The following is a 57,671-nucleotide window of genomic DNA, read 5'->3' as shown; positions in this document are numbered from 1 at the left end:
GCGGGCGGTGGGGACGCGGTGGCGGCGGGCGAGCCCCCGCAGTGGGCGGCGGAGTGGCTGGCCGCCCGGCGGCAGCGGGCCGACCGGGAGGCGGGCGGCGGCGCGCCATCGCGGGCGCCCGCCGACCCGGAGGCCGCCGCCCGCCGCGCCGAGCGGCGGACGCAGCGGATCCGCGCCGGAGCCACGGAACTGGAACAGCGCCTGGAGGATCTGCTGCACTCCGGGCTCGCCTCCGCGGACGGCGCCGGGCAGGACTCCTGGGAGGAGACCGCCGCCCGCATGGTGGACGCCCAGGCACCCGGACTGGCCGCCCGGGTACGCGAGTTGAGCTCCATCGCCGCGTCCGGACCCGACTGGCCCGCCAGGCTCCTGGAGGAGTGCGCCCTGCTACACCTCCTCGACCAGGGCTTCCTCGGCATCGATCACCTTCCGGCGCCGCTCGCCGCCACGGTGCGTACCCGCGTCGGCCTGACGACCGAGGCCGCCGACGTCCTGACCGGGCTGGACGCCACGCCGGTACGGGACCGCTGGCTGGTGCTGGCCCAACACGACAGCGACGACGGCAGGTTGACCACCCGCCGGATCTACCTGCGGGGCGACAGGACCGGCAGGATGGCCCTGTACCTCTCCCACGGCGGCGCCCATCGCCCCCTGGAGCCGGCCCTGCCGCCCGGCCTGGTGCTCGACGCGGAGCTGGCCTACTACCCGGGCGCACGCCCCCTGCGCGCCGCCCTGGGCAAGCGGCACGCCCCGGCGGCCCCCGGCCCGGTACCGCCCGGCTGCGGCATCGACGCCGCCCTGGCCGCCTACGGGGACGCGCTGCGCCACGACCCCTGGCTCGACTCCTGGCCCGTGGTCCTGGCGGACGTCACCCCGATCCCCGGCCTGGACGGCGCGGGCTGGCAACTGGCCGACGCGGACGGCGAGTCGGCGCTGCCTCTCGACCCACGGTGCCTCGACCGTCCGGGCCGGTGGCAGCTGGCCGCGATATCGGGCGGCGCCCCCGTGACGGTCTTCGGCGAATGCGGCCACCGCGGCTTCCTCCCGCTGACCGTCTGGGATCCGGCCCCGGTGTCGCTGTAGCACCACGGCCCGCCGCCCCGGTACGCCACACCACCCTGGAGGACCACCATGACCCCCACCACCCCCAACACCACCGGCGCGGCCCCGCCTTGGATCGTGCCTCCCTGGCCCGAGCTGGTGAGCGCCGCCCTACTGGGGGCCGAGCGCCGTACGCCGCCCGAGGCGGGGCGTGGCGGGCCGGCCGGGCTGCTGGACGCGGCGGCGCTGAGCACCGTCCGCCGCCGTGCCGCCCTGCGCCCCGCACCGGCAGGCGAGCGCCCCCGGCGGGCCCCCGACGACCCCAGGCCCCCGCTGCCGCAGGCCGCCCGCCGCCGTCTGGCGCTGCTGCTGGCCGACCGCGGCGGCAGCGGAAGCAGCCGCCGCGGCACCGCCCCCGACCTCACGGAACTGCTCCCCCAATGGCTCACGGCGGCCGGAGACCACGGCTACCGTGCCCCCGAGGCGCTGCTGCCCGCGCTGCTCGACACGGCCCGGGGCCGTACCGACCTGCGGCCCGCCGCGCTCGCGCTGGCGGGCCCGCGCGCCCGGTGGCTGGCGCGCCTCAACGACGACTGGAAGTTCGCACTGCGGGGCATCGGGGGCGGCCCCGGGACGGTCGGCACCGACCGTTCCGACGACCCGGAGGCCCTGCAACGCCTCTGGGACGAGGGCCTGTTCGGGGAACGGATCGCCGTCCTGGCGGCGCTGCGCCGACGCACTCCGGACGCGGGCCGGGAGCTGCTGTCCCGCAGCTGGCCGAGCGAGCGTGCCGAGGACCGGCTGATGTTCCTCGACTCGCTGCGCGAGGGCCTGTCCACGGCCGACGAGCCGTTCCTGGAGCAGGCGCTGTCCGACCGCAGCCGCAACGTCCGCGCCACGGCCGCCGAACTGCTGTCCGCGCTGCCCGGTTCGGCGCTCGCCACAAGGATGGCCGCCCGCGCCCGCAGCTGCGTCGCCCTGGACCGCACGGCCACCCCGCCGGCCCCCGGCACCACGGCCGCGCCATCCGATCCGGTGATCGTCGTCGAGGCGCCGTACGAGTGCGACGCGGGGATGCAGCGCGACGGCGTCGTGGCCAAGGCGCCGTCCGGGCGCGGCGAACGGTCGTGGTGGTTCGGGCAGTTGGTGGAGGCGGCGCCGCTGAGCGGGTGGGCCGAGCGGTTCGGGGGCCGGGAGCCGACGGCGATCACCGCCCTGCCGGTGGCCGACGGCTGGCGCACCGAGCTGCACGACGCCTGGTGCCGCGCGGCGGTGCGCCAGCGGGACGCCGCGTGGGCACGGGCGCTCCTGGGCACGCCCGCCGCCCCGCTCCAGGGCGCCGAATCCGCGGCGGGCGGCTCGTCGCGGGATCCGGCGAAGCTGCTGGCCGTGCTCCCGGAGGGCGAACGGGCGCAGTGGGTGGCGGAGTTCATCGCGGCGCACGGCCTGGCCGACGCGTTCCGGATGCTCGGCGTCTGCGCCGTGCCCTGGGCCGAACCGCTGGGCGGAGCGGTCGTCGACGCGCTGGACATCGCCCGGGACGCGGGCAGCTATCCGTGGAGCTTCAGCGGGGTGATGGGGCTGGCCGAGCGCTGCCTCGATCCGGCGGCAGCGGACCGGCTGGACATGCTCACGGCGGTCACGGACGAGCCGGAAGGCGCCTCACCCGGCTCCGTCGGCTACTGGTCCGAGGCGTTCCAGCGTCTGGTCGGCACCCTGCGTCTGCGCGCCACCATGCATGCCGAACTGGCCGCCCCCGCCCGGCTCGCAGCGTCGGGCGGAGCCGCCGGACCCTCCGGCTCCGACCACCCGCCGGGCACGGCCACCGGCACCGACGCGGCACACGACGCGACCGGTTAGCGGACCGATGAGGAGGCCGAAGGTGACCGTCCGGTGGCGGGCAGGGGCAGAGCCCGGCCGACGGGCGCCCGTTGGGCACCGGCGGCCGGTGCGGCGTGCCGGCCCGGTCTCACACCGCGAGCGAGCGGACGTTCGCGGTCACCCACTCGACGATCGATGTGGTCGTGGCGCCGGGGGTGAAGATCTCCGCGACCCCCTGCTCCTTCAGCGGGGCGATGTCCGCCTCGGGGATGATGCCGCCGCCGAAGACCTTGATGTCGTCCGCGTCGCGCGCCTTGAGCAGCTCGATGACCTTGGCGAAGAGCGTGTTGTGGGCGCCGGAGAGGATCGACAGGCCGATGGCGTCGGCGTCCTCCTGGATCGCCGTGTCGACGATCTGCTCCGGAGTCTGGTGCAGGCCGGTGTAGATGACCTCCATGCCGGCGTCCCGCAGCGCCCGCGCGATGACCTTGGCGCCCCGGTCGTGGCCGTCGAGCCCCGGCTTGGCCACCACGACACGGATCGGCCCCGTCGTGCCGGCCGTACCCTGCCCGCCCGCTTGAGTTCCGTCATGCCGCGCCACACCCATAACTGCCTCCAAGCCATGCACGGCACCCGTTGGGCGGTGCCGCCGAGCCGACAATCGATCGCGTGGCCGCCCGGTCCGGCGGCCACGAGTGAACGAACGTTATCGCCAGCATCCCGTACCCAGCCGTTTCGTGACATGCAGGGAGGGGGAAATCACACACGGGACACGTTCGCTACGCGCCGTGTTCCGCGGGACTTCACGCCAGGGCCGGGCGGCGGAGCCCCCGCGGGGCGGCGCAAGGGAAGCCGCAGCCGAGCCTCCACACCGTTCCGCCTCCGCGCCGCCGAGCCGCGCGGACGCACCACCGGGCACGCGCACCCGCCAGGGCACACGCACCACAGGCTCACCCTTCGCACACGGCTTCCCCCAAGGGCATCCAGGGGGCACGCAGCCTCCCCTGCCGTACGGGAGGTCGGCCATGGCCGCCACACCTTTCCCCTCCACACCGGACCTCCGCCACCTGATCCGTCCGCACGCCCTGTCACTGCGCAGCGCGCTGACCGAACTGCTGGTACTCGCCGGCCACCTGGCCCTCTACCCCACCGGCATCACCCAGGAGCACCCCACGCCCGCCACACCGGCACCCCACACCCCCGCTCCCCCGCCCGTTCTCCTCCTCCACGGCTTCATCGACAACCGCTCCGTCTTCGTCCTCCTGCGCCGCTCGCTGCGCCGCCAGGGCCCGCGGCACGTCGAGGCGCTCAACTACTCGCCGCTGACCTGCGATCTGCGCAAGGCGGCCGAGCTGCTGGGCCGGCACGTGGCGGAGCTCTGCGCACGGACCGGGCAGCCGCGGGTGGACATCGTGGGGCACAGCCTCGGCGGACTCATCGCCCGCTATTACGTGCAGCGGCTGGGCGGCGCCGCCCGTGTGCGCACCGTCGTCACCCTCGGCACCCCGCACTCCGGCACCCGCGTCGCGCCGCTGCTGTCGGCGCACCCCCTCGTACGCCAGTTGCGCCCGGATTCCACGGTGATCTCGGAGTTGGCGCTTCCGGCGCCGAATTGCCCGACCCATTTCGTTGCGTTTTGGAGTGATCAGGACCAGATCATGGTGCCGCCCGCCACCGCACGAATCGATCACCCGGATTTGATCGCGCACAACGTACAGATCTCCGGTGTCGGACATCTCGCGCTACCGGTCAATGCCTCGGTCGCTGCCGGAATACATGAGGTTTTGACCGTAAGGGAAGAGCCTGATCACGCCATGGACACCATTTCGGTGGCTTGAATCGGATGCCCGCCGGCGCGCAAAGGCATCTCGCCGACGACCCGTTGGCGGCTTATCGGCTGCCTTTCGGCGGCGTGATCCCGCGCTGACGTCGAACGAGCCTCGAACGCGACGCCAAGAGGAGGTGTGGCACCGCCGAAAGGCGGCCAAATGCCCGGCCCGGTCGAGCCGGAAACCCCTGCAAGATTGTCGCCGTCGTGTACCGCCGGGTACAGTCGCCGCTAATTCTCCTGCTGCCGAGGCGAAAGAGAAGCTGGTGGTGAACGACCGTCACCCGTCGGAGACTCCCCTTCCGACCGGTCCCGCTCCGGACGCCTCGTATGCGCACTATCCGGCCTACGACTCCTACGGGCAGCACACCGTTGCCGCGAACGGCTGCGCCGAATACGGCGGCGGCGACCCGCTTTTCGGCTCCCTCCCCGGTTCGTACGACACCGGTCAGTACGGCGCCGACCCCTACGCCACCGGCTCGTTCGGCACCACTCAGCACGGCACGGCCCAGGGAGCGGAGCCCTACGGGTCCGACGGCACCGGCGGTTACCCGGCGGGCGGCTACCCGCCGGGCGGGTACGACACCGGCTCCTTCGACACCGGCTCCTTCCGGACCGCGTCCTACGACACCGGGACGTACGGCACGGGCACCTTCGCCACGGGCACGTACGGAGCCGACGCCTACGGCCACGACTCGGCAGGCGCGCAGCCGGACGCTTCCGGCTACGACCCGTACGCCCACACCGCCTATGAGGCACCGGGCTACGACACCCACGGCTACGCGGCGCCGGGCTACCACCCCAACGGCCAGGACACCGGCGGCTATCAGACCGCCGCCCCCGCGGCATACGGCACCGGGACGTACGACACGGGCGCCTACGACACCACCGCCTTCGACGACGGCCTCGGCACCGGCGGGTACGGCACGCCCGGCGAGGACGAGCCCCGGTACGACCACGGCACCGCCCACGGAACCGGCGCGTACGGGACCGGCGGGTACGAAGCCACCGCCGTCCAGGAGGCCATCGGCCACGACGCCACCGCGGTGTGGCCGACGGTGGACCAGGCGCCGACCGCGACCATCCCTGCCCAGGCGGGCCCGCCGCGCGACGACTCCGGACCGCCCGCGCCCGCCGGGCGCCCGCGCGGTGGATCGGCCGCGATGGCCGAGGCGTTGACCCAGGCCACCCCGGTCGTCACGGCAGTCACGGCCGACGCCCCGGAGGGCCCCAAGGCCGTCCGCGGCCGGGGCCGCCGCCGCACGGCCAAGCGGTCGGCGCTGCTGACCGTCGCCGTACCGTCGGTCGCCGCGATGGGTGTCTGCGCCGTCGCCGCTGCGGCCGTCGGCGGGTTCGGCGGGGAGGAGAAGGACGAGGCGGCCAGCCAGGGCGCGCCGGACACGGGCGGCGTCAAACCGTCCGCGGCGAACAACAAGCTCGACACCCAGCTCGCCGGACTCAGCGCGGGCGCCGACGACTTCGCCGACCGGGCGAGCCGCACCCAGGAGCGGATCGACCTCAAGGAGCGGCAGGCCGCCGAGAAGGAACGCAAGGAGAAGGAAGCGGCCCGCAAGGAGGCCGAACGCCCGAAGTTCCTGCTCCCGGTCAAGCAGCACGGGCTGAGCGCCCTCTACGGCCAGGCCGGCGTCAACTGGATGTCCGTGCACACCGGCATCGACTTCCCGGTCGGCTACGGCACTCCCGTGATGGCCGCGACCGACGGCACCGTGCGCACCCAGTGGAACTCCGCGTACGGCAACATGGCGATCGTGACGGCGCCCGACGGCACCGAGACGTGGTACTGCCACCTCAGCAGCACCAAGGTCCGCTCCGGGTCGGTCAAGGCCGGCGATCAGATCGCGTACTCCGGCAGCTCCGGCAACTCCACCGGGCCGCACATGCACTTCGAGGTGCGGCCCGGGGGCGGCTCACCGATCGACCCGCTGCCCTGGCTGCACAGCCACGGCCTCAACCCGAACTGACCGGCCGCCCCGAACCGACCGGCCCCGCCCGGCCCGGCGCCCTGCAACAGCGGCGGGCCGGCACAAGCCTCAGAGCTTCTGCACCGGCGCGTACCGCAGCAGCAGCCGCTTCGGCTTCTCGCCGCCGAAGTCGATCGTCGCCTCGGCGTTGTCGCCACTGCCCTTGACTCCCACGACCGTGCCGAGGCCGAAGCTGTCGTGGGTGACGCGGTCGCCGACGGCCAGCGCGACGACCTGCCGGTCGGACGAGCGCCGGGTCGCGAAACCGCTCGGCCCCTTGGCGCGCGACGACGAGAAGCCGGAGCCCGTTCCGCCGCCGGAACCGAAGCCGCCCGATGACAGCCCGCCCATCGAGGCGGACGGCGTCGCGGGCCCGGTGCGCTTCCAGTCGACGTACGCCTCCGGGATCTCCTCCAGGAACCGCGAGGGCGGGTTGTACGAGGGCTGGCCCCAGGCGCTGCGCATCGTCGAGCGGGTGAGGTAGAGCCGTTCGCGGGCGCGGGTGATGCCGACGTACGCCAGCCGGCGCTCCTCCTCCAGCTCCTTGGTCTGGCCCAGCGAGCGCATGTGCGGGAAGACGCCGTCCTCCATGCCGGTCAGGAAGACGACGGGGAACTCCAGGCCCTTGGCGGTGTGCAGGGTCATCAGGGTGATGACGCCGCTGCCGTCCTCCTCCTCGTCGGGGATCTGGTCGGAGTCGGCGACCAGCGCGACCTGCTCCAGGAAGTCGGCGAGGGCGCCCGGATTCTCCTCGCCGCGGTCCTGCTCGAACTCCAGGGCCACCGCGGCGAGTTCCTGGAGGTTCTCGATCCGGGTCTCGTCCTGCGGATCGGTGGAGGTCTGGAGTTCGGCGAGGTAGCCGGTGCGTTCCAGGACCGCCTCCAGGACGGTGGCCGGTCCTGCGCCGGATTCGACGATCGTGCGCAGCTCTTCCATCAGCGTGTTGAAGCGCCGGACGGCGTTGGCCGAGCGGGCGGCCATGCCGTACGCCTCGTCGACCCGGCGCAGGGCCTGCGGGAAGCTGATCTTCTCGCGGAGCGACAGGGCGTCGATCATCGCCTCGGCGCGGTCGCCGATGCCGCGCTTGGGGACGTTGAGGATCCGGCGCAGCGGGACGGTGTCCTCGGGGTTGGAGAGGACGCGCAGGTACGCGAGGACGTCGCGGACCTCCTTGCGCTCGTAGAAGCGGACGCCGCCGACGACCTTGTAGGGCAGCCCGACCCGGATGAGGATCTCTTCGAAGACACGGGACTGGGCGTTGGTGCGGTAGAAGACGGCGACGTCGCCCGCCCTGGCGTCGCCCGCGTCCGTCAGCCGGTCGATCTCGTCGGCGACGAACTGCGCCTCGTCGTGCTCGGTGTCGGCGACGTAACCGGTGATCCGGGGGCCCTCGCCCGCCTGTGTCCAGAGGTTCTTGGGGCGGCGGTTCTCGTTGCGTTCGATGACGGCGTTGGCGGCGCTGAGGATCGTCTGCGTGGAGCGGTAGTTCTGCTCCAGGAGGATCGTCGTGGCGTTGGGGTAGTCCTCCTCGAACTGGAGGATGTTGCGGATCGTGGCGCCGCGGAAGGCGTAGATCGACTGGTCGGCGTCGCCGACGACGCACAGCTCGGCGGCGGACTCGGGCGGGCCGACCAGCTCGCGCACGAGGGTGTACTGCGCGTGGTTGGTGTCCTGGTACTCGTCGACCATGACGTGCCGGAAGCGGCGGCGGTAGTGGGCGGCGACGTCGGGGAACGCCTGGAGGAGGTTGACGGTCGTCATGATGATGTCGTCGAAGTCCAGGGCGTTGGCCTCGCGCAGCCGCGCCTGGTACATCGCGTACGCCTCGGCCAGGGTCTTCTCGAATCCGTCGGCAGCCGTCCCCGCGAAGGTCTCCTCATCGATGAGCTCGTTCTTGAGGTTGGAGACCTTGGCGCTGAAGGACTTGGGCGGGAAGCGCTTGGGGTCGAGGTCCAGATCGCGGCAGACCAGGGCCATCAGGCGCTTCGAGTCGGCGGCGTCGTAGATCGAGAACGACGAGGTGAAGCCGAGCTGCTTGGACTCCCGGCGCAGGATGCGGACGCAGGCGCTGTGGAAGGTGGAGACCCACATGGCGTTCGCCCGCGGGCCGACCAGCTCTTCGACGCGCTCCTTCATCTCGCCCGCGGCCTTGTTGGTGAAGGTGATCGCGAGGATCTCGCCGGGGTGCACGCCGCGCGCGCCGAGCAGATGCGCGATGCGGTGGGTGAGCACCCGGGTCTTGCCGGATCCGGCGCCCGCGACGATCAGCAGCGGGCTGCCGGTGTGCACCACGGCCGCCTTCTGGGCGTCGTTGAGCCCCTCCAGGAGGGCGGCCGGATCGACCGCGGGGCGGGCGGCGCCGTCGCGGTAGTACGCCTCCCGGGGCACGGGGGCGTCGAACTTCCCGTCGAAGAGGTCGTGCGGAACCTCCTCCGGGGCCGGGCCGTGCTCGTCCTCGGGAGGGGGCGGGGGGTGCTCGCCCTTCGGGCCGAGATCCGCCAGGAAGCTGTCGTCAAAGAGGCTGCTCATCGCCCACCGAGTCTAGGCGGCCCCACTGACATCCGGTCCCGAAGTCCGGGAACGGCCGCACGGGAAGCGTCCCGGCCGTGCAGAATCCGTTTCGGAGACGTGGAGCCGTCTTCACAGGAGCCGCCCCGAGGCTTCCCCGCACTGCCCGAAACCGACATCCAACGCAATCACCGTCACCTCACCTTCAGGTCACGAAAAGGTTTCGGGCAATTCGAACATCAGCCTTCACAGGAGCCACACGAGTTGGCTACCGTGCTCGCTCGGGCAGCCCGCATCCCCGCGTACGACAGCGTGCGCACGGGTCGCCTCCGCCGAGTCCGGCCCTGCCCCTGGGCACCCGGAGCCGGGGACCCACCAGCACCACCGGGGTGAATCGATCGGTACGGCCGCCGCGCGCGGGCGTACGGACCGTAGGGCAAGCCTTCCGTCTGCGACACCGCCCGAACCCGACAGCTAACCCGGTAGGCGGTCCACGGAAGGAGTCGCCGGCCTTGGCGTCGCATCGCAAGCCGCGCACCCGCGTCCTCGCCTCACCCGGAAGCCGCCGCACGGCGGTCGGGATCACCACCGCAGCACTCGCCTCGGTCACACTGCTGTCGCAGTCCGCCGAAGCGGCCCCCAGAAGCCCCCGGCCGACCGTCGAAGACGTCAAGAAGAACGTCGACGACCTCTACCGCCAGGCCGAGGTGGCGACCCAGAAGTACAACGCCGCCAAGGAGCGCGCCGAGCAGCGGCGCGAGAAGGTGGCCGAACTCCAGGACTCCGCGGCGAAGCGCACCGACAAGCTCAACGCGTCCCGGCGGGAGCTGGGCACCTACGCCTCCGCGCAGTACCGCACCGGAGGCATGAGCCCGACCGCGCAGCTGATACTCGCCAAGGACCCGCAGCAGTTCGCCGACCGCAGCCACCTCATGGAGCGGCTGACCGGGCGTCAGCAGCAGGCGGTCGCCGACTACCAGGAGCAGCAGGCGGCGGCAGCGCACGAACGCGCCGAGGCCGTCCACAGCCTGGAACGGCTCCAGGAGTCCCAGACCTCCCTCCAGGAGTCCAAGCGGACGGTGCAGGGCAAGCTGACCGAGGCCCGGCAGCTGCTGTCCCGGCTGACCGCCCAGGAGAAGGCGCGGCTGGCCGAGCTGGAGCGCAAGAAGGAGGAAGCCGCCAAGCGCAAGGCCGACGACATGGCGCGCCGGCAGGCCGAGAAGGAACGCCAGGAGCACGGGGGCGACCGCGGGGGCGACGGCGGGTCCGGTGGCGGCTCGACGGACGGTTCGGGCGGCTCGGACGGTTCGGGCGGCGGGTCCGACGACGGCACGTCCCTCACAAAGGCCAAGAAGGCGCTCGCCTTCGCCCGCGCCCAGATGGGCAAGCCGTACGTCTGGGGCGCGACGGGCCCCAACTCCTACGACTGCTCCGGCCTGACGCAGGCGGCCTGGAAGGCGGCCGGGGTGAACCTGCCGCGTACGACGTGGGATCAGGTGAAGACCGGCGAGCGGGTGGCCACCAAGGACCTGCAACCGGGCGACCTGGTGTTCTTCTTCAAGGACATCAGCCACGTCGGGATGTACATAGGCGACGGCAAGATGATCCACGCCCCGAAGCCGGGCGCCAGCGTGCGGGTGGAGTCGATCTACTACATGCCGATCTACGGGAGCATCCGCCCGGCGTAGGTCGCGTCGGGCCCGCTCCCCCGCGACACCTCAGGAACCACCCGCAGCACCCCACGCACCACCCCCCACAGCACGGAACCGCGCGGCCCTCGGGCGGTCGGACGGCCGGAACGGCTGACGACGCGAGGGCCGCGCGGTTCACCGTGCGGCATACGGGGCGCAGCGGCCCCGGCGGGCTCAGGTCCAGAGCACCGCGATGAAGATGTTGACCATCGTGAGCAGGCCGACGGCGCCGAAGAGCGGCTTGGCGACCTTCTCCTCGTCACGCTTGACGTAGACCAGGCCCAGGATCACCACCAGGACGGCCAGCTTGATGCCGATCTTGATGTTGTCGACCGGGCTGCCCTGGGCCTGGTTCAGGCCGACCAGCACGATGCCGGTGACGAGCATCGTCAGCGCGCCGTGCAGCATGGCGGGCACGAAGCGGGCCGTGCCCGCGCTCATCGCCTTCATCTGGGTCAGAAAGCCGCCCAGGAGGGAGGCGATACCGATGATGTGCAGGCCGACGAAGATGTTGATGACTACGTCCATGGTGCTGGATCGTAGCCCTCCCAAACCACGACCCTTCGGGCAGGGCGCCCCGCCGTCACATGCCGCCGTGTGCTCCCCCGACCGCAGAACGCGGCCCGGCGACGGCAGCCTTCAAGGCTCTACCTGGCGCCCGTGCCCACCCGGAAAATACAGCTGAAGTCGATCATGGATGCGGCCTACGCTCGGCCCATGGCCCCCGCCACGGACTCCTCCCCGGCCCCCTCGCCCGCCTCGCCGTCCGAACTCGCGCGGATCGTCGGCGTCTGGGCCGACGGCTGGGCACGGGCCCGGCGGACCGCCGCGCCGTCGGCGGTGCCCGGCGGCTTCCGGATCGAGGTCGGACGGCCGCACCACATCGCCCGCTACGTCCTGCCGACGGCCGACCCCGACGTGCTGGGCGAGTTGGTCCGCCGCATCGACGTGCCCGGCCTGTGGCTCAAGATCTGCGCACCGCGCGAGCGGGTCGAGCCGCTGCTGCCTGACGGCTGGCAGCTCAGCGAGCCCCAGTACCTGATGACGACCAGGCTGGGACCGCCCGGTAACCCCGCGCCGCCGCCCGGCTACCGCCTCGCCGTCCACCACGACGCGGACCGTGGCCTGATCGAGGCCCGGGTCCTGGACGGTACGTCCGCAGCGGCTCCCGCGGCTCCCGCGGCCCGTACGGGAAGCCCGGATCCGGACCCGGAGACGGCCCCGGAGGCAGACCCGGATCCGGACCCGGAAATCTTCCCGGCAGGCGGTCTTGCCGCGCTCACCGACGGGGCGCCCGGTGCCCTGCCCGGACCGCGGTCGGTCGTCTTCGACATGATCGGCACGGCGGCCGGGCACCGCCGCAGAGGGCTGGGCCGACTGGTGATGGCGGCGCTCGCCGGCCGCGCGGCCACGGCGGGCGCCACGCAGGGTGTGCTGGTCGCCAGCCCCGAAGGCCGTGCCCTCTATGAGGCCCTGGGCTGGCAGGTGCGCGCGCCGGTCACGGCGGCGGTCCGCCCGCGGTGAAACGAGGGCCGGGCCGTCGCCCCCGCCTCACGCAGTGACGTGTTGCGACAGCCAGCGGAAGATCTCGGGCACCTGCTCCCGCCAGACCACGCTCGTGTGGCCACCGGCGTCCGAGGGGATCTGCCGCACGGTCACCGATGTCGGCGGCTGCGCCAGCTGCCGCAGTCCGAGGCCCGCCTGGTACCCGTCGCCCGAGGCGCCGGAGACGTACAGCGCGGTGCGCGGCGGCTTTCCGGCCGCGTTGGCCGACTTCAGGATGTGCAGCGGGTTCGACTCGATGCGCAGCTTCGGGTCCTTGCCCGCGAGTGAACTGTGCTCGCTCGCCGGGTCGTTGTAGCCGGACATGGCGATCCCCGCGTGGTAGCGGTCCGGGTGCGACAGGGCGAGCTTGGCTGCGCAGTGGGCGCCCGCCGAGTAGCCGGCCAGGGCCCAGGATCGGGCGTGGTCGGATGCCCGGAAGGTGTCGATGACCATCTGGCGCACGTCGACGGTCAGCCAGCTGTCGGCGTTGACCTTCCCCGGGATGTTGACGCACCCGGTGTCGGAGCCGGTGACGAGGTTGGTGCGCGGGGCGACCAGGATGAACGGCTTGACCTCGCCGTTCAGCATCATCGGGCGGAGCTGCTCGTCGGCGTTCAGGGAGCCGAACCAGGCTTTCGCCGATCCGGGGTAGCCGGGCAGCACCTCGACGACCGGGAACTTCGTGTTCCGGTAGGCGGGGTCGTGGTACTGCGGCGGCAGCCAGACGTACACCTCGCCGCTGACCCCGGAGATCCGGCCCTTGAGGTCGGTCATCTGGACCTCGGGGCCCAGCTTCGGGTCGTCGGCCGGACGGAACGGCTGGACCTGGCGGGGCTCGTTCTTGATCTGCCGGCCGCCCAGCCCGTCGGGGCCGAGGTCCTGGGCTGCCTGCACGTGGCTGCCGGTGCCCAGCAGGTCGTCCCAGGTGTCGTAGAGGTTGTTCGCGTTGTTGACCAGGACGAAGACCAGGGTGATGGCCGTGACCTGGGCGAACAGCAGCATGACCAGGCGGAGGGCGCCGCGCGCCAGGCGCGGCCCCGGTATCCGTCCCCACAGTGCCAGCGGCAGCGCGACGGCGATCAGCAGCAGCACGATCGAGGTGAGAAAGAAGGGCGTGCCCGTCAGGCTCATCGGGATCTCGCTTCCAGGACATGTACGCGGCGACGGGGGCGTGGTTCCGGCCCCGGTGTCGGCAGCGGGCCTCTCCGCGCCATTAGATGGCGATCCGCGACGTCCTGGTTGCCCCTCTTCGAGCCCTTCTTTCCCGTGGGATGAGTGATCTCCGCCGCACTCAGCGGTCCGGGCCCGCGGGCCGGGACGTCATCCCGGACGCGGCCCGGCCGGTGAGGAGCCTCAGACCAGGCGGCGGGCGGTGGCCCACCGGGTGAGTTCGTGCCGGTTGGAGAGCTGGAGCTTGCGCAGCACCGCGGAGACGTGGGACTCGACGGTCTTCACGGAGATGAAGAGCTGCTTGGCGATCTCCTTGTAGGCGTAGCCACGGGCGATCAGGCGCAGCACCTCGCGCTCGCGCTGGGTGAGGCGGTCCATGTCCTCGTCGACGGGCGGGGCGTCCGTGGAGGCGAAGGCGTCGAGGACGAAGCCGGCCAGCCGCGGGGAGAAGACCGCGTCGCCGTCGGAGACCCGGAAGACCGCGTCGACCAGGTCCTTGCCGGTGATGGTCTTGGTGACGTAGCCGCGGGCCCCGCCGCGGATGACGCCGATGACGTCCTCGGCCGCGTCGGAGACCGAGAGGGCAAGGAAGCGGACCGGGCGGTCGGCGTCGGCCATCATGGCAGCACTGCGGCGCAGCACCTCGACGCCGCCGCCACCGGGGAGGTGCACGTCCAGGAGGACCACCTCGGGGCGGGTGGCGGTGATGACCGTGACGGCCTGGTCGACGTCGGCGGCCTCGCCGACGACCTCGACGCCGGTGCGGTCGGTCTCGCCGATCTCGGCCTGCACGCCCGTACGGAACATCCGGTGGTCGTCGACCAGGACGACCCGCACGGTCCGGCCGTCGGCCACCCCGCCACCGGCCGGCTCGCCGAGGGCCGCGGGCCCTGCCGCCTCGCCCTGGGGAGCGCCGTCGCTGTTCGCGGCCTGCTGTGCGCCGTCGCTGTTCATCTCGTCCGTCCGTCCATCGGGGTCTGCCTCGTCATCATCGCGCGGCGCGGGCCGCCGTGTCGTGCTCGGTGCGTGCCGCCGCACGATTCCTGCCGTACGGCGGTTCGGCGGGGCGGCGGGCCGCCGGGCCGGGAGCGGGCGGGGCCGCCGGGGCGGGGGCCGCGTGGTGTGGGGGTCATTCGGCGCGCTCCATTTCCAGTTCGACCTCGGTGCCGCCCCCGGGGACCGACCGCAGCCGGGCGGTGCCGCCGTTGCGTTCCATCCGTCCGATGATGGATTCGCGGACGCCCATCCGGTCCTCGGGGACCGCGTCCAGGTCGAAGCCGGGCCCGCGGTCACGCACCGAGACGAAAACCGTGCGGCCCTCCACTTCGGCGAACACCTGCACCGCGCCGCCCTCGCCGCCGTATTTGGCGGCGTTGACCATCGCCTCGCGCGCCGCCTGCATCTGGGCGCCCAGCGCCTCGTCCAGCGGGCAGTCGCCGACGACCACGACGTCGATCGGGACGCCGTGGTGGTCCTCGACCTCGGCCGCGGCGGTACGCACCGCCTCGGCCAGGGTGGCCGGTTCCTCGTCCTCCTCCTTGCCGCGGCCCTCGGGCTTGTACAGCCAGGCCCGCAGTTCGCGTTCCTGGGCGCGAGCCAGCCTGGCGACCTCGCGGGGCTCGTCGGCGTTGCGCTGGATCAGGGTGAGGGTGTGCAGCACGGAGTCGTGGACGTGCGCGGCGACCTCGGCGCGCTCCTGGGCGCGGATGCGCATCAGCCGCTCCTCGGAGAGGTCCTGCATCATCCGCACGAGATAGGGGCCGACCAGCAGGGCGATGCCGACGACCACGGCGAGCGCGGCCTGCAGGACCGAGCCGAGGTACGCCACCGAACCCTGGAGCACGACGATGCCGGTCACGCCGACGCAGACCAGCACCACTCCGGCCGCTCCGCGCAGCACCGGAAGCACACCCTTGCGGCGGCCCATCTCCAGCCACTGCGCGCGGCGCGCGTTGTCGGCCTGGCGCCAGACGAGGGCGACACCGGCGGCGATCAGCAGGACCGGCCAGAGATAGCCGTTGCCCCGGCCGAGCTGGAATCTGGAGGCGACGACCAGGGCGCCCACCAGGAGTGCGATCAGCGCGAAGATCTGGCCCTTGTCGGGCTTGCGGGACAGCAGCCTGCGCGGCTCCCCGCCCGCCGGCCTGCGCTCCTCCACACCGCCGACGCCGAGCGGAACGAAGAACCAGAAGGCGGCGTAGAGCAGCGCGCCGATGCCTTCGGTCAGGAAGAGGGCGACGAAGACGACCCGGACCCAGGAGACCGGCAGCCCGAGGTGCCCGGCGAGGCCGCGGGCGACACCGCCGAGCATCCGCCCGTCGGCGCTGCGGTAGAGCTTGCGCACGGGCGGCTCGGGATCGGGCGCCGGAGCGTAGCTCGTCCCGGCGCGCGGCGGGGCTGTGGTCATGCCACCGATCGTCACACGCGGCGAGGGCCCGCGGCATCAGGGTCGACCCTGAAGCGACCCCTGAGGTTTTCTGCGGGCCTTGACCTCTCTCCGGCACCGGCCGACGGGCCGGGCCGCCGGGTGAGCCCACCAAGCCACCCGCCGGGTCGGTCCGCCGGCTCAGCTCGTCGGATCGCCCTTACGGAAGCCGTCCTTCACCTGGGAGAACAGCTCCCGGTACTTCGCCCAGTTGGCGCTCGGCGCGGAGACGTAGATCGCGTACTCCTTGTTGCCCTCGCGGCCGAACCCGAGGTCGATGCCGCGGTATTCGCGGGCCCGGCCCTGGAAGGTGAACTCCCAGATCGCGGCGGGGTCACTCTGGAAAACGGTGTCCTGAAGCCGCTTGCGCTCGTAGCTCGGGTACGCCTTCTTGAGGTCCACCTCGACGTCCTTGAAGTGCTGCACCTGGTCGCCCGATGAGAAGTCCAGGACGCTGATCGTCAGCTGCGCGAGTTCGGCCTGCGAGATGTAGACGATCTGCCGGCCGCCGTCCTTGACCTGACGCTTCCAGCCGTCGGGCACCGGGAACGAGACGCCGAGCGCCTTCTCCTTGACGCGGTGCATCCCCTCCGGGAGGGGCGGCGGCGGCCCGATGGTACTGCCCGGCGCGCCGGACTGTGCCGGGGCGGCGTTCCCCTCGGCCTGCGAGGAGCCGCCGTTGTGGTGCAGCACGTACCAGGCGCCGCCCGCGCCGCCACCGACCACCAGCACGCCGACGGCGCTCCAGGCCACGACGCGACCGCGGCGCTTACGGGGCGGCCGGGTCGTCGTGATGACGCCCGTGCGGTCGTCACCGGACGGCGCGACCGCGTCACCTCCCGCACCGACCGGAAAACCGGCAGGCGCCGGGCCAAAACCTGTGGCCTCGCCGGTACCTGGCGCTCCGGTGCCCATGGGGGCACCCGTTCCCGTGACGGCCTCTCTTCCCGTTCCGGTTTGCGGGGCCGCACCGAGGGGCGTGCCGGTACCGGTGCCCGTCCCCCCGGCCACGGGCCCGGTGCCGGTGTCCGTCGAAGTGACGGGGTGGGTGAGGGACTCGGACCCGGTGTCCGGTTGGGCCGCGCCGCGACCGACCGTGCCCATGGCCAGCGTCGGCCGGCTGATCGGCGCCGTCTCCGCTTCCGCCTCGGCCGCCCGCAGGGCCTGCTCGGCGACCTCGGACGTCGGCCGGTCACCGGGCTCCTTCGCGAGCAGCGCCTCGATCAGCGGCGCCAGCGGCCCGGCGTTGCGCGGCGGCTCCAACGGGTCGACGGCGATGGCGTAGGCGGTCTCGACGGCGGTGCTCTTCCGGAACGGCGGTCGTCCCTCGACCGCCTGATAGAGCGTCGCGCCCAGCGCCCACAGGTCCGATGCGGGCCCCGGGGTGCCGCCCTTGACCCGTTCGGGCGCCAAGTAGTCGATGGATCCCACCAGCTCGCCGGTCTTGGTGAGGGTGGAGGTGCCGCTGGCGACGGCGATCCCGAAGTCGGTGAGCACGACCCGGCCGTCCTCGCCGAGCAGGACGTTGCCCGGTTTGACGTCCCGGTGCAGCACTCCTGCCGAGTGGGCGGCCCGCAGCGCGGCGATCATGCCGCGGCCGATGCGGGCGGCTTCCCTGGGCGAGACCGAACGGTCTTCCCGCGCCGCCTCCTTGATGGCGTCGCCGAGCGTCGACGACGGCACGTACTCCATCACGATGCACGGCAGCCCCGCGTCATGGACGACGTCGTGGACGCCCACCACATTGGGGTGGTTGATGCGCGCCGCGGCCTGCGCCTCACGGGTGGTGCGCTCGTGGCGCATGGCCAGTTCGTCCGCGTCCAACTGGGGCGAGACGTGCAAGCGCTTGACGGCGACCTGGCGCCCCAGGACTTCGTCCCGGGAGCGCCAGACGGTGCCCATGCCGCCCTGGCCTATCCGCTCGACCAGGCGGTACCGCCCGGCGACCAGTCGCCCCTCGTCCACCGACGCCGCCTCCGTCACCGCACGCCCCTTCGGAAACCCGTACGTATCCAGGGCGCAACGATAGTCGCCGGACTCGGCCAACTGATCTCCGCCCGCCTCCCCAAGACGCAGATCGGCACGGCTACCGTTCCCGCTCGGGGGATATGCGAACGCACGGGGGATATCGGGGATCCTCAGGGCCGATCTCAGGGATCTGCCAGGGTTCCCACGGATGCCGGAGTTCCACGGCTCTTGTCACCATGGGTCCATGAACGATGCAGCCCACGCCGAGGATCCGGCGCCGCCCGGCGCCGACGGCACCACCCCGCCGCCGGCGCCACTGCGCCGAAGTCGGCGGCAGAAGGTGGTCGCCGGGGTCTGCGGCGGCCTCGGCCGGCAGTGGGATCTCGACCCGGTGATCTTCCGGATCGTGCTGGCCGTGCTCTCCGTCGCGGGCGGCCTCGGGCTGATCGTTTACGGCTTCGCCTGGCTGCTCATCCCCCTCGACGGCGAGGACGAGAACGAGGGCCGCAGGCTGCTCTCCGGCCGCGTCGAGGGCTCGGCGCTGACCGCGCTGCTGTGCGCGCTGCTCGGCTGCGGCCTGTTCCTGACGACGGTCGGCAAGGGCAGCGTCATGTCCTTCGCCATCATGCTGACCCTGGCGGTGGCCGGTTCCGCCTACTGGTCGCGCAAGCGCCACGCGGAGGGCGGCGGCCCGCAGTCGATGGACGCGGCGAGCGCCCAGACCGTCGCCGACGCACCGCCCGAGACCAAGGCCCCGCCCACGCCGAACGCCCCGTCCTGGTGGCGGGACGCCCGCCTCAAGGAAACACCGGCCGGGGTGGACTATCTCTGGGGGCCCGAGCAGCCAGGTCTGGACATCACCTACGAGTTCGAGCACGGCTCCGGCACGGAAGCCGCCGCAGGTCAGCGCGGTCCCGGAGCTGGTGGCCGCGGCGCGTCCGGCGCCGGGACCGCGCCGCGGCGCAGGGCGCGGGCCGGTCGCCGGATCGGGGGCCGGGCTTTCCTGGCGGCCGTGCTCGCCGGTACGGGCACCGGCCTCGCGGTCGCGCAGCACGACCACTTCGCCCAGGCGTTGCAGGCCGGACTGGCGTGCTCGCTCGCCGTGTTCGGGCTGTCCCTGGTGCTGAGCGCCTGGCTGGGGCGCGCCGGAGGCGGCACGGTGTTCATGGTCGTGCTGACGTCCGCGCTCCTGGCGGTGTCGACGGCGCTGCCCGACACCATCAGCCCCGACTGGCAGAACCGTCATTGGACCCCCACCAGCATCTCCGCCATCCAGCGGCATTACGAACTCGGCTCCGGAGAAGGCAGGTTGGACCTCAGCGACCTGCCCGTCAAGGACGGCCGCACGGTCCGCACCGGCGCGGAGGTGGGTGCGGGCCGTCTGGAGGTCACGCTCCCCCCGCAGGTGACGGCGACCGTGCGCATCTCGCTGGGGGTCGGCGATGTCCGGCTGCCGGGCGAGGCGACCGACGACATCCACATCTCGGCCGGGGCGCGGGACCGGACGGTCACCCTGCCCGCCAGCGGCCTCAAGAAGGGCGAAAAGCCGCACGGTTCCCTCGTCCTGGACCTCCGGGTCGGCGTCGGCCAGGTGGATGTCCGCCATGCACCCCCGGTGCCCGCCGCGCCACCAGCACCCGCCGCCCCCTCGGCGCCCGCCGCACCTCCGGCGCCCACACCAGGCACCGCCACCCCGTCGGCGTCCGCCGCCCGCATACCGTCCGCCACCGTTCCGCCGGCCGGGACGCACCCCGCCGCGACCGACCCGGCCCAGCAAGGAGGCCACTCGTGATGCGTCATCCGTTCGAGCCGGCCAACCTGATCGCCGGCCTGACCGCCACAGCCGTCGGCACCGCATACGTCCTCGACGCCGTCGGCCTCTGGCATGCCCCCGGCCCCTGGCTCTTCCTCGCCATCCCCGCCGGGCTCCTGGCCTCCGGCATCACCGCCGCCGCCTGGGCCATCGTCCGCCGAAGACACACGGACAGCCGGCCGTAGGGCCTGACGCCGCGGGTCTCCGCCACCTGCGGCGGGGCCGTCACGCCATCCGGCCGCAGAACTCCGACCACCGAGGCCACACAGCCGGAAGGCCAACGGTCGCCACCGCACCACGACCAGCCGACCAGCCGACCGGCCCCGGCCGCCCAGCCCCGGCCCCAACCGCCCCATCGGAACGCCTCCCGCACCGCCCCAAGCCCGGCCGCCGCACCCACCGCCAGGCATCACTCCCGCCGCGAATCCCCCACCCGCCACAAGACCTCACACCCACCTCAAGACCTCACACCCACCGCAAAGCGTCACTCCTGCACTTCGATGACGTACGCGTCCGTCTCCACACCGGCCGCCGTGACGACCCGGATCTCCGCCCGTCCCGGTTCGACATCGGCCGGCACCGGGACGGTCAGCGTCCCGTCCGCCGGATTGGCGAAGCCGCCGGGCACCGGCACCAGGGGGACCGGTACGTGCACCGGCCCGATCCGTACGACCACTTGGGCCAGCCGGTCCGGGGTCCGGGCGCCCGGCGGGAGGAAGGCGGTGCCGCGGATCTCGATGTCGTCGCCGGTGCGGATCGGCGCGGCGAGATCGCCCAACTCCCGTGCACGGACGACGGACAGGATCACCGGTCGGCCGCCCTCGGCACACTTGCCCGCCAGATAGCCGGCGGCGGACACGGCCACCAGGAGGACCGGGCCCCACGACAGCGGCGGCAGCACGGCCGCGGGGCCGACGGCCAAGGAGACCAGCGCATACGCCGCGACCGCCGCGTTCACCAACAGGTACTGGGCATCGGCCAAGCTGCCCCGCCCCGCGTCGTCGGCCAGCAGGTCCACGGCACGCGGGCAGGAGGCGGCGGGCTTCTGGAGCCGTCCGGTGCGAATCCGCGCGCCGACCACGACGCGCGCCGTCACCGCGACCCCGAACACGACGGCCAGAACGAGCAACACCGGTACGGCGAGCGGCAGTTCAAACCCGGATGACGCGACGCGACCCATCGACCACCCACCGGCCCCATCCCCGGCCCCGACCTCGCCCCCTCCCCCGAACCCGGACCCGAACCCAAACCCAAACCCGGCACCGGCACCGGCACCGGCACCGGCACCGGCACCGGCACCAGAAACAGCCCCCGCCCCCTCCAACAACACCCGCACCCCCGCCACCAGCACCGCGTAGACCGCGATCCCCAGCCACCCCGCCGCGACCGCCCGCGACGTCGACAGCCGCCGGTCCTCCCCCACGAGCGGCGCCAGCACCCCGCCGTGCGCACGGTGCCGCCAGGCCGCCGCCGTCAGGCCGAGCGCCGACACGACGGCGGCGATCAGCCCCGCCGTGCGGTGCACGGTCCAGCCCGTCCCGATGGCGGTCAGCGCCTGCCCCAGCAGCAGCGCGGTGACGCCGCCCCACACCACGGCCAAGGTGCCGCGGCGTACGGACACCAGCCAGCCGGACTCCGCCCCCGCGCTCCTTTCCGCCAACGCGCGGGCGGACAGGGACAGTTCATCGGACACCCACTGCCGGGCGGCTCCCGCCGAGCGGGCCAGCCCGGCCGGCACCCCGCGGCCCGCGGCGAACTCCTCACGCAGCGCCACGAACGCGGCGACCGCATGCCGGTGCCCGGCGCGGGCCCCCTGCGGACACCGCCCGCACCGGCACCCGGCCCCCGCACCCTCCAGTCCGCCACCCGGCCCACCGGGCGGTTCACCGCCGAGCGCACCCGCCACCCCGCCCGCCGCATCAACCGCCACTGCACTACCGCCCGCCACACTCGCCACGACACTCACGCCGACGCCCTCACCGGCCCCACCGGCCCCACCGGGGCCCAGCCTCCGCATCCACGGCGGCGCTCCCCGGCACCGGGCATCGGCAGCGGCACCGTCGTCACGTCAACTTCTCTTATCCGAAGGGGAATTGTGCCGCAGAAACCGGAGCACACCATCGAACGTCCAGCTGATGGGCGGTGGCGATGCGCCCCGGTGCGTTGACACCTCGACTCCGCCCCAGGTCAGAGCCCCGCCCCTGGATGCCGGGCAGGTCGCCGCGCCGCCCGCCGCACTCCAACTCCCCACCCCCGCCGGAAGCTCCACGCCCCAAGGGCTTCAACACTCGCCCGCCACACCCGATACTGCGTCCCCCGGCCGCCAACCGGCGATCGCCGGCGCCGACCCTGATCGCATCCCTAGGTCGACACGGCCTAGCCCCGACCCTGACCCTGACCCCGCACGGTGGAGGTGGCCGAGTTGACGAAAGATCCGCTGATGTACCTCGCGCGCCGCGACGCGTACGCAGCCTTCCTCACCGCGAGCGACGCCGAGGGCGCGGTGATCTGGCGCCGCCTGGAAGGCCGGTACGACGACAAGGAGACGGCACTGGCCGCCACGCGGGACTCATACGCCGCGACCCAGGCCGCGTTCAACGTGCTGGACGTCGAGGGTGTGGGCCCCGTCGAACAGGCCAAAGCGCTGATGGAACACCTCCGCGCGTTCCACCGCCTGAACGAGGTGCCGGACACCGCCTGGAACGCCTACACCGCCGCGCGGGCCGACTTCGTGACGGCCGCCCGCGCGTTCCTCACCCGCAACTAGACAAATAAGTCCGCAGGGCCACCGCGGCTCCACGACGTCACGGCACCACGGCACCACGGCATCCCAACGCCCCGCCCGCCCCACCCCGGAGCCCCCGAAGCAGATCACCCGCCTCTGAGCAACTCCACGCCACGCAGCAGCGCCGAGTGGTCCAGGGCGCCGTCGCCACGGGCCACCGCAGAGGCGATCAGCTGGGCCGCGACCGAGCCGACCGGCAGCGGGACGCCGGCCGCGCGGGCGGCGTCGGTGACGATGCCCATGTCCTTGTGGTGCAGTTCCAGCTTGAAGCCGGGGGTGAACTCCCGGTGGCGGAAGTTGTCCTTCTTGCGGGCCAGCACCGTGGAACCGGCCAGTCCGCCGCCCAGAACCTCCAGGGCGGCCTCCAGGTCGACGCCTGACTTCTCCAGGAAGACCACGGCTTCGGCGACGGCCTGGAGGTTGACCGCGACGATCAGCTGGTTGGCGGCCTTGACGGTCTGGCCCGCGCCGTGCGGGCCGCAGTGCACCACCGTCGTGCCGACCGCGTCGAAGAGCGGCCGTGCGGCATCGAAGTCGGCCCGCTCGCCGCCGACCATGATCGACAGCGCCCCTTCCACGGCGCCCGCCTCACCGCCCGACACCGGCGCGTCCAGCACCCGTACGCCCTTGCCCGCCGCGGCCTCCGCCAGCTCGACGGAGGTCTGTGGGGTGATCGAGGAGTGGTCGATCAGCAGCGCGCCCGCGCCGGCGTTCTCCAGGATGCCGTCCGGCCCGTACGCCACGGCCTCGACCTGCGGGGACGCCGGAACCATGGTGATCACGACGTCCGCACCGCGCACCGCGCCGGCGATCGAGTCCGCTTCCCTGCCGCCCGCCGCGACCAGCGCGTCCGCCCGCCCGGGGCTGCGGTTCCAGCCGCGTACGTCGTGCCCGGCCCTGGCGAGGTTCACCGCCATCGGGCTGCCCATGATGCCGAGGCCGATGAATCCGATCGTGCTCATGCCGCGCCACTCCTCACCCGTGCGGGCATCATTATTTCCGGATTACGGATTCATGATGCCGCGATATGGAAAGCAACCTCGGGTCATCATGCGGCGCGACACCCCTCCCGTCAATTCCCGTCAATTCCCGCCAATTCCCGTCAATCGCCGCCCGCCGCGCCCCGCAAACGCGCCGACGCCGCCGCTCCGGGAAGAGCGACGGCGTCGGCGTCAGGCTGCGGGGAGTACCGGCGGACCAGCGGGCCGGTTCAGCGGGTCACTCCCACTCGATGGTGCCCGGCGGCTTGCTCGTGACGTCGAGGACGACGCGGTTGACGTCGGCGACCTCGTTGGTGATGCGGGTGGAGATCCGCGCCAGCACGTCGTACGGCATCCGGGTCCAGTCCGCGGTCATCGCGTCCTCGGATGAGACCGGGCGCAGCACGATCGGGTGGCCGTAGGTGCGGCCGTCGCCCTGGACGCCGACCGAGCGGACGTCGGCGAGCAGCACGACCGGGCACTGCCAGATCTGCCGGTCGAGACCGGCCGCGGTCAGCTCCTCGCGGGCGATGGCGTCGGCCTCGCGCAGCAGGTCGAGCCGCTCCTTGGTGACCTCGCCGACGATCCGGATGCCCAGGCCGGGGCCGGGGAACGGCTGGCGCTGGACGATGGTGTCGGGCAGCCCCAGCTCGGAGCCGACCATCCGCACCTCGTCCTTGAAGAGCTGCCGCAGCGGCTCGACCAGCTCGAACTCGATGTCGTCCGGCAGGCCGCCGACGTTGTGGTGCGACTTGATGTTCGCGGTGCCGGTGCCGCCGCCGGACTCGACGATGTCCGGGTAGAGCGTGCCCTGCACGAGGAAGGCGACGGACTCGCCGCTGGCGCCGGCCTCGGCGACCAGCTCGGCCTGGGCCTGCTCGAAGACGCGGATGAACTCGCGCCCGATGATCTTCCGCTTCTCCTCGGGGTCGCTGACCCCGGCGAGCGCGTTCAGGAAGCGGGCCTCGGCGTCGACGACCTTCAGCTGGACGCCGGTGGCGGCCACGAAGTCCTTCTCGACCTGCTCGGACTCGCCCTTGCGCATCAGGCCGTGGTCGACGTAGACGCAGGTCAGCTGGTCGCCGATGGCCTTCTGGACGAGGGCGGCTGCGACCGCGGAGTCCACGCCGCCGGACAGCCCGCAGATCGCCCGCTTGGTGCCGACCTGCGCGCGGATCGCCGCGACCTGCTCCTCGACGACGCTGGTGGTCGTCCAGTTCGGCTCGATGCCGGCGCCGCGGTAGAGGAAGTGCTCCAGGACCTGCTGGCCGTGCGTGGAGTGCATCACCTCGGGGTGGTACTGCACGCCGTAGAGCTTCTTCTCGTCGTTCTCGAAGGCGGCGACCGGTACGACGTCGGTGGACGCGGTGACGGTGAAGCCCTCGGGGGCGGCGGAGCAGGCGTCGCCGTGCGACATCCACACCGACTGCTCGGCGGGGGTGCCCTCGAAGAGGGTGGAGGCGGGGCGGGAGACGGTCAGCGGGGTGCCGCCGTACTCCCGTGCGCCGGTGTTGTCGACGGTGCCGCCGAGGGTGGTGGCCATCAGCTGGAAGCCGTAGCACATGCCGAAGACCGGGACACCGGCCTCGAACAGAGCACGGTCGACGCTGGGGGCGCCTTCGGCGTAGACCGACGAGGGGCCGCCGGAGAGGATGATCGCCGCGGGGTTCTTCGCGAGCATCTCGGCCACCGGCATGGTGGACGGGACGACCTCGCTGTAGACCCGGGCCTCGCGGACACGGCGGGCGATGAGCTGGGCGTACTGCGCGCCGAAGTCGACTACGAGGACGACGTCCGGGGCGGCGGCAGGGGGTGCTGATGGCACTTCGGCGGCCTTCCGGCGGTGTGGAGCAGGGGTTGGACTTTCGATTCTAACGGGCTCATACTGAGCGCCATGTCCAAGCAGCTGACCTTCGTCTTTACCTATGGCACCGGCCCGGCCGGCTGCCATGGACGTGCTGCTTGATCCACCACTGACAAGCGACTTCCCAGGCGCCCCGGGCCGACAAGGCCCGGGGCGTCTGCGCTGTCCGGGCCACGATCGGCTCCGGGGGCCGCACACCCCCAGGAGACAGGCAATGAGCACGGACCTCGGCACCGCGACCGTCCCCGGCACGAGCAGCACCGCCACCGCCACCGACCCCGGCGTCCCCGCGGCGGAGACCGGCGCCCGTACGCCCGAGGCGGCCGGCGTGATCACCGACGCCCGCGGCCGGATCGACGATCTCGACGGCCGGATCATCGGCCTCGTACAGGAACGGATGGCCGTATCGGCCGTCATCCAGCGCGAGCGCATCGGGTCCGGCGGGCGGCGGGTGAACCTCTCCCGCGAGATGGAGATCCTCGACCACTACCGCGGCCAGCTGGGCAAGCCCGGCACCGCGCTGGCGATGACGCTCCTGGAGCTGTCCCGCGGGCAGATCTGACCGCCGCCGCGCCGCCCCGGGGACGGGCCGCGCGGGGCGTGCAGCGGCCCTGCGCGCCGGGCGCAGCGGGCGGATCTGAGTTCGGTTGGCTCTCACCCGTACGGCGCGTGACCGGCCGCTGAACGGCTTCGTTGTTCCCGGTGCCACGCCAGCCAGGCGCGGCCTGCAGGACTACGCGTAGACGCCGCCCCATGGGCGGACTGCCGGAGCGATGAGACGCCGGCCGCTTGCCGCGGCACGCGTCGTGGGACCTCGCCCCGGTGTTGTGACCGGTCAGCAGGGGACAGCAGCCCGGTCGCATCCGATGGGGTGGTCGGTCCTGGGGACGCCCGGGACCGACCGCATCCGTCGAAACGGTTGCGCCGCACGAGGCGCATCCACCACGATGCTTGACGCAGCACCCGGCCCGTCCGGGGTGGGCATCGCCACCGCCATCGGCCCCACCACCGGCCCGCCGCCGACGCACTCCGCACACCCTGCTCGACCCGCGCGCTTCGTACGAGTGCGACGCGCGCCCCCACGCCAGCGGCGCTACCCCCCGGCGCCGCCCCTCGGTGCCGGCGCTGCCCTGACGCCGGTGCCGAAAGCCAAGGGCCCCGTGGCCGTCCGCACTCCCCCCCTCGCGGACGGCGTACCGGGGCCCTTCGCTCTGTCCCGTGCTACTCGGGATCCGCCTTGGGCGGGACCGCGGGTACGGGCAGGAACGGCAGGTTCAGCGCGCCGAACGCCTCATCGGGGACGGCGGGGGCGGCCGGCCGGACCGGGGGCAGCCGCCGGTACGCCGCTCCCGGTGACGGCCGCGGGTCCGGCTCGCCCTTGTTCGGCCAGAACGACATCGCCCGCTCGGCCTGCGCCGTGATGGTCAGGGACGGGTTGACGCCCAGGTTGGCGGAGACCGCGGCGCCGTCGACGACCGAGATGCCCGGGTGGCCGTAGAGGCGGTGGTAGGGGTCGATGACGCCGTGTTCCGCGTCCTCGCCGATCGGGCAGCCGCCCAGGAAGTGGGCGGTCAGCGGGGTGCCCATCAGCTCGCCGACGTTGCTGCCGGGGAAGCCGTTGATCTCGTCGGCGATGACCGTGGCCGCTTCGTACGCCTCCGGGATCTGCTCGGGGTTGGGGGCGCCGTGGCCCTGCCTGGCGGTGAGCAGGCCCTTGCCGACGCCGCCCGGTTTCCGGTACGTCGTCAGGGAGTTGTCGAGCGACTGCATGACGAGGCCGATGATGGTCTTCTCGGACCAGCGGTGGTTGGAGACCGAGTGGAGCAGCAGCATCGGGTGCCGCACGCACCGTCCCGCCCAGGACAGGGCGCGCCTGCCGCGACGGGCGGCGAGCGGTACCTGGAGGATCGACATGGATCCCATCGCGTTGGATCCCTTGCCGTAACGCACCGGCTCGATATGGGTGTTGGCGTTGGGGTGGATCGACGAGGTGATGGCGACGCCGCGGGTGAAGTCGGCCTTGGTGCCGTACTTCTTGCGGTAGCGGCGGTCGCTGGTCTGCGCGCCCACCAGCGCCTCGGAGTTGGTGCGGGTCAGTTCGCCGAGCTTCGCCGAGATGCCGGGCAGCAGTCCGCTGTCCTTCATCCGGTGCAGCAGCGTCTGGGTGCCGTAGGTGCCGGCCGCGATGACGACCTTGCGGGCGGTGAAGGTGCGGGCCCTGCCCTTGCGCTTGTCGTCGGTGGGGAGGGTGGCGAGGGCGTAGCCGCCGCGGGAGTCTTCGGTGACGGTGACGACCGAGGTCATGGGGTGGATGACGGCGCCGGCCCGCTCGGCGAGGTGGAGGTAGTTCTCGTTGAGGGTGTTCTTGGCGCCGTGCCGGCAGCCGGTCATGCACTCGCCGCACTCGGTGCACGCCGTGCGGGCCGGGCCCTTGCCGCCGAAGTACGGGTCGGGGACCTCGCCGCCCGGCGCCGCCTTCGCCGTCCCGCTCCCGTCCTCGTCGGTGACGGCGTCCCGTCCGTCGCCGAAGAAGACGCCGACCGGCGCGCGGTGGAAGGTGTCCCCGACACCCATCTTCTCGGCGGCGTCCTTGAGATGGATGTCGGACGGCGTCATCGTCGGGTTGAGCCGCACCCCCAGCATCCGCTTGGCCTGGTCGTAGTAGGGCGCCAACTCCGCCTGCCAGTCGGTGATGCGGCCCCACTGCGGGTCGTCGAAGAAGGCTTTCGGGGGCACGTAGAGGGTGTTGGCGTAGTTGAGCGATCCGCCGCCGACGCCGGCGCCCGCGAGGACCATGACGTTGCCGAGCAGGTGGACGCGCTGGATGCCGTAGCAGCCGATGGCCGGTGCCCACAGATAGTTGCGGAGGTCCCAGGAGTTCTTCGGCAGCGTCTGCCGGGTGAAGCGGCGGCCGGCTTCGAGTACGCCGACGCGGTAGCCCTTTTCGGACAGCCGCAGGGCGGAGACCGCGCCGCCGAAGCCGGAGCCGACGATCAGGACGTCGTAGTCGTAGGCGCGGTCGTCGTGGTCCCGTCGCGGCTCCGGGGCCTGGTTTCGGGCAGAGTTCTCCTGCGGCACTGGCGCTCCTGAGGTCTCGGTGGGCTCGGTCGCTGCCCTGTCAGCGCAGCCGGAAAGCCTTCATCGCGCGCAGGCTGCTGCTCATGAACCGGGCGTACTTCTCGTCGGTCATGCCGAAGGACGGGGCGAGCGGCATCAGCCGCTGGTGGGCGACGGTCTGCGCCTCGGTGTACTTGAGGATGCCCTCCGAGCCGTGGCGGCGGCCCAGGCCCGAATCGCCCATGCCGCCCATCGGGGACTGGGCGCTGCCGTACCCGGCGGCGTACGCCTCGTTGACGTTGACCGTGCCGGTGCGCAGCCGGGCGGCGAGGGCGCGACCGCGTCGGCCGTCCTTGGTCCAGACGCTCGCGTTCAGGCCGTACGGCGTGGCGTTGGCGAGGGCGACGGCCTCGTCCTCGTCGCTGAAGCGGTAGAGGGAGACGACGGGGCCGAAGGTTTCCTCGGCGCAGACCGACATCGGGGCCTGGACGCCGTCGAGGATGGTCGGCTCGTAGAAGTAGGGGCCGATGTCGGGGCGTGCGCGTCCGCCCGCGACGACTTCGGCGCCCTTGGCGACGGCCTCGTCGACGTGCCGGCTGACGGCCTCCAGCTGGCGGGCGCCGGCCAGCGAGCCCATGTCGGCGCCGTAGGCGAGGGAGTTGCCGAGCCGCATGGCCTTGGTGCGGGCGGCGAAGCGCTGGACGAAGTCGTCGGCCACGGACTCGTGGACGTAGAGCCGCTCGATGGCGATGCACAGCTGGCCCGCGGACGAGTAGCAGCCCCGGACGGCGCCGGCCGCGGCCTTCTCCACGTCGGCGTCGTCCAGCACCAACATGGCGTTCTTGCCGCCGAGTTCGAGCGAGACGCCGACGAGCCTGGCCGCCGCCCCCTGGGCGACCTCGCGGCCGGTGCGGGTCGAGCCGGTGAAGGAGACGTAGTCGGCGTGCTGGACGACGGCGGGGCCGACGACCGGCCCTTCGCCGATCACGACCTGCCAGACGTCCTCCGGGAGCCCGGCCTCGATCAGCTGCTCACGGGCCCACAGCGCGGTCAGCGCGGTCTCCGTGTCGGGCTTCATGACCAGCGCGTTGCCCGCGACGAAGGCCGGCAGGGCGTCGCCGACGGACAGTTCGAACGGGTAGTTCCACGGGGCGATCTGGCCCACGACCCCACGCGGCTGGCGCAGTTCGGTGACCTTGGTCAGGGTGGGCACGACGCCGGTGTGGCCCTTGGGCCTGAGGTAGGCGGGGCCCTTGCGGCCGTAGTGCCGGGCGGCGACGGCGACCGCCTGCACCTCTTCGTGGGCGTGCAGCCTGGCCTTGCCGGTCTCCAGCTGGATCAGGTCGAGCACCTCGGCCTGACGGCGCAGCACCAGATCGTGGAACCGGAGCAGGACCGCGGCCCGCTGCCTGACCGGGACCTTCGCCCAGCGCTGCTGCGCGGCGCGGGCCCGCTCGAAGGCGGTGGCGACGTCCTCGGGGGTGGACTCGGGCAGGTCGGCCAACTTCTCGCCGGTGAACGGCGCGTGGTTGGCGGTGCGTCCGCTGCCGACCACGCCGCGGGTGAGGCGGGCGGCCACCTCGGGGGTGACCACGTCGGCCGCGGTACGGGTACCGGCCGCCGCGGGCATGACCGGATTGCCGTCGGCAGGCGCCGCCGGGGGCTCGGCGGGCGCCGTGGCTATGGAGGCTGCGGGTGCATCGGCGGGCGCTTCGGCAGCGGGGGATGCGGCGGTTCCGGTGTCCTGCGAGTCCGTCATGTCGGCGAGGGTATTCCTCCCCGGGCGCTTTGTGTACCCGGCAGTAACGGGTTTTCGCCCACCGGGCGTTCCGCGCCAGCGTTTGCTGGCCGCATCGCCCCTCGTCAGCGACGATACCGGCCGGATCGGCGGCGATCGGGAAGTGTCGGCAGGCACACACCGACACCGGATCAGCGGGCCGCGCCCGCCCCGTCGAGGCGCAGGCTCTGCCGTGCGCCCCGGAACACCGTGCGGCCGTCCCGTTCGGCCGCCGCCTCCTCCGGCATCTCCACGTACAGGTCGTAGGCGGCGCCGCTCCGGGTGGCGATGAGCAGTTGCAGCCGCCGGGTCCTGGTGCGGCTCTGCGGGGCGAAGGTGTACGTGATGTCCAGCAGCGCCGCTTCCTGCCCGTGGAACCGGGTCCTGGAGGTGTGCACCACGGCGTCCGGCCAGTAGCCCTTCAGCTTCGCGGTCTGCCGCGCCGCCCACGCGGAGAGCCGCCGCGGGCGCGCGGCGTACGCGGTCAGGCGCAGCCGGTTGGTGTCCTTGCCCGGCACGACGTACTCGACGATCCGGCTGCCGCGGCGGCGGTAGACGGCGTCCTGGTCGTCGTGCACGACGGTGCGGTACGCGGTCGGGACGGCCAGCCGCGCCCGCAGTTTCCGCTCGTGGCGGACCTTCCAGTCGATGACCATCGGGGCGTCCGGCGTCGGCGTGCCGGTGCCGGTGGGCGGTGCCGGAGGGTGCGTGTCCCCGGGGGCGGCCTGTCGTGGCCCCGCCGCGAAGGGGCCCGCGAGCCCGAGCAGCGCCCCTGCCGCTGCGGCCACCACCATGCCGCCCAGCGCCGCCGCGACGAGGCGTCCGCGCCGGGTGAGGCGGGTGCGGCGGGCGCGCCGGGTGAGGCGGGCGCGCCGGGTGAGGCGGGCGCGCCGGACTCCCTTCCCCGAATGCGTCATGGCCGCATCATGCCAGCCCCTGGTGGCGGCTCAGCGCCGGCCGCCGCCGACGCCGGGAGCCAGCCGCTGGAAGGTGTCGACCGCGGTGTCGAAGTGACGTTTGGCCGCGGCGCGTTGCCCGGCCGGGGCGGATATCAGGACGTCGTACATCGTGCCGTCCTCGTCCCAGCTGAGGTCGTAGGTGTGCCGCGGCCCGCCGTCCTTCGGGCCACCGTCCCAGACGAACTCCCAGAGCGCCGCGGGATATCCGTTGTGCGTGGTTGCGGTGACCTCGCCCGCGCGGTAGCCGGGGTAGTGGGCGGGGCCCTGCGCGTCGGCGGTACGCAGCCGGCCGAGCGGGCCGTCCGCCGTCGGCTTCCGGGCCTGGACGCCGAGCCGGAAGCGCCGCCCCGCCGAGTAGTAGGAGACCCGCGGCTTCTCGTAGGAGCGGGTGAAGCCCTCGGGTACGGCGAGGGCGAAACCCTGCGGGTCGCGGACGGTGCGGTAGCCGTCGGGTGCCCTGGCGGTGACGGTGGGGCGGGGCGGGCCGCCCGGTGTGGCTGCCGGGCGGGTGCCGGGTGCCGACGGGGAGCGCCCGGTGTCGTCCCCGTTCGAGAGGAGGGCGACGATGCCGGTCACCGAGCCGAAGAACACGACCGCCGTGAGCGCCAGGAGCAGGACGGTGCGGGTGCGGCCGGTGTGCGGGCGGGCCGCGGCGGCCAGCACGCGGTCGGCCAGGGCGTATCCGTGAAGTCCTGTCGTCCGCCCGCCCGTTCGGCCTCCGGGGTGCCCTGTGGGGACGCGGTGGTGGGCGGCGTCGCGGGCGTCCGGCGGGGTGTGGTCCTGGGGCGCGTCGCCGACCGGGGCGGGGGTGAAGGGCGGGCCGCCGCCCGGTAAGGGGTGGGCGCTCGCCGGGGTGCGTCCGCTCGGCGGTTCCTCGCTCGGCGGTTCCTCGCTCGGCGGATGGCCGCTCGGCGGGCCGTCGTTCGGACCGTACGGCGGCCCGTCGTTCGGCCCGTCGTGCGAGGGGCTGTGCGAGCCGTGGCCCGTGGCCGGGGGTGTACCGGTGGGGTGCGGGGCGGGTGAGGCGCCCGGGGTCGGTATGGGGGCGGCGGGGGCCGGGGTGGGCTCGGGGCCGGGGTCGGGCTCGGGGTCCGGCTGTCGGCTGGATACGGCCGCTGCCTCGGGCTCACCGCCGGGGGCGAGGCCGGCTCCGTGCCCCCGGAAGCCCCCGAGGCCGAGGCCGTGACGGTGGCCGTGGCCGCGTTCCGGGGCCCGGCCCGAGTGCAGATAGCCGCGCAGCAGGCGGTCGGTCTCGGCCGCGTCGAGGCGCTGCGCGGGGTCGCGTTCCAGGAGGCCGCGGACGACGGCGAGCAGGGGTCTGGCCGCTTCGGGGAAGTCGATCTCGTCGTGGACGACGGCGTGCAGGATGCCGCCCAACGAGTCGCGGCGGAACGGGGATTCACCGCTGAGCGCGGCGCACAGCAGGACGCCGAGCGACCACAGGTCGGCCTCGGGGCCCGTGCCGTCGCCCGCCATCCGCTCGGGCGCGGTGTACTCCGGCGAGCCGACGAAGCCGCCCGCATCGGTCAGCGTCGCCACCCCGGGGACCTGGGCGACACCGAAGTCGGTGAGCACGATCCGCCCGGTGCCCGACTCCACCAGGACGTTGGCGGGTTTGACGTCGCGGTGCAGCACCCCGCGGGTGTGGGCGGTGTGCAGCGCGCCCAGCAGGGCGACGCCGATCCTGGCCGCCTCGCGCGGCGCCACGGGCCCGCCCGTGGACAGCCGGTCGGCCAGCGAGGGGCCCTCCACCAGCTCCATGACGATCCACGGCCGGCCGTCCTGCTCGACGACGTCGTGCACGACCACCACGTTGGGGTGCTTGACCCCGGCGACCGTACGGGCCTCACGCATCGCCCGCTCGCGCTGCACCCGGGCCTCCGGATCGCCCACCCCGTCGTCCAAGTGCAGCTCTTTCACGGCCACTTGGCGGCCGAGCAGTTCATCGGCCGCGCGCCACACCGTTCCCATGCCGCCGCGTCCCAGCCGCTCGACCAGGCGGTAGCGGCCCGCGATCAGCCGGCCCTCACCCCCGAAGCTCCCCATGCAGCCATCTTGCCCCACCGGCTTCCGCCGCGGCCCCGGTTGGCCGCAACCGCACCCGCCCCGCGTCCCGTTCGCGTCCCACCGCCGTCCCGCTCCCCTCCCACGGCCGTTCCACCCCTCCCCCGGACCGTCCCGGGCCCGTCCCCGTTCCGTTCCGTTTTCGCCTCACCGCCTCCCATTTCCCGCCCCGCGATGCCCCATTCACGTCCCGCCGTGCCCCACTTGTGTCCCAGCAGCATCCCGTTCCCGTCCCGTTCCGGTACCGGACGACACACGGGCGGGAACCTCCACCGCCACTCCCACCGTCCTTGACACAGTGAAGCTGCGGTACGGGACGGTCCGGTACCCGGGTCGGTGCAGGCGGAGCGGGGGTCTCGGTCATGGTGATGCAGGACGGTGGTGCGGTGGACGTCCGCCCCGGGCCCGACGCGGGACACGCGGCCCCCGAACACCGCGGCAGCTACCGCGCGGCCGGCCTGAGTCTCGCCCTGTACGGCCTCATCCTGGTGGGCTGGACGCTGAGCGACTTCGTCCAAGGGGACGGCACCGTCTGGGACTTCCTTGAGGAGCTGTTCAACCCGAGCGGTACCGGCCCGGTGCCGATGCTCGGCCCGTACGAATGGGCGCTCGCCGTCGCGTTCCTGACCGTCGCCGGGCTCGTGCTGGCCCAGCGGCGGATGGCCAGATCCGCCGCGATGCTGCTCGCTCTCGTACTGCTGGCGATCTCGCTGCGTGAGGGGGTGGGCCTGTTCGACGCCGGATACCGCGCCCAGTACGGCACGAATCCGCTCGGTGGCTGGATGCTGGCCACCCGCGGCATCGGCCTGCTGGCGGCGCTGGTCGTCCTGGGCGCGCTGGTCCCGGCGGGCGAGCGCGGCGGACGCTCGGCGGACGCCCCGGCGCACCCCGTGTCCGAGTACGTGGACGGGGGCCCCGGCTCCGACGACGGCGCCGGGCAGGTCACGGACGAGGGCCCCGTCAGGTGGCGGTGCCGCCCTTCGCGGATCTGCGGGGTGCTGTTCCTGGTGATGGGGACCGCCCAGCTGGCGTGGCTGGTGTACGGCCTGCTGCCGCCCACCACCGACCCGGGCCGCTCGCTGCGCGGCATGTTCGACGCCTCGGTCGTCGGACCGCTGCGGATCTCCTTGACGGGCGAGTTCACCACGCCGGGCACGGTGCTGACACTGCTGGTGCTCGGGGTGCTCGCCTACCGGGGGCGCCGGGATGTGCGGGGCGCCCAGATGCTGTTCGCCGCGGTGCAGCTCTACCTGACGGTGCGGGACGTGGTGGCGCTGGCGGTGACGGACTTCTTCAACCGGTCGCTGGAGACGACGACGGGCGCGCTCTCGCTGGCGACGACGGCGTACGGCCTGGCGGCGATGACGTCGGTGGTGGTGCTGTCCACCGTACGGTGCGGTCCGTACGGCGGCGCCCGGGGAGACGCGTTCCTGGCCACGACCACGGGGCGGCTGGGGCGCTGAGCCGCCCGCCCGCCCTCGCGCGGGCCCGGTGCGCACGCCAGTGACGGCCGTCGCGTGTGGGGGTCGCGGCGGCCGTCACTGTGAACTGCAACGCGTAGGGGGCTTGTGGCCTCGTCAGTGGTGCAGCATGAGAGGCACTCTGCCCGTGAGCGCCACCGGGGGGCATCGTCCGCAGGTCGCGGGCTCACCCCCGCCGGTCGGCGGGGGTGCGGGGCCGCCGGAGGGCGGGCCGGTGCCGGGATGCGGGCGGAGACGGGCGGGGCAGGGTGGCTCCGCTCGCCTCGGAACGGTGCGATCAGAAAGGGGCGGCCGGTGATCCGTGTCGCTGTGGTGGACGATGAGCGGCTCGTCAGGTCCGGGCTGCGGATGATTCTGGGGACCGCCCCTGACATCGAGATGGTCGCGGACTGCAGCGGCGCCGACGCCGTCGGGACGGTGCGCAGCAGCGGGGCCGAAGTCGTCCTGCTCGACATCCGGATGCCGGACGTGGACGGCCTGACCGTACTGCGCCGGCTGCGCGCGGCCGAAGCGCCACCGGCCGTCGCGATGCTGACCACCTTCGACGCCCAGGAGTACCTGACCGCGGCGCTGCGCGAGGGCGCGGACGGCTTCCTGCTCAAGGACTCCGATCCGGAGCAGCTGGTACGGGCCGTGCGCACCCTGGCGGCGGGCGGCAGCGTGCTGGATCCCGGCGTCACCCGCGCGGTGATCGGCGGCTATCTGACCGCCGAGGACCAGGTGGCCGCCGCGCAGGCCGTGCGCGCGCTGACGCCACGGGAGTCGGAGGTGCTCGCGCTGCTCGGCGAGGGGCTCGGCAACGCCCAGATCGCGGACCGGATCGGGCTGGCGCCCAGCACCGTCAAGGACCATGTCCGGGCGCTGCTCGCGAAGTTGGGCGGGATCAACCGCATCCAGGCGGCGATCGTCGCCGACCGTGCCGGGCTGGTCTCCGGGATACCCCGAGGGACGTGCTGACGATGGCGGAACCGGGGGCTTCCGAGGCCGCGCCCTGGCCACGGCTGAACGGCACGGGACGGGCGGCGCGGTGGCTGCGGGGCACCGTCCCCGTGGCGGTCCCGATGCTGCTCGCCGTCGTCGACGCGCTGCTCGTCAACGGCCTCGAACTCCTCCTGGAACTGGCCGTTTCGCTGGTCGCCGCCACCGCGCTGCTGCTGCGCCGCCGCTTCCCGCTGCTGGTGTTCCTCTTCACGCTCCCCGGGCTCTACATCGGCTACATCTGGTTCGCGCCGATGATCGCCCTCTACACGCTCGCCGCGCTCCGGCCCGGCCGGGTGCGGCTCGGCATCTGTGCGGCGCTGCTGATCGCGGCGCACTTCTTCCCGTATCCGATGTCGGACTTCGAAGCGACCGCGTACCGCGAGAACACGCTGGTGCTGATCGACGCCTGTGTCACCTGCGCGGCGCCGATCACGCTGGGGCTGCTGGTCCGCACCCGCCGTGAACTGGCCGTGCGGGTCGAGGACCTGACCCGCAGCCTGCGCCGCGAGGACCGGCTGCTGGCCGACCGGGTGCAGGCGACCGAGCGCGCCAGGCTGGCCCGTGAGATGCACGACGTGGTGGCCCACCAGGTCAGCCTGATCAGCCTCCAGGCGGGCGCCGTGCAGGTCAGCACCGGGGACGAGGCGGCCCGCGCGGGCGCCAGGACGATACGGGAACTGTCCGTGCGCACCCTGGAGGAGCTGCGGCACATGGTGGGTGTGCTGCGGGCGGCGGGCGGCACGGAGGAGACCGGCGGGCCGGCGCCGCAGCCCGATCTCGCCGAACTGCCGCGGCTGATCGAGATGAGCGGGCTCAAGGTGACGTACGAGGGCGGTGTGGTCGCGGGTTCGGGTGGTGCGCACGGCGCGAAGACGGTGGAGCGGGCGGCGTTCCGGACGGTCCAGGAGGCGCTGACGAACGTCCGCAAGCACGCGCCGGGGGCACGGGTGCGGGTGCGGGTGGATCCGGTGGAGGGCGCGGGCCCGGAGGGGGCGGGTGCGGCGGACGGCACGGGGCCCTGTGGTCTGCGGGTGGAGATCCGTAACGGGCCGCCGGACGAGACGGCGACGGCGCCCGCGCTGCCCGGGGGCGGGCACGGTCTGGTGGGGCTGCGCGAGCGGGCGCAGAGCCTCGGCGGCACGCTGGAGACGCGGCACACGTCCGAGGGCGGCTTCGTCGTACGGGCGGAATTCCCGTACGGGCCGGGGTGAGTCCGGCTGCGGGGTCCTGGGCTGCGGGTCAGGCGGAGAGCGGTGCGGCGGTCTCGTCCACGGCGGTGTGCAGGTCGGGGTAGACCTCGAAGAGCCGGCGGACGCCGAGCGCGGCGAGCACGCGGTTGACGTGGGAGCCGTCGACGGCGCCCTGGGCGGGGAGGATCAGCCGCAGCCGGCCCTGGCACGACCGCATCAGGCGACGCGCGGCGATCAGCACGCCGACCCCGCTGGAGTCGCAGAACCGCACGTCGGAGAGGTCGAGCACGACGCTGCGCCGGCCGTCGGCCACCGCGTCGTGCACGTGCTGGCGCACCGCGGGCGAGGTGACCAGGTCCATTTCGCCGGACACCTGGAGTACGGCCCACCGGCCCTGTTCGTCTTCTGCGACCTTCAACGACACGCGCTCGAAGCCTTTCGCTCGCTTTCGGACCGGATGCCCCCGGACGTATCCGGAACTCACCCTTCCCCGGCTCGACTGCCCGGCCTCTCTGCCCTGAAACACTGCGGGTGCCGGGCACACTGGGCCGCTCTCCCGTAAGGCTATGCCCAGGGCCGGGTCACCCTTCGCCAGAATTCGGTCACACCCGGGTAACGCATTACTCAATTGCGACAGGAACGATCCGCTTCGCTCGCCGGGGAACGGGAATTACCACCACAAAGTGACGACTCCCTTACCATCAGCGCCCGTCCGCCGGAGGGGTTTGCCGTAAAGGAGCATGCGTTGTCGGACCCTCGGACTACATTCGATGGCACGGCTGGGACACGGTTGACCCCGCGGGAGCGGAGTCGGCCGCGTGACGGCAGCAACTGCGGTGACCGACAGGGAGGGGGTCCGATGGGAAAGGACGCACCGCCGCGCTGGGACAGGCGGATGCAACAGCGGCTCGCTCGCGGTGAGGCGGCGGCGCTCGGCGAGCTGTACGACCGCTTCGCCTCTCTGGTGCACAGCCTCGCCCACCGCGTCCTGGCCGACGAGGACGCCGCCGACCGCATCACCCGCGAGGTCTTCGGCTACATCTGGGAGCACCCCGACTCCTACGACCCCAAGCAGGGCTCGCTGCGCTCCTGGGTCGCCACGCTCACCCAGCACCAAGCCGTGCTCCGGCTGCGGCAGGCCGAGGCCGAGACGGCCCGCGACGGCGGCGCCGACGCCCCCGAACCGGCAGAGATAGAGCAGAAGATCCGCGAAGCCTCCACGGCCGCCCGCGCCGACTACATCGTCACGTCCATGCCCGCGCCGCTGCGCGACGCCTTGGAGCTGGCCTACTTCCAGCGCCGGAACTACCGCCAGACCGCGGCCGACCTCGGCGTCACGGAGGACGAGGCACGCCGCAGGCTCCGGCTCGGCCTGCAACTGCTGTCGACGGCCCACAACCACCAGGCGGTCCCGCCGGGACCGTCGCGCGCCTCCCTGCCCTCCCCGTCGTCCCGCCCCTCCCAGCCGCCACAGAGCCGCACCACGCCGTGCCGGCCCCACACGACACCGTGCACCGGGCCCGGCAGCGCCCCGCCGCCCGGCGCCGACCCCGGACGGTCCCTGTGAACGGCCCGGAGGAGTACGACGGCTACGACCCGCAGGAGCGCGAAGGCCACGGCCGGCAGGAGCCGGACGGCGCGCATCCCGGCGAGGCACGCGAGGACACCCGTGACACCGGCGACGACCACGAGACGCACGACGGCCGCGAGACGCACGCCCCGCACCGGCCCGGCGCACCCGGCCGCCCGTACCCCTCCGGGGGCCGCGGCGCACCGGGACCGGCCGCCAGGCCCCGGATACCGGCACCCCGCACGGCGGCCGAGGACCGCGGCCCACTGCCCGACGTGCCGCCCGCGTCCGGACCCGCTCCCGGTGCCGTGGACGCTGCGGCGCGGCCAGGAACCGCCGGGCCCGGGAGCGGGCACCCGCAGCAGCCCGACACCGCGCCCGTGGAGTCCGAATTGCCGCACCGGGTACTGAAATCGCTGCTCGGCGCCTGGGCACTGGCCGCCTGCTCGACCGAGGAGACCACCGCGGTCGAGACCCATCTCACGGACTGCGCCTCCTGCGCCGACGAGGCGCTGCGGCTGCGCAACGCCGTCGGCCTGCTGCATCCCGCCGACAACCTCGACCTCGATCCGCTGCTGCGCTCGCGGGTCCTGGAAGGCTGCCTGGGCCGCCGCCCGGCCCGTATACCCGTCCCCGAGTGGGCGGCTCCGTACGACGCGGAGACCGCCAAACTCGACGCGCTGTTGCGGGACATGGGCGAGGCCGAGTGGCGGGCGCCGGTGCGGCTGCGCTGGTTCGACGGCGAGCGGCCGGTGGCCCGCGAGACCACGGTCGCCGGGGTGATCGGGCATCTGATGGCGGTCGACGGCATGGTCGCCACCGCGCTCGGTCTCGCCGACCCGCTCGGCGAGACCGCCCCTCCGGGCAGGGCCGGGCCCGCCGACCGCACGCAGAGCCTCTGGCGGACGACGGGCGGCCACCCCGCCCCGCAGGAGACCCGCGAGCCCTGGCGCGAGCAGAGTCACGCCCTGATCAGAACGGCGTCCTTCGTCGGCCGCAGGGCGAGTGAACTGGCCGTCTCCTACGGCGAGTTCGGGCTGCCGCTGCGGGACGCGTTCCTGGATCGCGCCTTCGAGTGCTGGGTGCACGCGGGAGACATCGCGGAGGCGGTGGACTATCCGTACCGGGCCCCGGCCGCCGGGCATCTGCACCACCTCGTCGACCTCGCGGCCCGGCTGCTGCCCAGCGCGCTGGCCGACCGCAGACGCGCCGGTCTCGCGGCGCCGCCGCAGCGGCTGGTCGAGGCGGGCGCCCCGGGCCGCACGCTCCACCTGGAGGTCGAGGGTGACGGCGGCGGGCACTGGTACATAGCGCTGGACTCCCCCGCCGCGCTGGGCACGCCGGACCGCACCGTCGCCCATATCGCGCTGGACGGCTCCGAGTTCTGCCAGCTGGCGGCCGGCCACATTTCCCCTGATGAGGCGGCTGCAGGCCAGTACGGCGAGCGCGAGGCCATCCGGGACGTGCTCTTCGCGACCGCGTCCCTCTCCCGGCTCTGAGCCGGGGACGCCGTCCCGCCGCAACCCCGGCGGGACGGCGGTCGGGCCGCCCAGGACCTACGCGAAGACGACCGTGCGGGTGCCGTTGAGCAGCACCCGGTGTTCGCTGTGCCACTTCACCGCGCGGGCCAGCGCCTGGCACTCGACGTCGCGGCCGATCGCCACGAGCTGGTCGGGGGTGACGCCGTGGCCGACCCGCTCGACCTCCTGCTCGATGATCGGGCCCTCGTCGAGGTCGGCCGTCACGTAATGCGCCGTGGCACCGATGAGCTTCACACCGCGGGCGTGCGCCTGGTGGTACGGCCTGGCGCCCTTGAAGCTCGGGAGGAAGGAGTGGTGGATGTTGATGATCCGGCCGGACAGCGCCTGGCACAGGTCGTCGGAGAGCACCTGCATGTAGCGGGCGAGCACGACCAGCTCGATCCGCTCCTCGCGGACCAGCTCCAGCAGTTCCCCCTCGGCCTCCGCCTTGGTGGCCTTGGTGACCGGAATGTGGCGGAACGGAATGCCGTACGAGCCGACCAGCTCGGCGAAGTCCGTGTGGTTGGAGACCACGGCGGCGATCTCGACGGGCAGCGCCCCGATCCGGGAGCGGAAGAGCAGGTCGTTGAGGCAGTGCCCGAACTTGGACACCATCAGGACGATGCGCATCTTCTCTTCGGCCCGGTGGATCTGCCAGTCCATCCGGAAGGAGTCGCCCACCGCGGCGAAGCTGGCGCGCAGCTTCTCGACGTCGGTCTGGGCGTCCCCGCTGAAGTGCACCCGCATGAAGAACAGGCCGGTGTCGCGATCACCGAACTGCTGGCTGTCCTCGATGTTGCAGCCCGTCATGAACAGGTAGCTGGAGACGGCGTGCACGATGCCGATTTTGTCGGGGCAGGACAGCGTGAGGACGTACTGTTCGGTCAGACCGTCCCCCTTGTGGGGACCGCCGGTACCGGGTGTGGTGGACTGCGACTCGCTCATGACCTCATAGGGTCGCACACCCGGGCGGCTGCTCAGGCCGGGGCGCCCGCTCCGTGGGTCATCAGGGCCAGCACCTCAAGCGAGTGCGGCGGCGCGTCCGGGTCGTCACCGTCGACCGCGGCCAGCCGGACATGCGCCTCACGGGCCGCGCGTACCGCCTCGGGCCAGGCGTGATGCTCGACGTACGCGGTGACCGGCGCGTCCGGCCCCACCTGGTGCATGATCCGCAGCACCCGCAGCACGGCGACGTCCACCAGGGCCGCTTCCTGGGTGTCCCGGAAGATCGTGCCGACGTATTTGTCCGCCGACCAGTTGTCCAGCCAGGTGTCCTCGACGAGCCGGTAGACGGCGTCGGTGACGTCTCCGTACCCCGGGCGGCCCGCCAGCCAGGTCTCGCGCTGGAAAACGGGGTCGGAGAGCATGTGCAGCGCGGAGCGCACATTGCTGCGCCAGCGCCACCACGGCATGTCGTTGAGTGGCATGGCGCCCATGGTGGTCGAGCGACGGCCGCGACGGGAAGACTTCTCCGAACCTTGCACAGTATTCGATCGTACGTTCCGCGTAGTGGATCATGCGCATCCCCCCGGAGTTCACCTCGACGTCACCATCCGTTGACCTGACGTCACTCAGGCGTTCCGGGCGGGCCGGAAGGCTCCCGCTACATGACCGGACGGCGACGCCCTTCCCCCCGCCCCTCCCCGCACACCTCCACCACGGCCCGCGCCTCGATGGTGGCGTGCACGGCGGTCATCGCGTCGCTGCTCTCGGGCTGCGGCTCCCTCCCCGGCGCTTCGGGGGCGTCCGGGGAGAAGGAGCCGGTCACGGTGATGACCTGGGCTCCCGAGGGCACCGACACCACCAACATGCCCGGCATGCCGGCCATGGCGCAGACGTATGCGCGCTGGGTCAACGCCGACGGCGGCATCGCCGGCCACCCGCTGAAGGTGCTCACCTGCAACGACGGCAACGACTCGGCGGGCGCCACCCGGTGTGCGCAGCGCGCGGTCGACCGGGGCGCGGTCGCCGTCGTGGGTTCCTACAGCCAGTTCGGCCGTTCCTTCATCTCGCCCCTGGAGGTCAAGGGCATCCCGTTCATCGGCGGCTACGGCGCGTCGGACGAGGAGTTCGAGAGCCCGCTGTCCTATCCCGTCAACGGCGGCCAGGCGTCGCTGCTCGCCGGGAACGGCCGCCAGTTGGCGAGCAACTGCGCACGCGTCGCCCTGGTGCGGCCCGACACCATCCAGGGCGACCAGATGCCCTCGCTCCTCAACTCCGGCCTCCAGCAGGGCCACCGCGCCCCGGTCACCGACATACGGGCGCCCGAGGACGGCACGGACTTCGCCACCGAGGTGCGGCGGGCACTGGACGACGTCGGCGCCGACCCGGCCGTGTACGGCACCGCGCGGAACGGCGGCGAAGCGCCCGGCTCCTGCGTGACGGCCTCGCTCGGCGACCACACCGACGCCTTCTTCGACTCCTTCAGGCGGCTCCAGGAGGAGCGCCCCCAGGTGCACGTCGCCTCCGTGCTGGGCAGCGTCGGGCAGTCGCTGGTGAACCGTACGGGCGGCAGGTCGGGGCCGTTGGAGGGCGCGTACCTGACCGGCTGGTACCCGGTCGCCAGTGACCCGCGCTGGAATCCGATGCGCAAGGTCATCAACGACCACGCCTTCGGCGACAACCGCATCGACCCGGCCGACCAGGGTGTCCAGACGACCTGGATCGCCTACACCGTGCTGCGCTCCCTGGTGGAGCAGCTGGACGCGAAGGGCATCGAGGAGATCACCTCGCCCGCGCTCCAGAAGCTGCTGGACCGCGGCGACCATGCCATCGACACCGGCGGGCTGACCCCGAAGCTGCGCTGGAAGTCCGACGACATGCTCGCCGTCCAGGACTTCCCGCGCATCGTGAACGGCATGGTGACGTACCAGACCGTGGCGGACGGGCAGGTGCTCGCCGCGTCCGACGGGTTCGTGAACGTCACCAGGACGCTGGAGCGGCGCCGCACCGACCTCTGAGGCAGCGGGCGGGCGGCGCCTCCTGCCGCCGGATCAGAGATCGCCGGGCTTGCGCGCCGTCAGCCCGTACTTCTGCGCGATCGGGTTCCAGATCTTGGCCGCCTGCTCCTTGGACTTGGTCGCGGTGCCGCTGGCCACGGTGGCCTGCGCGGTCTGCTTGGTGTTACGGGCGTGGCCCTTGTGGCAGCCCTTCTTGCCGCCGACCTGACCGGCCCAGGCCGCGTAGTGGTTGTCGGCGGCGGCGGACGACTTCCACGCGGAGGTCAGCGCCGCGGTCAGCTCCGCGTGCTGCGGGATCTTGTCGACGGGCAGCTGCTGGAGCCGGCTGACCAGGTCGTTGCGCTGGGCCGCCGCGGACTTCAGGGCCTTGGCCGACTCGCCGAGCTTGTCGCAGCCGCGGATGCTCTGGACCGCGTTGACCACGGCGGAGCGGCTGTTGTTGCTGTCGCCGAGCAGCGCGTCGAGCTTCTTGGCCTGTTCCTGCGCCGGGTCGACGGTCGGCTTCGGCTCCGGCTTCTCCTTGGGCGCCTGCTCGGACGAGCCGCCGGTGTCCTTCTTCTTCGCGGCCTCGGCGCTGTCGCCGCCGCTGAGCGCCCAGCCGACGCCGAGCCCGGCGCCCGCCAGCACGACGACGATGATGCCCACGATCGCGACCGGCGCCAGCCGCTTGCGCCGCCCGCCCGACCCGTCGTCGTCATACGAGGGCTGCGGCTCGTAACCGCCGCCCTGCGGGGGGAAGTTCTGCGGCGCGTATCCCTGCTGCCCGGGGCCTGGCCGGCCGTACGGCGGCGGGGCCTGGTCGTCGAAGCGCGGCAGCTGGGCGGTGGCGTCCGGTACGTCACCCGGACGGCCCGCGGTGCCGGAATCCGTGCGGAAGAGCCCGTCGAACTCGGCGGGAGTCGGGCGGTCGGACGGGGCTCCGGGGGGTGCGCCGAAGGGCGCGGCGGGCGGCGGGGCGCCGGGGCCGACCGGCGGGATCAGCTGCGTCGCCTCGGAGCCGTCCGACGCACCGGCCGGCGGCTGCGGGGGCTGCTGCCCCTGGCCCGTCACGCGGTTCTTGGGCGGCTTGACGCTCCGCAGCATCTGCGTGGATTCGCCGGGGGTTTCGGGCCGCGCGGAGTTCTCGGGCGGCAGCGGCGCGGCGCCGGGCGGGCCGCCGTGCGCGCCGACGGGCGGGATGAGGGCGGTCGCATCGGCGTCGCCCGCGGCGGGCGGCATCGGGGCGGCGGGCTGCGGGGCGGCCTTCTCCAACTGGCCCGACGGCGACTGCTGCGCCGCGTGCGGCTGTTGATGCTGTTGCGGCTGCCCGTACGGCTGTTGCGGGGCGTACGGCTGCTGCCCGTACGGCTGCGGCGGCTGCTGTCCGTAACCCTGCTGCCCGCCGAAACTCTGCTGTCCGCCGAATGACTGCCCCTCGGGCGGCAGCGCACCGGACGGGGCCGCGCCGGGGCCGCCCTGCGCGGGCATCCCCTGCGTCCCGAAGGGGGGTATCAGGGCGGTCGCCTCGGCGTCGCCCGCGGCGGGCGGCATCGGGGCGGCGGTCTGCGGGGGTATCTGCGTCCCGGACGCCTGGGGCTGCATCGGGGCCTGCGGCGGCATGGCGGGTGGCAGGGGCGGCGCCGGCGGGTCCGCCTGCAACGAGGGGAAGGCCATGCCCTGCTGCGGCTCCGCCTGCAACGACGGGAAGGTCATGCCCTGCTGGGGCTGCTGGTACGGCTGCTGCGGCTGCGGCGCCCGGCCGTAGTCCTGGCCGTATCCCTGGGACTGGCCGTGATCCTGGGCCTGCCCCTGGCCGTACGGCTGCTGGGGGGCCTGCTGGTCGGGGCCCCAAGGCTGGCCCCAGGGCTGGCCGGCCGGCGGTGCGGCCTGCGGGGACGGCACCCACGGCTCACCGTTGGCGGGCAGCACCACACCCTCTCGCGCGGGACCGGCCGCAGAATCCTGCGGGTCGTGACCCTGTCCGCTCTGCGTCACCGGGACTCCTACCCTCTGCTGACCTACGGAATCGTCGGCTCACGCTACCGGGTCGCAGCAACGTTCGACCACGTCCCCTGGTCACCACCCCGCCCGCCCGGGGCGGCGCGGGTCCGGCTCGCGTGGTGGGAACGGGCGGCCGGGCCCCCGGCCGGTACCGCCCGGCCCCGGCCCGCCCCGCGTCATGCCACCGCGCGCAGCTCCAGCCGGGCGCCGAATTCCCTCACCACCGGCTCGTCCCGGTACGGTTCGAGCCGCTGCTGGAACTCGTCGAGGTACTCCGTGCCGCGGTGCGAGCGCAGCCCGCCGAGCAACTCGACGGCCCGGGTGGCCGTTTGGCAGGCCAGCTCGACCTCGCGCTGCTGCACCTGGGAGCCGGCCAGCAGGACGAGTCCGATGGCGCGGCGGCGGGCCCGGCCCGGCGGATGCCCGTCCAGCGCTTCCTGCGCGCGGGCGCCGGCCGCGGCGGCCTGGCCCAGGTCGCGGTGGCAGTGGGCGAGTTCATCGGCCAGATACGCCGGGGTGAAATGCCGGATCCAGTCCGGATCGTCCCCCGAGTCGGGTTTCCCTTCGGCGCATTCCATCGCGGTCAGCGCGTGCGCGGCGACCGCCTGGAAGGCGCGGCCGTCCCCCATCAGCGCGTGCCCGCGCGCCTCCGCGGCGCAGAACATCGCCTCGGCACGCGGCGTGACCTGCCCGCGCGCCCCTTCCTGAGCGGCCCGCGCGAGCTGGGAGATCTCCCGCGGGTTGCCCAGTGACGCGGCGAGGTGGCTCATGCTCGCGGCCAGCACATAGCCGCCGTAGCCGCGGTCACCCGCCGCCTGCGCCAGGCGCAGCGCCTGGATGTAGTAGCGCTGGGCGAGCCCGGCCTGGCCGGTGTCGACGGCCATGTAGCCGGCCAGTTCCGTCAACCGCGCGACGGCGGCGAACAGTTCGCGTCCGACGGATTCCCGGTACGAACCGGCGAGCAGTCCCGACACCACGCTGTTGAGGTAGTGGACGACGACCGGCCGGACGTGTCCGCTGCCGAATTGGTGGTCGAGTTCGCCGAGCGCCGTGGTCATGGCGCGTACCGCTTCGACGTCGGCGAGCCCGACCCGTGCCCCCGCGCTGCGGGCGACCTGGGCGTCCGCACCGCTGATCAGCCAGTCACGGCTGGGTTCCACGAGCGCGGACGCCGCGACCGTCGAGCCGCTGAGGAAGTCGCGGCGGCCGACGTCGCTGCGCCACAGTTCGCAGACCTGCTCGATCGCGCCGACCACGGTCGGCGAGAACTGGAGCCCCACACCGGACGCCAGGTTCTTGCCGTCCGCCATCCCGATCTCGTCGATGGTGACCGTGCGGCCGAGCTTGCGGCCCAGCGACTCGGCGATGATGGCCGGGGCCCGGCCGCGCGGCTGCTGTCCGCGCAGCCAACGGGCCACCGAGGTCTTGTCGTACCTCAGGTCGAGGCCGTGTTCGGCGCCGCACATGTTGACGCGGCGGGCGAGCCCGGCGTTGGAGCAGGCGGCTTCCTGGATGAGCGCCTGCAGCCTCTCATTGGGCTGCCGCGCGACGAGTGGCCTTGCGGCCATGCTGTACCCCCTGTTGCTGCTGCGCGTTCACCGTCGAACGCCATTGACCCCGATCAATTCCCCACAGATATCCCGGATATCCGAGACACACCGGATACGAGCGATAAGTGTGATGCGAGCGATGCCCGGGATGTACGGGGCTCCCCTGCCCCTGCCGCACCCCGGGCGAGGTGCTCACTCGGTGCCGGCTCGCGTACCTGCCGCGGTGGTGAACGGTGAAAAGAGGTGGTGGCGCGCGGTGTTGCGGTATTTCGACGCCGCCGCGGCGCCCGGGGTGCGGCCCTGGTGCACGGCGCGGCTGCCGCCGGGCGGCCCCTCCGCCCGGCACGCGGGTGGCTACCCGCTTCCGGTGTCACTCCCGCATACGCGCCCCCACCGGTGCTCCCATGCGCCCCACGTGCACAGACGATGCGCCGGGAGGGGCACGTTTCGCCGTAACCCTTGACGTCAAGGAGAGTTGACCCCGGTGTGAACAAGACCATCGGAGTCACCGAAGCCGTACAGATCCCGACGCAGCGCGGCGAGCAGCTGCCCGACATCGCGGCGCGGTACGCGGAGGACCGGCATTGGGACGTGTTCGCCGGTGCCTGGCTGGAGGACAACGGCCGGTCGCTGCGGTGCTCGTGCGGGGCCGCCGACTGCGCGGCGCCCGGCGCGCACCCCGTCGCCGCCGACTGGGCCGGCCAGGCCAGCGGCAGCGGCCCCGCCGTCCGCCGGATGTGGGCGAAGGAGCCGCGGGCGTCGATCCTGCTGCCGACGGGCCGTTCGTTCGAGGCGCTCGACGTGCCGGAGACCGCGGGCTGCCTGGCGCTGGCCCGGATGGAACGGATGGACGTGCCGCTGGGCCCGGTGACCCGCACCCCGGGGCGCCGGATGCTCTTCCTCGTCCTTCCCGGCGCCGGCGCGAAGGTGCACTCGCTGATCCGTGGCCTGGGCCGGCAGCCGGCCACGCTGGATCTGATCTGCCGCGGCGAGGGCGAGTACATCGCGGCGCCGCCGACCCGTATCGGGGCGCACGGCGCGGTCCAGTGGGCGCGGCGCCCCACATCGGCCAACCGCTGGCTGCCGGACGCCGAGGAGCTGATCAGCCAGCTCGCCTACGCGTGCTCGCGCGACGGGTCGGCCGGCCGGGCCCGCTGAGCCCCTGATAGCGCCCCCTTCCACCTGTAGCTGCGGGCGCAGACTCCCCGGCCCGCGCACCGGCCCGCCCGTATCGTGGGACGCCGACGGGGGCACGTACGGCCCCTGCGGGGACGTCGAAGGGCGGGGCCGGTGACGAACCAGCCGGAGCAGAACACGGGGCGGGCCGAGGACGAGGGGGGACGGGCCGGCGCGGCGCCAAGTGGCGCGGCGGAGCGGCCCGGTGGCGGCACGACCGCGCCGCCCGCCGTACGGATCCAGGGACTCACGAAGCGGTTCGGCACCCAGGTCGCCGTCGCCGGCATCGATCTGACGCTGCCGGCCGGGCGCTTCATCGGGCTCGTCGGGCCCAACGGCGCGGGCAAGACCACGACGTTGTCGATGGTGACGGGGCTGCTGCGACCGGATTCCGGGCAGGTCGAGATCGGCGGGCACGACGTCTGGCAGGACCCGGTGGCGGTCAAGTCACGGATCGGGGTGCTGCCCGAGGGGCTGCGGCTCTTCGAGCGGCTGTCGGGACGCGAACTCCTCGGCTACATCGGGCGGTTGCGGGGGCTGCCCGGCGACGAGGTCGACAAGCGTGCGACCCAGCTCCTTGACGTACTCGATCTCTCCGGCTCGCAGAACAAGCTGGTCGTCGACTACTCGACCGGTATGCGCAAGAAGATCGGGCTGGCCGCCGCGCTGCTGCACAACCCCGAAATCCTCTTCCTCGACGAGCCGTTCGAGGGTGTCGACCCGGTGTCGGCGCAGACCATCCGCGGCGTCCTGGAGCGCTACACCGCCTCCGGGGCGACGGTGATCTTCTCCAGCCATGTGATGGAGCTGGTCGAGTCGCTGTGCGACTGGGTGGCGGTGATCGCCGCCGGACGCATCCGGGCACAGGGCACGCTCGCCGAGGTGCGCGGCGAAGCCCCCTCGCTCCAGGAGGCGTTCCTCGAACTGGTCGGCGCCGGCCGCAGGCGTGCCGGGCAGAACCTCGACTGGCTGGGTGGCGGCGCCCGATGAGCACCGAATCCCTGACCGGAGGACCGGCGCTCACGCCGCTGTTCGTCCGGCTGAAGCTGTCCCTGCTGCGCAACGGCCTGCGGCAGTCGCCCGGCCGTACCGCCGCCTACATCGCGTCCATCGTGGTCGGCCTGCTGTTCGCGGCGGCCGTGGTGGTGGGGCTGGTCGCGCTGCGCGGCAATGCGCACGTCGGCGCGCTGGCCGTGCTGCTCACCGGGATCCTCACCCTGGGGTGGGCGGCCATGCCGCTGTTCTTCCCTTCCGGTGACGAGACGCTGGACCCGACGCGGCTGGTGATGCTGCCGCTGCGGCCCCGGCCGCTGATCGTCTCGCTGCTGACGGCTTCGCTGGTCGGCATCGGCCCGTTCGTCACCCTCGCGCTGGCGGCGGGTGCGGCCGTGGCGGTGGCCGACGGCACGGTCGCCGCGGTCGTCGCGGTGCTCGCCGTGGTCCTGGTGGTGCTGGTGTGCGTCGCGCTGGCGCGGGCCGTCGCGACGGCATCGGTGCGGCTGCTGACCAGCCGCAGGGGCCGCGATCTCGCCGTGCTGAGCGGCCTGTTCATCGCGATCGGCGGCCAGGGTGTCAACATCGCCGCCCAGAAGCTGGGGAGCCCGGACGGGCTGTCCGTACTGGAGCCGCTGGGCGACGTGCTGCGCTGGGTGCCGCCGGCCGCGGCGGTGAGCGCCGTCGAGGACGCCGGGCACGGGGCGTACGGCCGGGCGGCGGCGGGGCTCGCGCTGACGGTGCTGGCGCTGGTGCTGCTCCTGTGGTGGTGGCAGCGGACCCTGACCACCCTGATGACGTCCCCCGATTCGTCGACCCTCCAGGCCGTGGAGAAGGACAGCGGGCGGGCTTCGGACGGCAAGGTGCGCGGACCTGCCCGGCTGCTCCCGGGCGGCCGTACGGGCACGGTCATGCTGCGGACGCTGCGCTACGCGTGGCGCGATCCCAAGTCGAAGATGTCCTGGGCGACATCGATCGGCGTGGGTCTGCTGTTGCCCGTGGTGTATTCGGTGCAGGGGAACGGCTCGATCTACACCGCGTTCTCGGCGCCCGCGCTGCTCGGCATGCAGATGTACAACCAGTTCGGGCAGGACACCTCGGCGTTCTGGATGGTCGCGTCGGCCATCGCGACGCCACGGGACGCCTATCTGGAACTGCGGGCGCGCGCCCTGGCGTTGAGCCTGGTGGCGATCCCGTACGTGACGCTGGTCGTGATCGGCACCGCGGCGTTCCTCGACGACTGGTCCTCGTTCCTGGAGGTCTACGGTCTGTCGCTGGCCCTGCTGGGCGCGCTGGTGGCGACGGGCGCGCTCTCATCGGCGCTGTTCCCGTACTCCATTCCGTCCGAGGGCAACAAGAGCGTCGCGCCGGGGCAGGCGTCCATCGCGTGGTTCAGCCTGTTCGGCGGCGTGCTGGTGGGCGCGGTCCTGAGCCTGCCGCTGCTGGCACTGACCATCTGGCTGCACGTCTCGGGGAAGCACGACCTGTTGTGGGTGCTGCTGCCGATCGGTGCGCTCTACGGCGTGGGGGCCGCGCAGTTGGGGCTGCGGGTGGCGGCTCCCCGGGTGGTCAAGCGACTGCCGGAGATCCTGGCCGCGGTCAGCAAGGGCTGAGCCGTTCCGGCCGGGCGGCCGGGCGCATCCGGCCTGGCGGCGGGGTGTTGCGGGCCTGGCGGGGGGCGTTGCCGGGAAGTTATCCACAGGCTCGGGCGGGTGTCGGACGCGGGCGGTAGCGTCTTGTGTGTCCGAACGAGGGGTGGTGGGGGCCGTGCGGCGATGTGCGGGTGTGCTGGTCATGGGCTGGCTGGCGGTGCTGCTGGCCTGCGGTGCGGCCCAGGCCGCGGGTCCTGCCGCCGGGGCTCAGGCGCGGGCCTCGGCGGCCGTCACACCCTCCGCTGACGCGCCGCCCGGCAGGACCGCGTACGTCGCCGGGCAGTTGCGGAAGAACCCGGTCTACATCAGCGACCAGATGCCCCGCGAGGTCCCCCGCTCGACCGCCCCTGATTTCGCCGCGCAGGCCAAGCGTCTGGGCGTCCCCGTGTACGTCATGGTGATGCCCGACGCGGCGCTGAGCGTCGACGGCGCCGGGTTCATCGCCGGGGTGCACGACCGGCTGGGCCGCGCGGGCCTGTATGTGGTGGTGAGCGGCCCCGGGATGCCGCAGGTGCAGACGTACGGCGTCGATCTGCCCGGCGCCGAGGACGCCGCCCGCGCGACGCTCTACGGCCTGTCGTACGACGCCACGCCACGCGAGTCCTTCCACTACTTCGTCGACGTGCTCGCCTCCGGGAAGGCACACGAGCGGTACGTGGCCGCCCGCGCCGAGTACGGCGGCGACGACTCGTCCGAGCCGCCGAAGCTGCACATCGGCCTCACCGACCGCAGGAACCAGAGCTTCGTCTCGGGTATCGCGATCACCGGAATCCCGCTCTCCGCCCTGCTGGTGGCGGCGTACGTCCGCCGCAGGAGGCGGCTGCGCCACACGCCCGCCGATGCGGAGCGGATCCCGGCGGCGCGCGGCGGGCGGGGACCTGCCGCGTCCGGTGTCACCCTGCGCAAACCGGGCGCCACAGGCGGCAAACCGGGCGCCGCGGGCGGCAAACCGGGCCGCGGGCCGGCGCCCGCCACGCAGCCTGACCGCGGCCGGACCACCAGACGAGTCCGCGCCTCGACCGCCGGACTCCTGCTGGCGGCGCTCGCCCTCTCCGGCGCACTCGCCTTCACCGCATCGCAGGTCTTCGACGAGCGCACGTCCGGGGACGGTTCCCACCCCACCGCCGCCGACATGAGGGCCCGCGCCGACCGGGTGGCCGCCGGGCTGCGCCGCGACCCGCTCTACACCGATCCGGAGAGCGAACCGGTGCTCGGCACCGCCGAGCGCGCCCGGCTGCGGAAGCATCTCGCCGCGCTGCACGTCCCGGTGCTGATCGCGGCGGTCCCGAGCCTGTCCGATGACGAATCGGGCGGCGACGCCGAGCTGTTCGCCAAGTCGCTGCACGACCGGCTGCGCCGGGACGCCGTGCTCGTCGTCGCCGACCCGCTGTCCGGCTCCATCGACGTCGTCAACTACGGCGCACCGGTCAGCACCCCGTACCTCGACAACCGCCCGGAGTACCTCTCCGTCACCTCGTCCGAAGACCACGCCCTGGGCTCCCGGCTCGACAAGCTGCTCGGCTACGTCGCCAAGTCCCCGCCCGCCGAGGCGGGCAGCGTGCCGTATGCGCCGGAGCCCGCCGATGACCCGGTCGACGAGCAGGCGCTGCCCGGCCTGTTCACCACGGACTTCGGACCCGGGCTGCTGATCGGCGCACTCCTCGCGGTCGCGGTGCTCGGACTGGTGGCGCTGGGTCGGGCGGTGGGCGGCGTCCTCGTCCGCCGCGTCGGACGGCGCGCGGGTTCCGCCGCGGCACCCGGCACACCAACGCCGCCCGATGCGCCCGACGAGCCTTCGACGGCGTGGCTGCGGCGCACCGCCAGGCAGGAGGTCGACGCGCTCACCGCCGCGCTGGAGACCGCGTCCGAGCTGCCCGAGCAGTCCCGGCGCCAGGCGTGGGAGTGCCTGGACGCCGCGGCCCTGCTGATCGACGGCGACAGCGACGGCCGGATCGACGCGGATGCCCCACCGGCCTCCCTCGCCTGCGCCATCGCACTGGCCCTGGCGGGCCGGGCGGCCGTCGCGGGTCCGGCCGCCCCGCAGCAGCTGTGCCACCGCAACCCGCTGCACGGCGTCGCGCACGGCACCCGCCGGATACGCCCGCCGGGCAGCGGCCGGGCCCGCTCGCTGCCGGTGTGCGCGGCGTGCCGCGGCGTCCCGGGGAAGGTGCTGCGGCTGGGCCCCACGCCGGACGCGGGCCGGGACGGCCGTGTCCCGTATTCCGCCGTTCCCGGGCCGCTGGCCGCGCTCGCCGACGGCGCAGGAATCGATCAACTCACCCGCGATGTACGGGAGTACTTCGGTGTTCACTGACCCCCGCCACCACCCCGCGCGGCCCGCGGCCCCGCACCGCGTGCGGCCCGCCGTGCGCCGTCCGCTGCGTACCGCCGCCGCGCTCGCCGTCGCGTCGGCGTCCCTCGTCTGGTGCGCGGCGGCCCCGGGGGCAGCCGCCGAGAGCCCGGGGCAGAAGATCGCCGAGGCGCTGCGGACCTCCCCCATCTACGTCGATCCGTCACTGGCGTCGGCGGTCGGCACGGCCGAGCAGAAGAAGCTGGCCGCCCGGATCCACGGCACGCGGCTGCCGATCCGCGTCGTGCTGGTGCCGCTGGTCGAGGGGGACAGCTGGGGCGGCGACCCCGGGCAGCTTGCCGACGTGGTCCACGACCGGATGGGCAACGACCCGGCCATCATCATCACTCTCGGCAAGTTGCACGACGACATCGCCGCCAAGGAGTGGCCGAGCGGCGCGCATCAGGCCGAGCGGGCCGCCGCCGCGGTCTTCCATCAGGACGACATGGACCACGCGGGTACGACCCGCCGGATCGAGCGCGCGATCGACATCATCGAGGCGGGCGACGGCGAGAAGGAGTACGAGAAGGCCATCGCCGATCTCCACTCCCCCGGCGCGCCTGCCGACGGCAAGGAGGGCGCGGGTGCCCATTCCTCCGGTTCGCCCGTCACGCGGATACTCACCCTGGTGGCCGGGCCGCTGCTGCTGATCGCCGCGGCCGGGCTGCTGCTGCGGCGCCGTTCCCGGCTGCGGGATCTGTCCACGCCGTTCGCGCTGCCGCGCTCGGTGTTCGCCGCGGCCCGCCGTGCCGACGAGTCCGGACTGCGGGAACGCGCCGCCGAAGAAGTGCTGCGGCTCGGTGAGGAGGCGCGCGCCGCCCGGGGCGAGCCTGCGGCTATCGAGCGCGCCCTCGACGCCTATGCGGCGGCCGGCACGGTGCTGGACCGCGCGCGGGGCGTGCCGGACCTGGCCGGGGTGTTCGCGCTGATAGCCGAGGGCCGGGCGGCGCTCGCGCACGACCAGGACCCGCTGCCGCTGTGCTTCTTCCACCCGCTGCACGGCCCGGCCGCCCGCCGCATACCCTGGCGCCCGCTCGGCCGCCGCGAACAGCTGCGGGTGGCCGCCTGCGAGGGCTGCATACGCGCCGTACGGGCCCGCCGCGCCCCGGAGGTCCTCACGGACCACGCCGACGGCCGTCCCGTCCCGTACTTCGAGGCCCCCGCCGACCGCAGCCTCTGGGCCGCCACCGGCTACGGCTCGCTGCTCGCCGCCGCGCCCACGGAGGATTCCCTCACGGCCCGGGTCCAACGCGGCGACTTCACCCGGACGTTGGGGTAGCGGCGGCCGACGGCGCGAGGAGCGGTCCCTCGTCCGGTCCCGACGAACCGAGGAGTCAGCGTGACGTGGCGAAGGCGGCGCGCAGTATGGATCCGTTGACGAGGAAGGCGGCTGCCACGAGGGGGAGGGCGCAGGCGGCCTGCGCCGCGGCGAACCACGCCGGGCAGATACCGGGGATCAGGTCCACGGCAACGATCGCGAGCGGCATGACGACCGAGATGATGCGCACCCGCTGGTGGGCCCAGCGCGCTCCCCGTGCGGCGAGGACGGTCAGCCAGTAGGTCACCGCGGCGCTGGCGAGCACTCCGGCGGACCGGCCCCAGAGGAACGAGGTCACCGGGTGCCCGGTGAGCGCGAGGACGGCGACGGTGATGAGGACCGCGGTGCTGAGCGCGCCGTAGACCGCGATGAGCATCTTCGCCTTGCCGAAGGCCCGTTGGGTGCCCGGCCGGCTGAGGCTGAGGTGGTCGGTCCCGGTCATGGTGTGGCTGACGGTTTCCATGTCGCTGTCTCTCGTCCCTGGTGGTGTCCGGCTCGTCCTGGTGATCTCCGGTGTGGCATCGACGTTAGGAATCCCGTGGACGGCCCGGTATGGGCGTGGACGTACGGGGTGGTGGGGCCAGACCCACTGCTGAGCCGATCCGTGGGGTGGCGGGCTCGGCGCGGTGCAGAGTGGCTTCACCGAGCCGTACCGGCAGGACCGGCCGGACCGGCGTACCGGCAAGACCGGCCGTACCGGCGCACCGTGGGAGGCACGGGCGCCAAGGGGCCGGAGTGATGAAGGAGAAGGAAGGCTCATGCGACAGGTGAGGTCGTGGGTCGCGGATGCCTGCGTGGGATTCGTGCGCGGGTGCGTGGTGGCGGTCGTCAGCTTGCTGATCCCGGCCGTGTGGGTCGCCGCCGTGGCGCTGCCGGTCCGGTGGCTGGGAAACCCGTGGTTGTGCATACCGACGTTCGTGTGGGCGGCTCTGGGCACGTTCGCCCTGTCCCGTGTGGTCTGCCGGGTGTTCCGTTCCCTCGTCGCGAAGTGGCAGGGCACCGTCATTCCCGCCGGTTACCGGCAGGCTCCGCCGGTGGTGCGGATGTCCACCGGGTACTGGTGGAACGGTTTCTCCTACTCGCGCAGCAGCCGGGACGCCCACCGGGAGCAGCAGTGGCGACTCCGCTGGAGCGACCCCGCGACCTGGCGTGATCTGCGGTTCACGGGGATCGCGCCGGTCACCGTGGGGGTGCTCGCGTCCGTCCCGCCGGCCGGGGTCGTGGCGGCGGTCATCGGGTTCGCCCAGCCGACGCTCTCCCTGCGCCTTGCCGGGGCGCTCGCCCTGGCCGTGTCCTTCGGCTGCGCCCCGTACGCCTGGCGGTCCGCCGGGCCGGTGGCCGTCCGCTTCCTGGGCGCGTCCTCCGCGATGACGCTGGCGGACCGGGTGGACGAACTGACGGCCCAGCGCGCGGACACGACGATCGCGCAGGCCGCCGAGATCCGCCGGATCGAGCGGGATCTGCACGACGGAGCGCAGGCCCGCCTGGTCGCGCTCGGGCTCTCCTTGGCGACCGCTGAGAAGCTGCTGGAAACCGACCCCGACCAGGCCAGGGCGCTGATGCGGGAAGCGCGGGCGGGCGCCGCCACGTCACTGACCGAGCTGCGCGAACTGGTCAAGGGCATCAACCCCCCGGTGCTGAACGAGCGCGGACTCATCGACGCCGTGCGCGCCTTCGCCCTGGACAGCCCGCTCGAAGTGACCGTCAGCGCCGACGTTCAGCTGCGGGTGGACCCGCCGATCGAGTCCGCCGTGTACTTCGGCGTCGCGGAGCTGGTGACCAACGCGGTCAAGCACGCGCAGGCGACCCGGGCGGGGATCGCCATCTCCCGGGGCGGCACCGGCATCGTCGTCGACGTCGAGGACGACGGCCGGGGCGGGGCCCGCATACGGGCCGATGGCGGGCTTGCGGGGCTGCGTCGCCGTCTCGCGGTCTTCGACGGCACCCTGGAGATCACCAGCCCGGCAGGCGGGCCGACTCACGTGAAGATGGTGGTGCCATGCGCATCGTTGTAGCCGAAGACCTCTACCTCCTGCGGGACGGAATGGTCCGCCTCATCGAGGCGTACGGACACCAGGTGGTGGCGACGGCGACCACCGGGCCCGAGACGCTCGACGCGCTGCTGACCTGGCAGCCCGACGTGTCCCTCGTCGACGTCCGCATGCCGCCGACCCAGTCGGACGAGGGCCTGCGCGCCGCGCTCGCCGCCCGCGGCCAACTCCCGGGACTGCCGGTGCTGATCCTCTCTCAGCACGTCGAGCAGCTCTACGCCCGCGAGCTGCTGGCCGACGGCGCCGGCGGCATCGGCTATCTCCTCAAGGAGAGCGTGTTCCACGCGGATCAGTTCATCGACGCGCTGGAACGCGTCGCCGGTGGCGGGACCGCCATGGACCCGGCCGTCATCGCCAAACTTCTCTCCAGCGGACCGTCGAACCGGCGGCTCGGGCAGCTCACCGAACGCGAGAACTCCGTGCTCGCCCTCATGGCCGAAGGGCTGTCCAACCAGGCCATCGGACGGCGGCTCTTCCTCAGCGAAAGCGCCATCAGCAAGTACACCACCTCGCTGTTCGGCAAGCTCGGCATCACCGACGACGACAACAGCAACCGCCGCGTCCGCGCGGTCCTCACCTACCTGAACGAGCCCTGACGCGCCCGCCCTCACACCGCGGGCAGCCCGTAGATCTCGTCCCCGTGGGTGGCGAGCAGGCGCCTGCCGGATGCGACGACGTGCCACTGCTCCATGTTCCCGGCGCTGTCGTTGTAGTGCCAACGCGCCTTGCCGGTCTTGGGGTTGAGCGCGAAGATCCCCCCGGCGTCGTCGTACGAAGCGCCGTAGAGGGTGTCGCCGACCCGCACGAACTCCGTGGGTGCGCGGCGCGCGCCGACGTCCTCGCACAGCCACAGCTTCCTGCCGCGCGCCGGGTCCACCGCCCAGACCCCGCCGCTGTGGTCTCCGGCGTAGAGCACGCCGTCGACCACCATCGGCTGGTAGAAGCTGAGCCGCCCGGCCGAGGAGAGTGACCAGTCGTCCTTGCCGTTGGCGAGGTGTACGGCCCGCAGCCGTTCGCCGCCGAGGAAGATCCGCTGGGCGTGTACGGCGGGGCGCCAGGCGATGTCGTCGCCGATCTTCCTGGTCCACAACTGCCGGCCGTCGGCGGCGTCCCGCACCGTCACGTTCTTGCGCCCGTCGGTGTAGACGAGCCGCCCGCCCGCCACGACGCCTTCGAGGTCGTAGTCCTGGGTGCCCTTGTCCCGCGGCTTCTTCCAGTCCACCTTCAGGGTGCGGATGTTGATGGCGGCGATGGCGGTGAGGTGGACGGTGGTGTCATCGGTGCGCACCTGGGCGATGGCGTAGATCCGCTGCTGGTCGGCGGCGAGGATGCGCTGGACGGTCAGGTCGCCGCCGAGCCGGCTCCGCCATGCCTCCTTGCCGGTGCCGGGGTCGAGGCCGATGACGTCGCCGTCGTACTCCGTGCTGACGAGGAAGAGTTTGCCGTCGGCGAGGATGAGCGGGGCACCGGCCGGGGCCACGCCCTTGCGGGTCCATACGGCCTTGCCGTCGGTGTCGCGGCGGGCGACGAGCGGGTCGCCGCTGATGAGCAGCAGACCGTTGTGCGCGAGGAGCGGCAGGTCGCTGCTGATGCTGTCGGTCTCTGCGGTGCGGTGCCACAG

42 protein-coding genes, 2 pseudogenes and 1 riboswitch (2 of these 45 running past the window's edge) are annotated in these 57,671 nt (G+C 73.2%); of the genes and pseudogenes, 23 read left to right on the top strand and 21 right to left on the bottom strand.

Translation table 11 applies throughout. From position 1 onward, the window contains the following. A protein-coding gene (locus ACIBK8_RS17400; protein WP_399042696.1) for an SWIM zinc finger family protein crosses the window boundary here: on the top strand, nt 1-1,083 show its 3' portion. The gene continues 267 nt to the left of window position 1, outside the view; 1,083 of the gene's 1,350 nt are visible here — the last part of the coding sequence; the start codon falls outside the window, past its left edge; the stop codon is at nt 1,081-1,083. Between the two features lie 48 nt (nt 1,084-1,131). Further along, a complete protein-coding gene (locus tag ACIBK8_RS17395; protein ID WP_399042695.1) occupies nt 1,132-2,901 on the top strand; it encodes a DUF5691 domain-containing protein in 1,770 nt (589 codons plus the stop codon). Nucleotides 2,902-3,010: 109 nt separating this feature from the next. Here the strand turns inward: ACIBK8_RS17395 and ACIBK8_RS17390 are convergent, their stop codons facing one another. Continuing rightward, on the bottom strand, nt 3,011-3,469 hold the full coding sequence (locus ACIBK8_RS17390) for a cobalamin B12-binding domain-containing protein (RefSeq protein ID WP_393687437.1): 459 nt from the start codon (nt 3,467-3,469) through the stop codon (nt 3,011-3,013). Nucleotides 3,470-3,887: 418 nt separating this feature from the next. On the opposite strand from ACIBK8_RS17390, the gene ACIBK8_RS17385 reads away from it, so the two are divergent. After that, the gene (locus ACIBK8_RS17385; protein ID WP_399042694.1) at nt 3,888-4,700 is read left to right on the top strand and encodes an esterase/lipase family protein; all 813 of its coding nucleotides are present in this window, start codon (nt 3,888-3,890) and stop codon (nt 4,698-4,700) included. 259 nt (nt 4,701-4,959) lie between these two features. After that, nucleotides 4,960-6,672 (top strand): peptidoglycan DD-metalloendopeptidase family protein, encoded by a 1,713-nt coding sequence (locus ACIBK8_RS17380; protein ID WP_399042833.1) that lies wholly within the window; start codon nt 4,960-4,962, stop codon nt 6,670-6,672. 69 nt (nt 6,673-6,741) lie between these two features. Here ACIBK8_RS17380 and pcrA read toward each other — a convergent pair whose 3' ends face one another. Further along, nucleotides 6,742-9,201, bottom strand: a complete 2,460-nt coding sequence (gene pcrA / locus ACIBK8_RS17375; protein ID WP_399042693.1) for a DNA helicase PcrA — start codon at nt 9,199-9,201, stop codon at nt 6,742-6,744. Nucleotides 9,202-9,500: 299 nt separating this feature from the next. Then, nucleotides 9,501-9,685: riboswitch (cyclic di-AMP (ydaO/yuaA leader) on the top strand. 7 nt (nt 9,686-9,692) lie between these two features. Here pcrA and ACIBK8_RS17370 point away from each other — a divergent pair. Then, on the top strand, nt 9,693-10,868 hold the full coding sequence (locus ACIBK8_RS17370; protein WP_399042692.1) for an NlpC/P60 family protein: 1,176 nt from the start codon (nt 9,693-9,695) through the stop codon (nt 10,866-10,868). 177 nt (nt 10,869-11,045) lie between these two features. On the opposite strand, the gene ACIBK8_RS17365 is transcribed toward ACIBK8_RS17370, so the two are convergent. Continuing rightward, nucleotides 11,046-11,399: a hypothetical protein gene (locus ACIBK8_RS17365; protein WP_393687441.1), complete on the bottom strand. Its 354-nt coding sequence runs from the start codon at nt 11,397-11,399 to the stop codon at nt 11,046-11,048. A gap of 189 nt (nt 11,400-11,588) precedes the next feature. Here ACIBK8_RS17365 and ACIBK8_RS17360 point away from each other — a divergent pair, with 189 nt between their 5' ends. Further along, the gene (locus tag ACIBK8_RS17360) at nt 11,589-12,395 is read left to right on the top strand and encodes a GNAT family N-acetyltransferase (RefSeq protein ID WP_399042691.1); all 807 of its coding nucleotides are present in this window, start codon (nt 11,589-11,591) and stop codon (nt 12,393-12,395) included. A 27-nt stretch (nt 12,396-12,422) separates the two neighbouring features. On the opposite strand, the gene ACIBK8_RS17355 is transcribed toward ACIBK8_RS17360, so the two are convergent. The 4 genes from ACIBK8_RS17355 to ACIBK8_RS17340 form a co-directional block, all read right to left on the bottom strand. Then, entirely contained in the window at nt 12,423-13,547 is a 1,125-nt protein-coding gene (locus ACIBK8_RS17355) for an alpha/beta hydrolase-fold protein (protein ID WP_399042690.1), read from the bottom strand. 222 nt (nt 13,548-13,769) lie between these two features. Then, nucleotides 13,770-14,540, bottom strand: coding sequence for a LuxR C-terminal-related transcriptional regulator (locus tag ACIBK8_RS17350; protein WP_399042689.1), 771 nt, complete (start codon nt 14,538-14,540; stop codon nt 13,770-13,772). A 175-nt stretch (nt 14,541-14,715) separates the two neighbouring features. Next, complete coding sequence (locus ACIBK8_RS17345; protein ID WP_399042688.1) at nt 14,716-15,993, bottom strand: PspC domain-containing protein; 1,278 nt, start codon at nt 15,991-15,993, stop codon at nt 14,716-14,718. A 159-nt stretch (nt 15,994-16,152) separates the two neighbouring features. Further along, the gene (locus ACIBK8_RS17340; RefSeq protein WP_399042832.1) at nt 16,153-17,913 is read right to left on the bottom strand and encodes a serine/threonine-protein kinase; all 1,761 of its coding nucleotides are present in this window, start codon (nt 17,911-17,913) and stop codon (nt 16,153-16,155) included. A gap of 310 nt (nt 17,914-18,223) precedes the next feature. Between ACIBK8_RS17340 and ACIBK8_RS17335 the strand changes: the two genes are divergently transcribed. Both ACIBK8_RS17335 and ACIBK8_RS17330 read left to right on the top strand, forming a co-directional pair. Then, the gene (locus ACIBK8_RS17335; RefSeq protein WP_399042687.1) at nt 18,224-19,771 is read left to right on the top strand and encodes a PspC domain-containing protein; all 1,548 of its coding nucleotides are present in this window, start codon (nt 18,224-18,226) and stop codon (nt 19,769-19,771) included. Then, nucleotides 19,771-19,977: a hypothetical protein gene (locus ACIBK8_RS17330; protein ID WP_399042686.1), complete on the top strand. Its 207-nt coding sequence runs from the start codon at nt 19,771-19,773 to the stop codon at nt 19,975-19,977. The genes ACIBK8_RS17335 and ACIBK8_RS17330 overlap by 1 nt, the downstream gene beginning before the upstream one ends. Nucleotides 19,978-20,276: 299 nt before the next feature. Here the strand turns inward: ACIBK8_RS17330 and ACIBK8_RS17325 are convergent, their stop codons facing one another. After that, the gene (locus ACIBK8_RS17325; RefSeq protein WP_399042685.1) at nt 20,277-21,566 is read right to left on the bottom strand and encodes a hypothetical protein; all 1,290 of its coding nucleotides are present in this window, start codon (nt 21,564-21,566) and stop codon (nt 20,277-20,279) included. Between the two features lie 648 nt (nt 21,567-22,214). On the opposite strand from ACIBK8_RS17325, the gene ACIBK8_RS17320 reads away from it, so the two are divergent. Beyond that, on the top strand, nt 22,215-22,559 hold the full coding sequence (locus tag ACIBK8_RS17320) for a hypothetical protein (protein WP_399042684.1): 345 nt from the start codon (nt 22,215-22,217) through the stop codon (nt 22,557-22,559). A 104-nt stretch (nt 22,560-22,663) separates the two neighbouring features. Here the strand turns inward: ACIBK8_RS17320 and ACIBK8_RS17315 are convergent. Beyond that, a pseudogene (locus tag ACIBK8_RS17315) lies at nt 22,664-23,545 on the bottom strand (2-hydroxy-3-oxopropionate reductase); the annotation flags it as partial. 250 nt (nt 23,546-23,795) lie between these two features. Then, entirely contained in the window at nt 23,796-25,382 is a 1,587-nt protein-coding gene (gene guaA / locus ACIBK8_RS17310) for a glutamine-hydrolyzing GMP synthase (protein WP_399042683.1), read from the bottom strand. A 253-nt stretch (nt 25,383-25,635) separates the two neighbouring features. Between guaA and ACIBK8_RS17305 the strand changes: the two genes are divergently transcribed. After that, nucleotides 25,636-25,983, top strand: coding sequence for a chorismate mutase (locus tag ACIBK8_RS17305; protein WP_399042682.1), 348 nt, complete (start codon nt 25,636-25,638; stop codon nt 25,981-25,983). 659 nt (nt 25,984-26,642) lie between these two features. Here ACIBK8_RS17305 and ACIBK8_RS17300 read toward each other — a convergent pair. From ACIBK8_RS17300 to ACIBK8_RS17285, 4 genes are all read right to left on the bottom strand, one after another. Further along, complete coding sequence (locus ACIBK8_RS17300; RefSeq protein WP_399042680.1) at nt 26,643-28,499, bottom strand: GMC family oxidoreductase N-terminal domain-containing protein; 1,857 nt, start codon at nt 28,497-28,499, stop codon at nt 26,643-26,645. Nucleotides 28,500-28,539: 40 nt separating this feature from the next. Next, the gene (locus ACIBK8_RS17295) at nt 28,540-30,237 is read right to left on the bottom strand and encodes a succinic semialdehyde dehydrogenase (protein ID WP_399042679.1); all 1,698 of its coding nucleotides are present in this window, start codon (nt 30,235-30,237) and stop codon (nt 28,540-28,542) included. 170 nt (nt 30,238-30,407) lie between these two features. Further along, nucleotides 30,408-31,172 (bottom strand): hypothetical protein, encoded by a 765-nt coding sequence (locus ACIBK8_RS17290; RefSeq protein WP_399042678.1) that lies wholly within the window; start codon nt 31,170-31,172, stop codon nt 30,408-30,410. Between the two features lie 30 nt (nt 31,173-31,202). After that, nucleotides 31,203-33,260: a protein kinase gene (locus ACIBK8_RS17285; RefSeq protein ID WP_399042676.1), complete on the bottom strand. Its 2,058-nt coding sequence runs from the start codon at nt 33,258-33,260 to the stop codon at nt 31,203-31,205. A 380-nt stretch (nt 33,261-33,640) separates the two neighbouring features. Between ACIBK8_RS17285 and ACIBK8_RS17280 the strand changes: the two genes are divergently transcribed. The 3 genes from ACIBK8_RS17280 (at nt 33,641) to ACIBK8_RS17270 (ending at nt 36,951) form a co-directional block, all read left to right on the top strand. Continuing rightward, nucleotides 33,641-34,741, top strand: coding sequence for a hypothetical protein (locus ACIBK8_RS17280; protein WP_399042675.1), 1,101 nt, complete (start codon nt 33,641-33,643; stop codon nt 34,739-34,741). 312 nt (nt 34,742-35,053) lie between these two features. Further along, nucleotides 35,054-35,716 carry a response regulator gene (locus tag ACIBK8_RS17275; RefSeq protein ID WP_399042674.1) on the top strand — a complete coding sequence of 221 codons (663 nt, stop codon included), beginning with the start codon at nt 35,054-35,056 and terminating at the stop codon, nt 35,714-35,716. Between the two features lie 2 nt (nt 35,717-35,718). Then, complete coding sequence (locus ACIBK8_RS17270; RefSeq protein ID WP_399042831.1) at nt 35,719-36,951, top strand: sensor histidine kinase; 1,233 nt, start codon at nt 35,719-35,721, stop codon at nt 36,949-36,951. Between the two features lie 28 nt (nt 36,952-36,979). Here ACIBK8_RS17270 and ACIBK8_RS17265 read toward each other — a convergent pair whose 3' ends face one another. Further along, entirely contained in the window at nt 36,980-37,354 is a 375-nt protein-coding gene (locus ACIBK8_RS17265) for an STAS domain-containing protein (RefSeq protein WP_393687460.1), read from the bottom strand. A gap of 435 nt (nt 37,355-37,789) precedes the next feature. Between ACIBK8_RS17265 and ACIBK8_RS17260 the strand changes: the two are divergent. Further along, nucleotides 37,790-38,362 (top strand): annotated as a pseudogene (locus tag ACIBK8_RS17260) (sigma-70 family RNA polymerase sigma factor); the annotation flags it as partial. A 131-nt stretch (nt 38,363-38,493) separates the two neighbouring features. Then, on the top strand, nt 38,494-39,999 hold the full coding sequence (locus ACIBK8_RS17255; RefSeq protein WP_399042673.1) for an MDMPI N domain containing protein: 1,506 nt from the start codon (nt 38,494-38,496) through the stop codon (nt 39,997-39,999). Nucleotides 40,000-40,056: 57 nt separating this feature from the next. Here ACIBK8_RS17255 and purU read toward each other — a convergent pair whose 3' ends face one another. Then, nucleotides 40,057-40,965: a formyltetrahydrofolate deformylase gene (gene purU / locus ACIBK8_RS17250; RefSeq protein WP_399042672.1), complete on the bottom strand. Its 909-nt coding sequence runs from the start codon at nt 40,963-40,965 to the stop codon at nt 40,057-40,059. Nucleotides 40,966-40,997: 32 nt separating this feature from the next. Then, nucleotides 40,998-41,447: a hypothetical protein gene (locus ACIBK8_RS17245; RefSeq protein ID WP_393687463.1), complete on the bottom strand. Its 450-nt coding sequence runs from the start codon at nt 41,445-41,447 to the stop codon at nt 40,998-41,000. A gap of 180 nt (nt 41,448-41,627) precedes the next feature. Between ACIBK8_RS17245 and ACIBK8_RS17240 the strand changes: the two genes are divergently transcribed. Beyond that, the gene (locus ACIBK8_RS17240) at nt 41,628-42,980 is read left to right on the top strand and encodes an ABC transporter substrate-binding protein (protein ID WP_399042671.1); all 1,353 of its coding nucleotides are present in this window, start codon (nt 41,628-41,630) and stop codon (nt 42,978-42,980) included. Between the two features lie 33 nt (nt 42,981-43,013). Here ACIBK8_RS17240 and ACIBK8_RS17235 read toward each other — a convergent pair whose 3' ends face one another. Together ACIBK8_RS17235 and ACIBK8_RS17230 are read right to left on the bottom strand one after the other, a co-directional pair. Continuing rightward, nucleotides 43,014-44,954, bottom strand: a complete 1,941-nt coding sequence (locus ACIBK8_RS17235) for a hypothetical protein (RefSeq protein ID WP_399042670.1) — start codon at nt 44,952-44,954, stop codon at nt 43,014-43,016. Nucleotides 44,955-45,136: 182 nt separating this feature from the next. Beyond that, nucleotides 45,137-46,528: a transcriptional regulator gene (locus tag ACIBK8_RS17230; protein WP_399042669.1), complete on the bottom strand. Its 1,392-nt coding sequence runs from the start codon at nt 46,526-46,528 to the stop codon at nt 45,137-45,139. Nucleotides 46,529-46,996: 468 nt separating this feature from the next. Between ACIBK8_RS17230 and ACIBK8_RS17225 the strand changes: the two genes are divergently transcribed. The 5 genes from ACIBK8_RS17225 (at nt 46,997) to ACIBK8_RS17205 (ending at nt 53,960) form a co-directional block, all read left to right on the top strand. After that, nucleotides 46,997-47,668: a bifunctional DNA primase/polymerase gene (locus ACIBK8_RS17225; protein WP_399042668.1), complete on the top strand. Its 672-nt coding sequence runs from the start codon at nt 46,997-46,999 to the stop codon at nt 47,666-47,668. Nucleotides 47,669-47,800: 132 nt separating this feature from the next. Further along, nucleotides 47,801-48,676, top strand: coding sequence for an ABC transporter ATP-binding protein (locus ACIBK8_RS17220; protein ID WP_399042666.1), 876 nt, complete (start codon nt 47,801-47,803; stop codon nt 48,674-48,676). After that, nucleotides 48,673-50,292: a transporter gene (locus ACIBK8_RS17215; RefSeq protein ID WP_399042665.1), complete on the top strand. Its 1,620-nt coding sequence runs from the start codon at nt 48,673-48,675 to the stop codon at nt 50,290-50,292. The genes ACIBK8_RS17220 and ACIBK8_RS17215 overlap by 4 nt, the downstream gene beginning before the upstream one ends. A 127-nt stretch (nt 50,293-50,419) precedes the next feature. Continuing rightward, nucleotides 50,420-52,645 carry a hypothetical protein gene (locus ACIBK8_RS17210; protein WP_399042664.1) on the top strand — a complete coding sequence of 742 codons (2,226 nt, stop codon included), beginning with the start codon at nt 50,420-50,422 and terminating at the stop codon, nt 52,643-52,645. Then, nucleotides 52,635-53,960: a hypothetical protein gene (locus tag ACIBK8_RS17205; RefSeq protein ID WP_399042663.1), complete on the top strand. Its 1,326-nt coding sequence runs from the start codon at nt 52,635-52,637 to the stop codon at nt 53,958-53,960. Before ACIBK8_RS17210 ends, ACIBK8_RS17205 begins: the two co-directional genes overlap by 11 nt. A 55-nt stretch (nt 53,961-54,015) precedes the next feature. Here ACIBK8_RS17205 and ACIBK8_RS17200 read toward each other — a convergent pair whose 3' ends face one another. Continuing rightward, nucleotides 54,016-54,462, bottom strand: a complete 447-nt coding sequence (locus tag ACIBK8_RS17200) for a hypothetical protein (RefSeq protein ID WP_399042662.1) — start codon at nt 54,460-54,462, stop codon at nt 54,016-54,018. 295 nt (nt 54,463-54,757) lie between these two features. Between ACIBK8_RS17200 and ACIBK8_RS17195 the strand changes: the two genes are divergently transcribed. Next, nucleotides 54,758-56,014, top strand: coding sequence for a sensor histidine kinase (locus ACIBK8_RS17195; RefSeq protein ID WP_399042661.1), 1,257 nt, complete (start codon nt 54,758-54,760; stop codon nt 56,012-56,014). Further along, the gene (locus ACIBK8_RS17190) at nt 55,999-56,646 is read left to right on the top strand and encodes a LuxR C-terminal-related transcriptional regulator (protein ID WP_399042660.1); all 648 of its coding nucleotides are present in this window, start codon (nt 55,999-56,001) and stop codon (nt 56,644-56,646) included. Before ACIBK8_RS17195 ends, ACIBK8_RS17190 begins: the two co-directional genes overlap by 16 nt. An 11-nt stretch (nt 56,647-56,657) precedes the next feature. On the opposite strand, the gene ACIBK8_RS17185 is transcribed toward ACIBK8_RS17190, so the two are convergent. Continuing rightward, on the bottom strand, nt 56,658-57,671 hold the 3' portion of the coding sequence (locus ACIBK8_RS17185) for a serine/threonine-protein kinase (protein ID WP_399042659.1). It continues 1,359 nt past the right edge of the window; 1,014 of the gene's 2,373 nt are visible here — the last part of the coding sequence; its start codon lies beyond the right edge, outside the window — the gene reads right to left on this strand; it ends in the stop codon at nt 56,658-56,660.

This window comes from Streptomyces sp. NPDC050161 (genome assembly GCF_044460025.1).
Lineage (GTDB): Bacteria > Actinomycetota > Actinomycetes > Streptomycetales > Streptomycetaceae > Streptomyces.
The sequence above is the reverse complement of the archived record's forward strand: the minus strand, read 5'-3'. Positions and strand labels throughout refer to the sequence as shown.

Excerpts from the sequence above, each read along its gene's own strand:
- ACIBK8_RS17395 (WP_399042695.1), top strand. The coding sequence starts at position 1,132 with ATGACCCCCACCACCCCCAACACCACCGGCGCGGCCCCGCCTTGGATC.
- ACIBK8_RS17390 (WP_393687437.1), bottom strand. The coding sequence starts at position 3,469 with ATGGGTGTGGCGCGGCATGACGGAACTCAAGCGGGCGGGCAGGGTACG.
- ACIBK8_RS17385 (WP_399042694.1), top strand. The coding sequence starts at position 3,888 with ATGGCCGCCACACCTTTCCCCTCCACACCGGACCTCCGCCACCTGATC.
- pcrA (WP_399042693.1), bottom strand. The coding sequence starts at position 9,201 with ATGAGCAGCCTCTTTGACGACAGCTTCCTGGCGGATCTCGGCCCGAAG.
- ACIBK8_RS17365 (WP_393687441.1), bottom strand. The coding sequence starts at position 11,399 with ATGGACGTAGTCATCAACATCTTCGTCGGCCTGCACATCATCGGTATC.
- ACIBK8_RS17360 (WP_399042691.1), top strand. The coding sequence starts at position 11,589 with ATGGCCCCCGCCACGGACTCCTCCCCGGCCCCCTCGCCCGCCTCGCCG.
- ACIBK8_RS17355 (WP_399042690.1), bottom strand. The coding sequence starts at position 13,547 with ATGAGCCTGACGGGCACGCCCTTCTTTCTCACCTCGATCGTGCTGCTG.
- ACIBK8_RS17350 (WP_399042689.1), bottom strand. The coding sequence starts at position 14,540 with ATGAACAGCGACGGCGCACAGCAGGCCGCGAACAGCGACGGCGCTCCC.
- ACIBK8_RS17345 (WP_399042688.1), bottom strand. The coding sequence starts at position 15,993 with ATGACCACAGCCCCGCCGCGCGCCGGGACGAGCTACGCTCCGGCGCCC.
- ACIBK8_RS17340 (WP_399042832.1), bottom strand. The coding sequence starts at position 17,913 with ATGGGCACCGTCTGGCGCTCCCGGGACGAAGTCCTGGGGCGCCAGGTC.
- ACIBK8_RS17335 (WP_399042687.1), top strand. The coding sequence starts at position 18,224 with ATGAACGATGCAGCCCACGCCGAGGATCCGGCGCCGCCCGGCGCCGAC.
- ACIBK8_RS17330 (WP_399042686.1), top strand. The coding sequence starts at position 19,771 with ATGCGTCATCCGTTCGAGCCGGCCAACCTGATCGCCGGCCTGACCGCC.
- ACIBK8_RS17305 (WP_399042682.1), top strand. The coding sequence starts at position 25,636 with ATGAGCACGGACCTCGGCACCGCGACCGTCCCCGGCACGAGCAGCACC.
- ACIBK8_RS17295 (WP_399042679.1), bottom strand. The coding sequence starts at position 30,237 with ATGACGGACTCGCAGGACACCGGAACCGCCGCATCCCCCGCTGCCGAA.
- ACIBK8_RS17290 (WP_399042678.1), bottom strand. The coding sequence starts at position 31,172 with ATGACGCATTCGGGGAAGGGAGTCCGGCGCGCCCGCCTCACCCGGCGC.
- ACIBK8_RS17285 (WP_399042676.1), bottom strand. The coding sequence starts at position 33,260 with ATGGGGAGCTTCGGGGGTGAGGGCCGGCTGATCGCGGGCCGCTACCGC.
- ACIBK8_RS17280 (WP_399042675.1), top strand. The coding sequence starts at position 33,641 with ATGGTGATGCAGGACGGTGGTGCGGTGGACGTCCGCCCCGGGCCCGAC.
- ACIBK8_RS17270 (WP_399042831.1), top strand. The coding sequence starts at position 35,719 with ATGGCGGAACCGGGGGCTTCCGAGGCCGCGCCCTGGCCACGGCTGAAC.
- purU (WP_399042672.1), bottom strand. The coding sequence starts at position 40,965 with ATGAGCGAGTCGCAGTCCACCACACCCGGTACCGGCGGTCCCCACAAG.
- ACIBK8_RS17245 (WP_393687463.1), bottom strand. The coding sequence starts at position 41,447 with ATGCCACTCAACGACATGCCGTGGTGGCGCTGGCGCAGCAATGTGCGC.
- ACIBK8_RS17240 (WP_399042671.1), top strand. The coding sequence starts at position 41,628 with ATGACCGGACGGCGACGCCCTTCCCCCCGCCCCTCCCCGCACACCTCC.
- ACIBK8_RS17230 (WP_399042669.1), bottom strand. The coding sequence starts at position 46,528 with ATGGCCGCAAGGCCACTCGTCGCGCGGCAGCCCAATGAGAGGCTGCAG.
- ACIBK8_RS17215 (WP_399042665.1), top strand. The coding sequence starts at position 48,673 with ATGAGCACCGAATCCCTGACCGGAGGACCGGCGCTCACGCCGCTGTTC.
- ACIBK8_RS17200 (WP_399042662.1), bottom strand. The coding sequence starts at position 54,462 with ATGGAAACCGTCAGCCACACCATGACCGGGACCGACCACCTCAGCCTC.
- ACIBK8_RS17195 (WP_399042661.1), top strand. The coding sequence starts at position 54,758 with ATGCGACAGGTGAGGTCGTGGGTCGCGGATGCCTGCGTGGGATTCGTG.
- ACIBK8_RS17190 (WP_399042660.1), top strand. The coding sequence starts at position 55,999 with ATGCGCATCGTTGTAGCCGAAGACCTCTACCTCCTGCGGGACGGAATG.